General features: G+C 61.5%; 42 protein-coding genes and 2 tRNA genes (1 of these 44 running past the window's edge). 34 read left to right on the top strand and 10 right to left on the bottom strand.

What is annotated here, in order from left to right; genetic code table 11:
• The 18 genes from rpmE to ACTQ1E_RS05875 form a co-directional block, all read left to right on the top strand.
• On the top strand, window positions 1-155 hold the 3' portion of the coding sequence (rpmE, locus tag ACTQ1E_RS05960; RefSeq protein WP_154516018.1) for a 50S ribosomal protein L31. The gene continues 271 nt to the left of window position 1, outside the view; only the last 155 of its 426 coding nucleotides appear in the window; the start codon falls outside the window, past its left edge; its stop codon occupies window positions 153-155.
• A 191-nt stretch (window positions 156-346) separates the two neighbouring features.
• The gene (locus tag ACTQ1E_RS05955; RefSeq protein WP_441067550.1) at window positions 347-1,450 is read left to right on the top strand and encodes a hypothetical protein; all 1,104 of its coding nucleotides are present in this window, start codon (window positions 347-349) and stop codon (window positions 1,448-1,450) included.
• On the top strand, window positions 1,437-1,709 hold the full coding sequence (locus ACTQ1E_RS05950; RefSeq protein ID WP_427794657.1) for a hypothetical protein: 273 nt from the start codon (window positions 1,437-1,439) through the stop codon (window positions 1,707-1,709). Before ACTQ1E_RS05955 ends, ACTQ1E_RS05950 begins: the two co-directional genes overlap by 14 nt.
• Before the next feature lie 155 nt (window positions 1,710-1,864).
• A complete protein-coding gene (secA, locus tag ACTQ1E_RS05945; protein ID WP_441048321.1) occupies window positions 1,865-4,672 on the top strand; it encodes a preprotein translocase subunit SecA in 2,808 nt (935 codons plus the stop codon).
• Window positions 4,672-5,820 (top strand): peptide chain release factor 2, encoded by a 1,149-nt coding sequence (gene prfB, locus ACTQ1E_RS05940; RefSeq protein WP_441565280.1) that lies wholly within the window; start codon window positions 4,672-4,674, stop codon window positions 5,818-5,820. Before secA ends, prfB begins: the two co-directional genes overlap by 1 nt.
• A 162-nt stretch (window positions 5,821-5,982) precedes the next feature.
• Window positions 5,983-6,873, top strand: a complete 891-nt coding sequence (locus ACTQ1E_RS05935; RefSeq protein ID WP_427717738.1) for a YitT family protein — start codon at window positions 5,983-5,985, stop codon at window positions 6,871-6,873.
• 207 nt (window positions 6,874-7,080) lie between these two features.
• Window positions 7,081-7,911: a transketolase gene (locus ACTQ1E_RS05930; RefSeq protein WP_154516003.1), complete on the top strand. Its 831-nt coding sequence runs from the start codon at window positions 7,081-7,083 to the stop codon at window positions 7,909-7,911.
• A gap of 1 nt (window position 7,912) precedes the next feature.
• Entirely contained in the window at window positions 7,913-8,854 is a 942-nt protein-coding gene (locus ACTQ1E_RS05925) for a transketolase family protein (protein WP_427793358.1), read from the top strand.
• Between the two features lie 422 nt (window positions 8,855-9,276).
• Window positions 9,277-10,494, top strand: coding sequence for a cell division ATP-binding protein FtsE (gene ftsE, locus ACTQ1E_RS05920; protein WP_441565278.1), 1,218 nt, complete (start codon window positions 9,277-9,279; stop codon window positions 10,492-10,494).
• Window positions 10,481-11,401, top strand: coding sequence for a permease-like cell division protein FtsX (gene ftsX, locus ACTQ1E_RS05915; protein ID WP_154515997.1), 921 nt, complete (start codon window positions 10,481-10,483; stop codon window positions 11,399-11,401). Before ftsE ends, ftsX begins: the two co-directional genes overlap by 14 nt.
• A gap of 266 nt (window positions 11,402-11,667) precedes the next feature.
• Complete coding sequence (locus ACTQ1E_RS05910; protein WP_441565276.1) at window positions 11,668-13,803, top strand: ribonuclease R family protein; 2,136 nt, start codon at window positions 11,668-11,670, stop codon at window positions 13,801-13,803.
• A gap of 315 nt (window positions 13,804-14,118) precedes the next feature.
• Window positions 14,119-14,478, top strand: coding sequence for an arsenate reductase family protein (locus ACTQ1E_RS05905; RefSeq protein ID WP_441565274.1), 360 nt, complete (start codon window positions 14,119-14,121; stop codon window positions 14,476-14,478).
• Window positions 14,479-14,788: 310 nt separating this feature from the next.
• Window positions 14,789-14,862, top strand: a tRNA-Gln gene (locus tag ACTQ1E_RS05900).
• Between the two features lie 17 nt (window positions 14,863-14,879).
• Window positions 14,880-14,956 (top strand) — tRNA-Glu (locus ACTQ1E_RS05895).
• A 95-nt stretch (window positions 14,957-15,051) separates the two neighbouring features.
• On the top strand, window positions 15,052-15,969 hold the full coding sequence (locus ACTQ1E_RS05890) for a hypothetical protein (protein WP_154515983.1): 918 nt from the start codon (window positions 15,052-15,054) through the stop codon (window positions 15,967-15,969).
• Complete coding sequence (smpB, locus tag ACTQ1E_RS05885; RefSeq protein WP_006235325.1) at window positions 15,959-16,429, top strand: SsrA-binding protein SmpB; 471 nt, start codon at window positions 15,959-15,961, stop codon at window positions 16,427-16,429. The genes ACTQ1E_RS05890 and smpB overlap by 11 nt, the downstream gene beginning before the upstream one ends.
• 232 nt (window positions 16,430-16,661) lie before the next feature.
• A complete protein-coding gene (locus ACTQ1E_RS05880) occupies window positions 16,662-17,165 on the top strand; it encodes a flavin reductase family protein (RefSeq protein WP_441565272.1) in 504 nt (167 codons plus the stop codon).
• A gap of 89 nt (window positions 17,166-17,254) precedes the next feature.
• Window positions 17,255-17,398: a rubredoxin-like domain-containing protein gene (locus tag ACTQ1E_RS05875; RefSeq protein ID WP_035137395.1), complete on the top strand. Its 144-nt coding sequence runs from the start codon at window positions 17,255-17,257 to the stop codon at window positions 17,396-17,398.
• A gap of 468 nt (window positions 17,399-17,866) precedes the next feature.
• Here the strand turns inward: ACTQ1E_RS05875 and ACTQ1E_RS05870 are convergent, their stop codons facing one another.
• Window positions 17,867-19,123: an Nramp family divalent metal transporter gene (locus ACTQ1E_RS05870; RefSeq protein ID WP_441565270.1), complete on the bottom strand. Its 1,257-nt coding sequence runs from the start codon at window positions 19,121-19,123 to the stop codon at window positions 17,867-17,869.
• A 513-nt stretch (window positions 19,124-19,636) separates the two neighbouring features.
• Here ACTQ1E_RS05870 and gltB point away from each other — a divergent pair.
• From gltB to ACTQ1E_RS05845, 5 genes are all read left to right on the top strand, one after another.
• Complete coding sequence (gene gltB / locus ACTQ1E_RS05865; RefSeq protein ID WP_441565268.1) at window positions 19,637-24,322, top strand: glutamate synthase large subunit; 4,686 nt, start codon at window positions 19,637-19,639, stop codon at window positions 24,320-24,322.
• A 5-nt stretch (window positions 24,323-24,327) separates the two neighbouring features.
• Window positions 24,328-25,809: a glutamate synthase subunit beta gene (locus tag ACTQ1E_RS05860; protein ID WP_441565266.1), complete on the top strand. Its 1,482-nt coding sequence runs from the start codon at window positions 24,328-24,330 to the stop codon at window positions 25,807-25,809.
• Window positions 25,810-26,233: 424 nt separating this feature from the next.
• Window positions 26,234-26,941 (top strand): hypothetical protein, encoded by a 708-nt coding sequence (locus ACTQ1E_RS05855; RefSeq protein ID WP_441056833.1) that lies wholly within the window; start codon window positions 26,234-26,236, stop codon window positions 26,939-26,941.
• Window positions 26,942-27,480: 539 nt separating this feature from the next.
• Entirely contained in the window at window positions 27,481-28,458 is a 978-nt protein-coding gene (locus ACTQ1E_RS05850; RefSeq protein ID WP_441565264.1) for a hypothetical protein, read from the top strand.
• A 491-nt stretch (window positions 28,459-28,949) separates the two neighbouring features.
• A complete protein-coding gene (locus ACTQ1E_RS05845) occupies window positions 28,950-30,320 on the top strand; it encodes an amidohydrolase family protein (protein WP_441565262.1) in 1,371 nt (456 codons plus the stop codon).
• Between the two features lie 90 nt (window positions 30,321-30,410).
• Here the strand turns inward: ACTQ1E_RS05845 and ACTQ1E_RS05840 are convergent, their stop codons facing one another.
• The 4 genes from ACTQ1E_RS05840 to ACTQ1E_RS05825 all read right to left on the bottom strand — a co-directional run bounded on the left by ACTQ1E_RS05840 (window position 30,411) and on the right by ACTQ1E_RS05825 (window position 34,060).
• A complete protein-coding gene (locus ACTQ1E_RS05840) occupies window positions 30,411-30,884 on the bottom strand; it encodes a hypothetical protein (protein WP_441565260.1) in 474 nt (157 codons plus the stop codon).
• A 146-nt stretch (window positions 30,885-31,030) separates the two neighbouring features.
• Window positions 31,031-31,300, bottom strand: a complete 270-nt coding sequence (locus tag ACTQ1E_RS05835; RefSeq protein WP_441565258.1) for a metal-sensing transcriptional repressor — start codon at window positions 31,298-31,300, stop codon at window positions 31,031-31,033.
• 51 nt (window positions 31,301-31,351) lie between these two features.
• Window positions 31,352-31,573: a heavy-metal-associated domain-containing protein gene (locus ACTQ1E_RS05830; protein ID WP_154515953.1), complete on the bottom strand. Its 222-nt coding sequence runs from the start codon at window positions 31,571-31,573 to the stop codon at window positions 31,352-31,354.
• A 147-nt stretch (window positions 31,574-31,720) separates the two neighbouring features.
• Window positions 31,721-34,060: a heavy metal translocating P-type ATPase gene (locus ACTQ1E_RS05825; protein WP_441565256.1), complete on the bottom strand. Its 2,340-nt coding sequence runs from the start codon at window positions 34,058-34,060 to the stop codon at window positions 31,721-31,723.
• A gap of 643 nt (window positions 34,061-34,703) precedes the next feature.
• Here ACTQ1E_RS05825 and ACTQ1E_RS05820 point away from each other — a divergent pair.
• The 3 genes from ACTQ1E_RS05820 to ACTQ1E_RS05810 all read left to right on the top strand — a co-directional run bounded on the left by ACTQ1E_RS05820 (window position 34,704) and on the right by ACTQ1E_RS05810 (window position 39,084).
• Window positions 34,704-36,908, top strand: coding sequence for a DEAD/DEAH box helicase (locus ACTQ1E_RS05820; RefSeq protein ID WP_441565254.1), 2,205 nt, complete (start codon window positions 34,704-34,706; stop codon window positions 36,906-36,908).
• Window positions 36,909-37,880: 972 nt separating this feature from the next.
• Window positions 37,881-38,084, top strand: a complete 204-nt coding sequence (locus tag ACTQ1E_RS05815; protein ID WP_117734431.1) for a type II toxin-antitoxin system RelB/DinJ family antitoxin — start codon at window positions 37,881-37,883, stop codon at window positions 38,082-38,084.
• Between the two features lie 88 nt (window positions 38,085-38,172).
• On the top strand, window positions 38,173-39,084 hold the full coding sequence (locus ACTQ1E_RS05810; RefSeq protein WP_441565252.1) for a CPBP family glutamic-type intramembrane protease: 912 nt from the start codon (window positions 38,173-38,175) through the stop codon (window positions 39,082-39,084).
• Here ACTQ1E_RS05810 and ACTQ1E_RS05805 read toward each other — a convergent pair.
• Entirely contained in the window at window positions 39,081-41,225 is a 2,145-nt protein-coding gene (locus ACTQ1E_RS05805; protein WP_441565250.1) for a YgiQ family radical SAM protein, read from the bottom strand. The two genes, ACTQ1E_RS05810 and ACTQ1E_RS05805, sit on opposite strands and share 4 nt — an antisense overlap.
• A gap of 250 nt (window positions 41,226-41,475) precedes the next feature.
• Here ACTQ1E_RS05805 and ACTQ1E_RS05800 point away from each other — a divergent pair, with 250 nt between their 5' ends.
• The 4 genes from ACTQ1E_RS05800 (at window position 41,476) to ACTQ1E_RS05785 (ending at window position 46,384) form a co-directional block, all read left to right on the top strand.
• On the top strand, window positions 41,476-42,192 hold the full coding sequence (locus ACTQ1E_RS05800; protein ID WP_154515938.1) for a YoaK family protein: 717 nt from the start codon (window positions 41,476-41,478) through the stop codon (window positions 42,190-42,192).
• Between the two features lie 229 nt (window positions 42,193-42,421).
• Complete coding sequence (gene fucO / locus ACTQ1E_RS05795; RefSeq protein WP_154515935.1) at window positions 42,422-43,588, top strand: lactaldehyde reductase; 1,167 nt, start codon at window positions 42,422-42,424, stop codon at window positions 43,586-43,588.
• 264 nt (window positions 43,589-43,852) lie between these two features.
• Window positions 43,853-44,872, top strand: a complete 1,020-nt coding sequence (locus tag ACTQ1E_RS05790) for a M42 family metallopeptidase (RefSeq protein ID WP_117635086.1) — start codon at window positions 43,853-43,855, stop codon at window positions 44,870-44,872.
• 138 nt (window positions 44,873-45,010) lie between these two features.
• Window positions 45,011-46,384 carry a hypothetical protein gene (locus ACTQ1E_RS05785; RefSeq protein WP_441067517.1) on the top strand — a complete coding sequence of 458 codons (1,374 nt, stop codon included), beginning with the start codon at window positions 45,011-45,013 and terminating at the stop codon, window positions 46,382-46,384.
• A gap of 8 nt (window positions 46,385-46,392) precedes the next feature.
• On the opposite strand, the gene mnmA is transcribed toward ACTQ1E_RS05785, so the two are convergent.
• Both mnmA and cysK read right to left on the bottom strand, forming a co-directional pair.
• Window positions 46,393-47,616 carry a tRNA 2-thiouridine(34) synthase MnmA gene (gene mnmA / locus ACTQ1E_RS05780; RefSeq protein ID WP_441565284.1) on the bottom strand — a complete coding sequence of 408 codons (1,224 nt, stop codon included), beginning with the start codon at window positions 47,614-47,616 and terminating at the stop codon, window positions 46,393-46,395.
• 58 nt (window positions 47,617-47,674) lie between these two features.
• On the bottom strand, window positions 47,675-48,613 hold the full coding sequence (gene cysK / locus ACTQ1E_RS05775) for a cysteine synthase A (RefSeq protein WP_441054804.1): 939 nt from the start codon (window positions 48,611-48,613) through the stop codon (window positions 47,675-47,677).
• Window positions 48,614-48,865: 252 nt separating this feature from the next.
• Here cysK and ACTQ1E_RS05770 point away from each other — a divergent pair, with 252 nt between their 5' ends.
• On the top strand, window positions 48,866-49,294 hold the full coding sequence (locus ACTQ1E_RS05770) for an RrF2 family transcriptional regulator (RefSeq protein WP_154515923.1): 429 nt from the start codon (window positions 48,866-48,868) through the stop codon (window positions 49,292-49,294).
• Window positions 49,295-49,431: 137 nt separating this feature from the next.
• On the opposite strand, the gene ACTQ1E_RS05765 is transcribed toward ACTQ1E_RS05770, so the two are convergent.
• Window positions 49,432-49,797: a phage holin family protein gene (locus ACTQ1E_RS05765; RefSeq protein WP_427717799.1), complete on the bottom strand. Its 366-nt coding sequence runs from the start codon at window positions 49,795-49,797 to the stop codon at window positions 49,432-49,434.
• Between the two features lie 326 nt (window positions 49,798-50,123).
• Here ACTQ1E_RS05765 and ACTQ1E_RS05760 point away from each other — a divergent pair, with 326 nt between their 5' ends.
• From ACTQ1E_RS05760 to ACTQ1E_RS05750, 3 genes are all read left to right on the top strand, one after another.
• Entirely contained in the window at window positions 50,124-50,423 is a 300-nt protein-coding gene (locus ACTQ1E_RS05760; protein WP_154515917.1) for a YerC/YecD family TrpR-related protein, read from the top strand.
• A gap of 240 nt (window positions 50,424-50,663) precedes the next feature.
• Entirely contained in the window at window positions 50,664-53,762 is a 3,099-nt protein-coding gene (locus ACTQ1E_RS05755; protein ID WP_441540509.1) for a PD-(D/E)XK nuclease family protein, read from the top strand.
• Between the two features lie 3 nt (window positions 53,763-53,765).
• The gene (locus ACTQ1E_RS05750; RefSeq protein ID WP_441565248.1) at window positions 53,766-57,392 is read left to right on the top strand and encodes a UvrD-helicase domain-containing protein; all 3,627 of its coding nucleotides are present in this window, start codon (window positions 53,766-53,768) and stop codon (window positions 57,390-57,392) included.
• 206 nt (window positions 57,393-57,598) lie between these two features.
• Here the strand turns inward: ACTQ1E_RS05750 and ACTQ1E_RS05745 are convergent.
• Window positions 57,599-57,671, bottom strand: a 73-nt coding sequence (locus ACTQ1E_RS05745) for an IS3 family transposase (protein WP_441015707.1), incomplete at its 5' end; no start/stop codon positions are given.

Genomic DNA, 57,671 nt, shown 5'->3' with positions numbered 1-57,671 from the left:
CTCGCAAGGCCGCCGCTGAGGCTAAGGCTGCCGAGAAGGCCAAGCGTGCCGCTAAGTTTGCCGAGGAGGCTGCCAAGCAGGCCGCCGAGGCTCCCGCAGAGGCTCCCGTCGAGGAGGCCGCTGCCGAGGCCGAGACCACCGAGGCTGCTGAGTAAATAGCTCGCCGAGGAATCGCTCGCATTCATGGCAAAAGGGCCGTGCATCCAATTGGGTGCACGGCCCTTTTCTTATCGACGCAAAGTAGCACGTCCTCTTTGCACCGAACGGTGGGGATTTTTCGTTTGCCCAGATAAAACCTGCCAAAATAAACCTGTCCCTTTTTGGCAGGTAACCGATAGGAGGCTACGTGGACACATCGACGTCCTTGGGCAATCGCGAGCTCGCGGTGGCAAAGAAGCGTGCGCTCGATGCTGCCTATTTTAGGAAGGGTATCGCTGTCGCGGCGCTTTCGAGCTGCATGTATGCGCTGTACACGGCCTTTGTTACCGCCGGTCAGCTCTTTGGCGTTTGGGCCGGTTGGTTCGATGCATTTGCTCCCTCCGGCCTTTTGGCGGTATTCATCTTGCCCACGATCGCCTCGGGCGTCAATGACGTGTTGAGTGCCGTCTGGGCCACGTTTTTCACTGCCGGTCAGGGCAAACTCGCCGACCTAGGCCGCTGCATCGCCTCAAAGCCCGGCGTCATCGTTATCGCCGCCGCCTTCATTGGCGGGCCCATCGCTTCTGCCGCCTACGTTATCGCGCTTTCGCAGGCAGGCACGCTTGCCGTGCCCATCGCCGCGCTCAACCCCGCGATCGGTGCGGTGCTCGCCCGCGTGCTCTACCGACAGCCGCTTAGCCCCCGTGTCGTCACCGGCATCGTTGTCTGCGTGGTCGCCGGCGCCATGATCGGTAGCGCCGGCCTGAGCGGGCAGGCATCTTCCGGCATGGCGCTCGGCCTGGGCCTGGCGCTGTTAGCCGCCCTGTGCTGGGGCGTCGAGGGATGCGTGGGCGGCCGCGCCACCTGCATGATCGATCCTCAGATCGCCATCAACATCCGTCAGCTTGTCTCGGGCGTCGGCAACCTGTGCTTGGTACTGCCGGCCCTAACCTTGGCATGCGGAGAGCCCCTTGGTCAGAGTTACGTCCTTGTCGCCCAAGCGCTCACCGACAAATCCTCCGTCGTGTTTTTCGCCTGCTCCGGTTTTGCCGCCTACTTTTCGTTTATGAGCTGGTATCGCGCCAACTCCATGTGCGGCACGGCGCTGGGCATGGCCATCAACGGCACCTATACCTTTACAGCGCCGCTGTTTACGTGGATTATCGTCGGCCTGGTCTTGGGCTTTGACGGCTACGCGCTTCCGTCCGTCGCATGGGTGGCGGCCGTCGTCAACCTCGTCGGCATTTGCCTGATCGCCGTGAATCCCCTCGACATGGTTAAAAAGGACGGTGATCGGGATGCTTCCGCTTAACTATGCCATGCTCGATTATTTTGTTTGCCATGACGAGGCTTGCGTCGACGATGTGATGGCCGATCTCGCGGCCGAGTACGCATCGTTTGCCGCCTTTGCAAGGCCGCGCATGCAGGAGGCGCTCATGACCGCGCACAAGAATGGCCTGATTGACGAGGCGCGCTTTGATTTGAATGCCGAAGGCGAGCTTCGCGTCTACTATCGGGCGAGCGCCGAGCAGCGCAAAGTTATCGGCGCCTATCTGGGCCGTAGCCACTAAAATAAAACGCCCTTTTTGGCAGGTCGGTCGTAGTTATTACGTGGGGGATGAGGTCGAGCGTATAGCGTGCGCCCCGTTTGGCTAAAGTACAACTATCTGTGTTTAACTCGCCCAGTGCAGTGCGCTACGGGCGATGGCCAAAAAAGGAAAACCACATGGGATTCATGTCAAAGCTGCTGTCCTTTGGATCCGATAAGGACCTTAAGCGCTACTACAAGATCGTTGACCAGATCAACGGGCTTGAGCCTCAGTTTGAGAAGATGACCGAGGAGGAGCTTCGCGGCCAGACCGATAAATTCCGCGAGCGTTATGCTAACGGCGAGTCGCTTGACGACATGCTCCCCGAGGCCTTTGCCACCGTGCGCGAGGCTTCAAAGCGCATCACGGGCATGCGTCACTTTGACGTACAGCTCATCGGCGCCATGGCGCTGCACGAGGGTCATATCGCCGAGATGAAGACCGGCGAAGGCAAGACGCTCGTCTCCACCCTGGCCGGCTATCTTAACGCCATCGCCGGCAAGGGCGTGCATGTCGTTACCGTCAACGACTACCTGGCAAAGCGCGACTCCGAGTGGATGGGCCGCATCTACAAGTATTTGGGCATGACCGTCGGCCTGCTGCAGAACAACATGCCGCTCGAGCTTAAGCGCCCGGCCTACCAGGCCGATGTCACCTACGGCACCAACTCCGAGTTTGGCTTTGACTACCTGCGCGACAACATGGTCACCCGCCCCGAGCAGCGCGTCCAGCGCGGCCACAGCTACGCCATCGTCGACGAGGTCGACTCCATCCTGATCGACGAGGCCAGGACCCCGCTGATCATCTCGGGCGCCGGCACCAAGTCGGCCAGCACCTACAAGGACTTCGCGCGCGCCGTGCGCGGTCTGGAGCGCGGCGAGGACGTGTCGCACGATATGCTCACCGCCACCGAGGACGTGGAGCCCACGGGCGACTACGTCATGGACGAGGCCAAGCACACCATTGCCGCCACCGAGCGCGGCCTCAAGAAGATCGAGCGCCGCCTGGGTATCGAGGACATCTACGCCGACCTTTCGGGCCAGCTGGTCAACCACCTGCAGCAGGCGTTGAAGGCCCAATACATGTTCCACCGCGACAAGCAGTACGTCGTTACCAACGGCGAGGTCAAGATTGTCGATGAGTTCACCGGCCGCATCATGGAGGGCCGTCGCTACTCCGAGGGCCTGCATCAGGCTATCGAGGCCAAAGAGGGCGTGCTCGTGCGCGAGGAAAACCAGACGCTGGCTACCATCACCCTGCAGAACTACTTCCGTCTGTATGACAAGCTCTCCGGCATGACCGGTACGGCGCTTACCGAGGACGCCGAGTTCCGCGAGATCTACAAGCTGCCCGTCGAGGTCATCCCCTCCAACAAGCCCGTGCAGCGTGTCGATCACGAGGACCTGGTCTACCGCACCATCCAGGCCAAGTACAACGCCGTTGCCAATGATGTCGAGCAGCGTCACGCCAAGGGCCAGCCGGTCCTGGTCGGTACCGTCTCCATCGAGAGTTCCGAGAAGCTGTCGGCAGCCCTTACCAAACGCGGCATCGCACACGAGGTCCTCAACGCAAAGCACCACGAGCGCGAGGCTCATATCGTTGCCCAGGCCGGTCGTTACGGCGCCGTGACCATCGCCACCAACATGGCCGGTCGTGGTACGGACATCTTGCTGGGCGGCAACCCCGACGAGCTGGTGCGCGAGCGCCTGGAGTACGAGGGCCTGACCATGGAGGACGTGACGCCCGAGCAGCTCGAGCAGTTTAACGCCGAGGCCAAGGAGACCTGCAAGGCCGAGCGCGAGCGCGTGCTTGCGGCCGGCGGTCTGACCGTCATCGGCACCGAGCGCCATGAGTCCCGCCGTATCGACAATCAGCTGCGTGGCCGTTCTGGCCGTCAGGGCGATCCGGGCGAGACCCAGTTCTACCTGTCGCTCGAGGACGATCTGATGCGCCTGTTCGGTGGCGACAAGATGGACCGCGTCTCCAAGATGATGGTCACGGCAGAAATGGGCGACGACATGCCCATCCAGCACAAGATCATCTCCAAGGCCGTCGAGAGCGCCCAGCACAAGGTCGAGAGCATCAACTTCTCCATGCGCAAGAGCGTTCTTGAGTACGACGACGTGATGAACAAGCAGCGCCAGGTTATCTACGCCGAGCGCAACAAGATTCTGGACGGTAAGGACCTGACCGACCACATCACCGAGGTCATGCACGACACCGTGTACCGCTGCGTGCAGGAGTTTTGCGCTAAGGACAGCCACGACGGCGAGCGTGACCTCGATGGCCTGCGCAAGTGGGTTGTGGAGCTGACCGGCCATATCGATACGCCCAAGTTCCCCGACGAGGATTACGAGGCCCTGGCTGCCGATGTCCTAGCCTACGTCGAGAAGTGCTACAACATGAAGGCCGAGCGCCTGGGCGAGGACCTCATGCGCGAGCTCAATACTCAGGTCATGCTGCGCGTCATCGATACCCGCTGGATGAACTACCTGCAGGAGATGGACTATCTCAAGACCGGTATCGGACTGCGCGGCTTTGGTCAGCGCGACCCGCTGGTCGAGTACAAGACTGAGGCCTATGGTGCCTTCCAGATGCTCGTTGACACCATGTACGAGGATTACCTGCGCACCGTCCTGCGCATCGAGATCAAGGCCGCCCCGCAGGCTGTGGAGCGCAAGGAGGACCCCGCGCTCGAGGGTGCGCGCTTCTCCGGCCCCGCCGACGTCGATGGCGACAACGGCAACTCGGTCCTGCGCAAGGAGGCACGGGCACAGGCTCGCACGGCCGTCCAGGGCGGACCGGCAGCTGTCAACAACGGCGCTAAGGTGACCACCTACCGCAAGTCCGAGAGCGACGACCCGTATGTCAACGTGGGTCGCAACGAACCGTGCCCTTGCGGCAGCGGCAAGAAGTTCAAGTACTGCCACGGCAGGAATCGTTAATGGCCGAGGCTTTAGAGGTAACGCCCGCCGAGCTGGACGCGTTTGCGGACCGGCTCGGCGAGGTTGAGTCGTATCTCCATTTGGACGAGAAGCGCACCCACGTGACCGAGCTTGAGGCCAAGAGCGTCGCTCCCGGCTTTTGGGACGACGCCGATGCCGCTCGCGCCACGATGGAAGAGATTGCGCGCGCCAAGGAGGATATCGCCGCCGTGGATACCGCGCGCGGCGAGCTCTCCGATGCCCGCGCGGCGCTGGAACTTGCCGAGGAAATGGGCGATGACCCCGATGCCGCTGCACTGCGTGAGGAGGCTGCCGCCACGGCTGATCGTCTGGCGCGCGCCATCGATGAGCTCGAACTTTCGAGCTGGTTTACCGGCGAGTTCGATCACGGTGACGCGATTGTGACCATCAAGCCCGGACAGGGCGGCTTGGAGGCGCAGGACTGGACCTTCATGCTCTTTAAGATGTACATGAAGTACTGCCAACGCCGCGGCTGGAAGGTCACAATCAACGATTGCCCTGCTGCCGAGGTCATTGGCATTGATCGCGCGACCTTTACCGTTGAGGGCAAGGATGCCTTCGGTATGCTTCGTGCCGAGGCCGGCGTTCACCGTTTGGTGCGCATTAGCCCCACCGATGACAAGAAGCGTCGACAGACTACGTTTGCCGGCGTCGAGGTCATTCCGGTGCTGCCCGACGATATCGATATCGAGATCAACCCCGACGATATCCGCGTCGACGTGTACCACGCAAGCGGCCCGGGCGGCCAGGGCGTCAACACCACCGACTCCGCCGTGCGCGTGACGCATTTTCCCAGCGGCATTGTAGTGACCTGCCAAAATGAGCGCAGCCAGATTCAGAACAAGGCCGCGTGTATGCAGATTCTCAAGGCCCGCCTGTACGAGATTGAGCTCGAGAAGCGCGCCGAGGCGCTCGACGAGATCCGCGGTCCCAAGACTACGATTGGCTTTGGCAACCAGATCCGCAGCTACGTGCTCTATCCGTATCAGATGGTCAAGGACCTGCGCTCGGGCGTGGAGACCAGCAACGTCGACGCCGTTCTCGACGATGGCAACTTGGATCCGTTTGTGATCGGCTACCATCGTTGGGCTACCGGCAATGCTGATGCGGAGTCTCCGTCCGCTTAAGCCCCGGGTGAGTCACGGACCGACACTAAACTCTGGACAGGCGGTTTTATATCCAGAGCAAACCCGCCGCGGGGTGGTTTTTCCTCGGCGAATCGGTAGAATCGAATACGGTAAGAAGTTCAATGCGCACCCAATGGGGTGCGCTTTTTTGAGGGAGGTAGCATGGCATATCGTCTGGATATTAAGCGCATTCTTTCAATGAACTTCTTCCACGATCTGCCCCAGATTATGCTTGGGTGCGCTTTGGCGGCCATCGCGACCGACCTGTTTTTGATTCCCAACGGTCTTGCCGCCGGTGGCGTTACGGGCCTTGCGACTATTATCCAGGCGGTCGGTGCCGCGCGGGGCGTGTCGCTGCCCGTCGGTATCCAAACCATCGTGATGAACGCCTTGCTGTTGCTGGTCGTAATGCGCGAGGGCGGCATGTTCTATGTGGTACAGACGGCGACAGGCTTTGTACTACTGGGCTTCTTTACCGACCTGTTTGCCCCGTTTGTAGCGCCTCTGGCAGATGCAGACCTGATGCTTCCCGCTATGTGGGGCGGCATTATCACGGGCATTGGTTACGGCATGGTGTTACGCGCCGGCGCCAACACCGGCGGCTCCGACACCATCGGCCAGATTATCTCGCGTAATACCTCGCTGCCGGTGGGTTCGACCGTCATGGCGATCGATGTCGCCGTATGCGCGGCATCGGCCCCCGTTTTCTCTCTGGAGAACGCGCTGTATGCAGGGCTTTCGATGGTAATTAGCGGCTATGTGATCGACGCTGTGGTCGATGGCGGCAACAAGCGCCGTATGGTGCTCATCATCTCGGAGAATTTCCCCGATATCGCGGCCGATATCATGTATGGCCTGGGTCGCGGCTGCACTAAATTTAAGGCGACCGGCATGTATTCGGGCGCTGAGAAGCCGGTGATTATGGTGATCGTTAGCCGCCGCGAGCTCAATACACTCAAGACCATCGTGCGCGAGCGCGATCCTCAAGCTATCGTGACGGTTGCCGACGTTACGGAAGCCTTCGGCGAGGGGTTCAAGGACATTAACGCGTAGGGCAGACTGCGCTCCATCCAAAAGACGTTCACATTGATAAACCGATTCATCAGCGGGTCTGCCAGCTAAATTATTCAAATAATGATAAAAACTCTGGTAAAGCCTTCAGTTTCCAGCATAATGAATGGCGCACGTGCATTGTGGCAGGGTTGGGATTACCTTCTGCGCCGTGCGCATCTTGTCTAAAGAGGATGAAAGGAAGGCACAATGAGCGACGAAGAGCTCAAAAAGGTTGCCAACGAGGTAAGGAAGGGCATCGTCACCGGCGTGCACGCTGCCAAGTCCGGCCATCCGGGCGGTTCGCTCGGCTCTGCCGACATCATGACTTATCTGTACTTTGAGGAAATGAATGTCGACCCGGCCGATCCTCGCAAGGCCGACCGCGACCGCTTTGTGCTCTCCAAGGGCCATTGCGCTCCGGGTCTGTACGCCGTGCTCGCCGAGCGCGGATTCTTCCCCAAGGAGGACCTCGAGACGCTGCGCCATATCGGCAGCCACCTGCAGGGCCACCCCAACATGAACGACACCCCGGGCGTCGACATGTCCACCGGCTCGCTGGGCCAGGGCATCTCCGCCGCCGTGGGCATGGCCGTCGCCGCCAAGCACTGGGGCGATACTTACCGCACGTACGCCCTGCTGGGCGACGGCGAGAGCGAGGAGGGCCAGGTCTGGGAGGCCGCCATGTTTGCCGGCAATCAGCAGCTCGACAACCTCTGCGTGATCGTTGACCACAACGGCCTGCAGATTGACGGTCCCGTCGAGGAGGTCAACGATCCCATGCCGCTCGCCGACAAGTTCCGCGCCTTTAAGTTCCACGTGGTGGAGCTCGCCGACGGCAACGACTTCGGTCAGATTCGCGCCGCCTTTGCCGAGGCTCGCGCCACCAAGGGTCAGCCTACCGCCATTATCGCCGAGACCATGAAGGGCAAGGGCGTTTCCTTTATGGAAAACCAGGTTGGTTGGCACGGCAAGGCCCCCAACGATGAACAGTTTGAGCAGGCCATGGCAGAGCTCACGGCCGCCGGAGAGGAGCTCTAGGATGGCAGACGTCAAGAAAATCGCCACGCGTGTAAGCTACGGCGAGGCCCTCGTTGAGCTCGCTGCCGAGCACGACGACTTTGTGGTCCTCGACGCCGACCTGGCCGCCGCCACGCAGACCGGTAAGTTTAAGGCCGCCTGCCCCGACCGCTTCTTTGACGTGGGCATTGCCGAGAGCAACCTGATGGGTGTCGCCGCCGGTATCGCGACCACCGGTCGTACCGCCTTCGCGAGCACCTTTGCCATGTTTGCCGCCGGCCGCGCTTTTGAGCAGGTCCGTAACTCCATCGGCTATCCGCACCTCAACGTCAAGATCGGCGCCACGCACGCCGGTATTTCGGTGGGCGAGGACGGTGCCACGCACCAGTGCTGCGAGGATATCGCCCTTATGCGTGTTATCCCTGGCATGACCGTGATTGTCCCGGCCGACGACGTGGAGGCCCGCGCCGTGGTCCGCGCCGCCTACGAGTGCGACGGCCCCGTGTACATGCGCTTTGCCCGTTTGGCCTCGCCGGTCATCAACGACCCCGAGACCTACAAGTTCGAGCTGGGCCGCGGCATCGTCATGCGTGAGGGCGCCGATGTGACCATCATCGCCTGCGGCCTGATGGTTGGCGAGGCTCTCGAGGCTGCCGAGCAGCTCGCTGCCGAGGGCATCGACGCCGAGGTCATCAACATGCACACCATTAAGCCCATCGACGCCGATCTGATCGTCAAGAGCGCCGCCAAGACCGGCCACGTCGTGACCGTCGAGGAGCACTCCGTGATCGGCGGCCTGGGCAGCGCCGTTGCCGACGTGCTCTGCGAGCAGTGCCCGACGCCGCTCAAGAAGATTGGCGTCAACGATACCTTTGGCGAGTCCGGTCCGGGCGCCGAGCTCCTGCACAAGTACGGCCTGGATGCCGCCAACATCGTGGCAACCACCAAGGAGTTCTTGGCCTAGGGCAAGACGAGGCAAAGTATCGCTTTAGCAACCGTAAGCAAGCCAGAACAGGGGCGCCCCCAAAGAGGGCGCCCCTGTTTTTTCGGCAACAAACAAATCGGGCCCGCACCAAGCAAGGGCTTCCTCCGGGAAGCGGGCCCAGGCCAGCAGAGTGCAACTCAGCCTGACGCCTCCAACGGTGATGTTGGCGAAAGCCTCCGGACGGGGCCCGCTTTGAAAACAATCCGCAGCGCGAAACCTGCTTATCTGGAGCTCCGCAGGAGCAAGATAAGCAGGTTTTATGCGCGAGGACGTTTTCAAAGCGAGCCCCGTCCGGAGGCTGGTGGGGGTTGCAAAACCGTGCGTCTTATGTGCAGCGAAGCTAATGCTGCTAAAATACAAAGCGCTCATGTAGTTTAAACGCACGATGATAAGGAGCACCAGTGGGTAACCACTTCCGTACCTCCGGTGCGGGCGATGAGGCCCCCAAGACACGGCAAGGTGTCCCGGGCACACGTTTCGCCACTCCGGATTCAGAGGGCCAGCATATTGCCCAGGCCCCCGCACAGCCGGCAGATCAGGCACGGCCGGCATCCGATCCCTTTGCCTACAATCCCCCCAGCGATGTCGAGCTTTCCGCCGCTGCGGGCTTTGAGCCCGTCCAAAAGGTGACTGCTCGCGTGAACCAGCCTCAGACGTCAGCCGAGCCTCAGCCGACCATGGCGGGCATTCCCGATCCCATGGTTCCTGCTACGCCCGTGCCGCAGCCGGCGCAGTCCGGCCTCTTTGCCGGCATTCCCGATCCTACGCAGCCCGCTGCGCCCATGGTCGAGAATGATCAGGCTGCCGAGGTCGCAAGTCTTGACAACGCGCTCAACAACCCCGATTTTACGTCGGTGTTCGCGCCTATCGATCCGCAGGCAAGTCGCAAGAAGATGGCCAAGCAGGCCGGTGTCGAGCCCGTCATTCTGATGGAGCATGTCACCAAGATCTACCCGGCACAGCCCAACAAGCCCGCACTCGACGACATCAACATCGAGATCTATCCGGGTGAGTTCGTCTTCTTGGTCGGTCATTCCGGATCGGGTAAGACCACGCTGCTTTCCACGCTCAACCGTGATGTCAGGCCTACGAGCGGTCGCATTTTGGTCGCCGGTCAGGATCTCATGAAAATCAAGAACCGCAAGGTTCCCTTCTTGCGCCGCCAGATTGGTGCCGTGTTCCAGGACTTTAAGCTTCTGCCGCAAAAGACCGCCTATGAAAACGTGGCGTTTGCCCTGCAGTGCATAGGCAAGCCCAAGGGCGTCATTCGCAGCCAGGTGCCCGAGGTACTGCGTCTGGTCGGTTTGGCCGATCAGATGGACTCGCTGCCCGATCAGCTTTCCGGCGGCGAGCAACAGCGTGTGGCCGTCGCCCGCGCCATGGTCAACCGTCCGCCGCTGCTGATTTGCGACGAGCCAACGGGCAACCTCGACCCGGCAATTTCGCTCGGCATCATGAAGCTGCTCGAGCGCATTAACCGCACCGGTACGACCGTGATCGTGGCTACCCACGATCGCGAGATGGTCGATAGTATGCATCGTCGCGTGATCGCCCTCGAGGGCGGCCACGTAATCCGCGACCAGGAGAGGGGAGGTTACGGCAACTATGGCACCAACTAACGTGGGCTATTCGCTCAAAGAGGCAATGAGCCACTTCTTCCGTAACTGGACCACCTCGCTCGGCGCCGTCATCACGATTTTCCTTTCGCTGTTTATCATCGGCCTGTTCATCATGGGTTCCGCGATGCTGAACTCCGTGATCGGCACCGTTGAGGACCAGGTTGTTATCAACGCGTTTATTAGCGATGACGCCGACCAGGCCGACGTCCAGGCTTTCGAGAGTGAGCTCAAGACGTGGAACAACGTTAAGTCCGTGACCTATAAGGACAAGGACGACGCGCTGGCCGAGTACACGAGCAAGATGTCGGGTAACGCCGACGCCACTCTGAGCGCACTTGACGGCCAGAATCCGCTGCCTGCTTCGTTCGCGATCGAGATGGACGATCCGTCCCAGGTCGAGAGCACGGCCAAGAAGCTCAAGAAGAACTCCGATTTCCAGAAGATCGCGGATGACGGTGACGTTGATGCGAGCGTTCTGTACGGTCAGGAGGAAGTGAGCCGCCTGTTCCAGGTGACGAACTACATCCGCATCGCTGCCGTTGTGCTTGTTGGTTTGCTGACGTTTATCGCGTTCATCTTTATCAACAACACGATTCGCCTGTCGATTACGGCTCGCCGCCGCGAGATTGCTATCATGCGCCTGGTGGGCGCCAGCAATGGCTTTATTCGCGGTCCGTTTATCACCGAGGGCGTGCTGCAGGCCGTTTTGGGCTCGCTGCTTTCCATCGGTGTTTTGGAGCTGCTTCGCAACCTGTTGGTTCCGCGTCTTCAGGAGAGCATTGGCTGGATGTCGTTTGCGCTGCCGATGCAATACTACCTGGTGACGTATGCCGCACTGATCCTGGTCGGCGTGATCATCGGTCTCTTTGGTTCCGCCATTGCCATGCGTCGCTACCTGCGCGTGTAGACACAGCTGGAATTAGTTTTGCTAACGGGCCGTCCCGCTTGGGGCGGCCCGTTTTTTGATCCCGTGCGACGGAGGAAAAGGGCTCACCGGCAGTTCGGCTTGTCTCGATAATTCGATTTTCTCCGTCACATAGGGATCATGACGCGAGGTGCGTGCCCTGTTGTCGATTGGGTAGACTCTTTGATGCGTGCGGTTTAGGCCTGCACGGTGTTTTGACATGATGCGGTTGCGCCTGCGGGCCCCGCAACAGATAGTAAGGAGGCGCCATGGGGCGCAATAACAAACATAAGCGTAGCGCTCGCAACAAGCGCGCGCCGGTGCGCAGCGAGCGGCGTCCCAGCCTGACGGGCCGCGTGCAGCTCCATGAGCATAGCGCCTATGTTGTCACCGATAATGGCGACTATAAGGTTATGGGTCGCGGCAAGCGCGAGATTATGGACGGCGACATCGTGGCCGTGAGCATTAAGACCGGACCGCGCGGCGATCGCCGTGCCGTGATCGAGGGCGTTGTCGAGCGCGCGGCCATAAGCGTGGTGGGCACGTATCAGACGGCAGGCCCCCTCGGTGTGATCGAGCCGCTTGATTCGCGTCTCAAGGCCGATTTCTTTATTTTGCCTGAGGATACTTCGGCGGAGCGTTTGGGCGTGCATCCGGGCGATGCAGTCGTCGCACGCATTTTGAGCTATCCGACGCGCTTGGAATCGGGCACCGTGACTCTTGAGCGCCGCATTGGCGGCGACGATGCACCCGACTTGGGCGTTCAATATGTCATGGCTCGTTACGGCTATACCGATAGTTATCCCGAGACCGCCCTTGCCGAGGCCGAGGAGCTATCGCTCGACGTGGCGACAGCTCTTAAGGACCCACTTCGCCGTGATCTGCGCGACCGTTTTATCATCACGATCGATCCGGTCGACGCGCGCGACTTTGACGACGCCATCTCGTTGGAGCGCACGCCGCAGGGCGGCTACAAGCTGGGTGTCCATATCGCCGATGTATCGCATTATGTGGCCTGGGATGGACACATCGACCTAGAGGCTCGCCATCGCACGACGTCGGTGTACCTTGCCGATCGCGTGCTCCCCATGTTGCCCGAGCGCCTGTCGAATGACCTGTGTTCCTTGCGCCCCGACGAGGATCGCCTGGCGTTTACCGTTGACATCGAGCTCGATGCGCAGGGGCACGTCCGCCACTACGATCCGTATCCCAGCGTGATTCGCTCGCGCGTGCGCATGGACTATGACGGTGCCGAGGCACTGCTGGTGCGTGCCGGTGCGGTGGAGTACTCCGTGTTGGAAGGTGCCGCCGAGGATGTTGCTGCAGCCGAGGCGTCGCGCGAGGAGGCGCTTGAGCGCGGTTTGACTGGCGAAGAGACTGCCCGCGACTACGACGTGGATCTGAGCGATTTTCTAGTCGCTGCCAACGAGCTTGCCGAGCGACGCCGTCGCATTCGCCGTGCGCGCGGCTCGGTCGACTTTGACACGGCGGAGATTCGCGCTTTGCTGGACGAGGACGGCATTCCCGTGCAGATCGTGGCCCGCGAGCGCTCGTGTGCCACGTCGCTCATCGAGGAAGCTATGCTGCTTGCCAACGAGTGCGTTGCCGAGTGGCTGGCAGACCGCGATATTGAGGCATGCTATCGCGTGCATGAGGATCCCAGCCCCGACAGCTTGCACGGGGCCGCTGTGGCGCTGGCGCAGCTGGGTATCATCGACGATCGCCGCGCGGCCGGCATTGCCCTGGGAAGTCCCGATGAGCTGCAGGCGGCGGTTGACGCTGCCGCTGGCACGGCAAATGCCCCGCTTGTCAACACGTTGCTATTGCGCAGCATGCAGCGCGCGCTGTACAAGCCGCGCAACGAGGGCCACTTTGCGCTCGCCGCGCCGTGCTACTGCCACTTTACGAGCCCTATCCGACGCTATCCGGACCTTGTTGTCCATCGTGTGCTCAAACTGCAGCTGGCGTATGAGCAGCTGGGCGGCAAGGATGCCTTGGCGCGCACGCCGCGGCTGATCGGCAAGGGTCGCGAGTCGCTGCCGCGCATCTTGCCGCAGATTTGCCGTGCATGCAGCGATGCCGAGCGTGCGGCGGACTCCGCCAGCCATGCGACGCAAAAGATCAAGATTGCCCAGTATTACGAGGATCGTCTGGGCGAGCGCTATGCCGGAACCATTTCGTGGGTCAGCAGCATGGGCCTCTTTGTGCGCCTCGACCTGACACAGGTCGAGGGCTTGGTCTCGATTAAGAGTTTGGGAAGCGAGTGGTTCGAGTTTGACGAGGACGCGCTCACGTTGACGGGTGCCGACACGGGGCGCCGTTTTGAGTTGGGGCAACGCGTGATCATCGAGGTCTCGCGCGTCAACACGACCCGCGGGCACTTGGACTTTAAGCTCATCCATTAGTTTGGCCAGAAAAAACTTGGTTGGCGACCGGGTGCATAAGATTTTTGTTCCCGGCAGGCACTTCGACATTATTGACCTGGGTTTCGATGCTGCGGGCGATGTCACCGCTATCGTGCTGGTGCTGCTGGTGGCCGCGTTGGCGCGTTATGCCACTCGTCCCATCGGCGCCCATGCAAGACGTGTCTGGATACCCAAGATACTACCGGCATCGTTGGATACTCTTTATGGCAACCGGTTACAATGTCAACTGTCGATACGCGCCATCGACGCATCGGCGCTTACCCAGACATGCGTCTTTACGAAGAGGAGATTCCTGTGGCAGTGCTATTTGTTGAGTATCCCAAGTGCTCTACCTGTAAAAAGGCTAAGGCATGGCTGGATGAGCACGGGGTTGAGTATATCGATCGCGATATCGTAGCGGATAACCCAACAGCCGAGGAGCTTTCCGCGTGGGTTGCGCGGTCGGGATTGCCGGTGCGACGCTTTTTTAACTCGTCGGGCATGAAGTATCGCGAGCTGGGACTCAAGGCTCGTCTGGACGCTGGCATGACGGACCAGGAGTGCTTTGAGCTACTCGCGACTGACGGCATGCTGGTTAAGCGCCCGCTGCTGGTGGGCGATGCTTTTGCGATTCCCGGCTTCAAAGAGCCGGCTTGGACCGAGGCGTTGCTGTAGCGACTGCGGGGAAGCTGTATCCCGTTTTGGATGCCGATTTTGGGATACAGTTTTCGCTGACAGGCTTGCTCCGGTCAGTTTTTGAACCGCGGCCACCCGTGCGGGCCGAAGAGCTATGCGTGCTTGTCGAAGTATCGCTTCGCCATCCTTTGTCCATAAGGGGCAGATGTGTCGCTTCACAGGTCCTTCACGGGTTGGCTAAAAACAGGCCAATTTTAAAAAAGTCAAAATAAAGACTTGCGTCATCGCGATGCTTCCCGTATATTTCTTTCTTGCGCAAAGGCACAGCCGAGCGCAGCGATGCAGTCATTGGGATGTCGTCTAATGGCAGGACAGCGGATTCTGGTTCCGTCAATGGGGGTTCGACTCCCTCCATCCCAGCCATTGCATTTGCTACATATGGCCCGTTCGTCTAGCGGTTTAGGACGCCGCCCTCTCAAGGCGGAGATCACCAGTTCGAATCTGGTACGGGCTACCACAAATTGAATGCCCGGGCCTCGCAAGAGACCCGGGTTTTGTGTATGCACCGCATGTGTGAAATGAGCCGCGTTTCACCTGGACCGAGGAGTTGCCATGGACCTGCCCATCAGCCTACAAGACATTACGTATGCCGAGAATTACCTGGCGCAGGGAGACCTGGCCACGGCGACGCCGCTGCTGGAGCGTTTGGTGGAGCTCGCCGAGGAGTATATCGATGCCGAGTGCAAAACGGAGGAGAACCGCCAGTACTTTAGCTTCGATAGCAAGTTTGAGCGCCTGGCCTACCGCCGTGTGGAAAAGGATCCACGCGAGCTGGTGCAGGTCGAGGTGCCGTTTGACCGCCTGTACTCCGACATGGCGTTTGCCTACATCCGTCAGCAGGATTATGTGAGCGCCCGCAATGCCTTGATGCAGGCCGTGCGCTGGGACCCCATGAACTGCAACTACCGACTGGATCTGGCCGAGCTGTTCCGTGCGCTCGAGGACAAGCAGGAGTGGGCTTCGCTTTCGTTTTCGGTGCTGGAGCGTGCGAGTGACGGCAGGTGCGCCGCCCGCGCCTACGCCAACTTGGGCCAGTACTTTTTGGAGCCCGAGACTGAGAACGTCTCGGCGGCCGTGGGTTGCGCACGTCTGGCGCTGCGCTTGGCCCCTGGCGATTCACATACGACGCGCTTGCTCAGCAAGATCCATGCCACCTATCCGGATGCCGCCGACGAGAGTGATGAGCATGTGATGGGCGAGCTGGCGTTACAGGGCGTACCGACCTCGCCTTCGGCCGAGATTGCCATTTGTCTGATTATGTGTGCGACCGACGCTGCGAGCGACGGTGACAAGCAGGAGGCTACACGCCTGACGGTCCGTGCCCGCGACCTGGTGGGAGAGGAGGCATGCGCGGCGATCATTAAGCTGGTGCGCGAAAGCGATGCCGAGCTCAACGCCGAGCGCAAGGCCAAACGCGAGGCCGCGAGCGGGAAAGCCGATGACGCCGAGGAGGCCGGCGATGCCCAGTAAGCGCGAGCGCAAGCTCATCTCCAAGAATCGTTCGGCGCATCACGAATACTTTATCGACGAGACATTCGAATGCGGCATTGAGCTGAGCGGTACCGAGGTCAAGTCGATTCGCGAGCGCGCCTGTCAGATTACCGATACTTTTGCGCTGATTCGCGGCGGCGAGTGCTGGCTGGTGGGTTTGCACATCCATCCCTATAGTCACGGTGGCGTGTGGAACCGTGATCCCGATCGCCGGCGCCGTCTGCTGCTGCATCGCAAGGAGATTGATTTTCTTGACGGCAAACTGCGCAACCGCGGCTATGCACTGGTGCCGCTCGAGCTCTACTTTAATACCGATGGTCGCGTTAAGCTGCTGTTGGGCCTGGGCCGTGGCAAAAAGCTCTACGACAAACGCGAGGACATGGCCAAACGTGACGTTCAGCGCGAAATCGATCGCGCGCTTAAGGAGCGTAATCGCTAAGGGTTGATATCCGGGCGGGCGGGGATGTTCATCCATCACTGTTGTCGTACTCCCGGTCTGCTCCTCGCAAGTTGCGGTGGAATAGTTCCTGTTTGTTGGGTATCCAGGCTTAAACAGGGACTTTTTCACCGCAACTGCGTGTGGCTCATTTTTCTTACCGTTCTGACACATATGTCTCATTGTGGGTATATACGTCTGCAAGGCTCAATTCCGAGTTAGGGGAGTGATCGTTTTGGATAAAGCTGCGTTCTTTACGATGCCGTGCGGGCTGTATGTGGTGAGTGCCGCGGCAGATGGATCGCGCGCCGGCTGCATTATCAACACCGCGGTGCAGGTGACGTCCACGCCGCCGCGCATTTCGGTTGCCGTGAACAAGGAAAATGTCACGTCTAGTGTTATCTCGTCTGCCAAGGCCTTTGCGCTGACCGTGATCGATCAGACGGCCGATATGCCCTACATTGGTAACTTTGGATTCCGTACCAGCAGCAACTATGGCAAATTTGCCAAGTACGAGACGCGCGAGACCGCACTGGGCATGCCCTATGTTCCCGAGCATGCGGCGGCCTTGTTTAGCTGCCGTTTGATCGACACAGTGGATGTGGGCACGCATCTACTGTTTATCGGCGAGGTCGAGGATGCCGAGCGCCTGAGCGACGAGACGCCGCTCACCTACGATTACTACCATAAGGTCCTGAAGGGCAAGACGCCGCCCAAGGCGTCTTCGTACCAAGGGTAGAAATGCGGTAAAACCGCTTGCATTATATTATTAAGAATATATACTAATAAGCAAAGTACATCAGCAGCCACGTTCGAGAGGAGAACATCATGGCCGAGGAAAAGAAGACGTACAAGTTCGTGTGCACTGTTTGCGGTTACGAGGTAGAGGTCGACACGCCCGAACTGCCCGAGGATTACGTGTGCCCGGTGTGTGGCGTCGGTCCCGATCAGTTTGAGCTCGTCGAGGAGTAGCTCGTAGACACACGACTTGCAGCAACATATAGCTCTGTCCAAGGGCCCCGGTCGAATTCTCGGCCGGGGCCCTTTTCCTCCGTCCCCAAGGGATCACGGCTGCTATTAGCCGATCCTGTCTGTTGTGAGTCCGGCCGACCTTTTGTCTTAACCTGCAACATCTAGCGGCTCAAAACGGGTCTTCCTGTTACAGAACGAGACAAACCAAAACCATCATTCTCAAAATCTCAATCTATAACATTTAGGCACGTAAACCCCCTCTACTTGTTACAGATCGAGACAAAAGGTTGGGGCTGAAGAAATATCTCGATCTGTAACATCTGGGCGCGGAAATTGGGTCCACTTGTTACAGATCGAGACAAACTGAAACTATCTCTCAGAAAATCTCAATCTGTAACATCTAAGGGCTCAAAACGGGTTCACGTGTTACAGATTGAGACGTTATATCTGGACAGTCACGCCATCCCATTACATCCCCGTTAGCAGCACGATGTCGAGAATCGTCACGATGACACCGATCCCTACGAGCAACGCGTTGAGCGGGCGCGAGTTGGCGTATTTGCCCATGACGCGGGGCGAGCTGGTGAGTCGTATGAGCACAAAGACCGTAATCGGCAGCTGAAGCGACAACAGTGCCTGACTCCAAATGAGACCCTCAAAAGGATTCGGGACGATCAGGCACGCCGCTACTGCGCCGACGAAACAGGCCGCCACTCCGATCGAGGAATGTCGGTCGTGGATGTCGTATTCCTCGTCGAATATGCCCGCGGTGATGGTGCCCGCCGCCATGCCCGCCGTCACGCTACTCGATATGCCCGCAAACAGCAGTGCCACCGCAAAGATGGTCGAGCTTGCCGGGCCCAGAATGGGGGAGAGCGTGGCCGCTGCGACGGCGAGGTCGTCTACGACAATGCCGTGCGCAAAGAAGGTCGTTGCGGCCAGGATGACCATGGCCGAGTTGATTGCCCAGCCCACACCCATCGAAAAGAGCGTGTCGAAGAGCTCGTAGTGCAGGCGTTCTTCGATAACCTGCTCGCCTTGGCCTTCGAAGTGCATGGATTGGATGACCTCGGAGTGCAGGAAGAGGTTGTGGGGCATAACGACCGCGCCTAGGACACTTACGATAATCGCGACTGAGCCGGTGGGCATACTGGGTGTAATCCAGCCTGTGGCGGCTTGCGGCCAGTCGACCTTGACCAGCAGAAGCTCGGCTAAAAACGAAAGTCCCACCACGCCCACGAAGGCGATGATCCAGCGTTCGGCGCGTTTGTAGGAGCTTGTCATGAGCATGCCAATCGATGCTGCCGCCACGATGATGCAGCCGGCACGTACGGGCAGGCCAAAGAGCATTTGAAGTGCGATCGCACCGCCCAGGACTTCGGCCATGGCGGTGGCGACCGTGGCTAGATATGCGCTGCCGAGTATCGCACGCCCGACGAGGCGGGGCAGGTGGCGCGTCGTGGCCTCGGCAAGACACATGCCCGTGGCGATGCCCAAGTGAGCCGCGTTGTGTTGCAGCACGATGAGCATGATCGTGGACAGCGTGACGATCCACAGCAGCGCGTAGCCAAACTGCGAGCCGGCGGCCATATTGGAGGCCCAATTGCCCGGGTCGATAAAGCCGACGGTCACGAGCAGCCCGGGGCCGATATGCCGTGCGATGTCGAGTCCGCCGTGGCCGCCGGTGCGCGGGGAGCCAAAGTGATGTTTGAGATGGTCGATCATGGTGCACTCCTGCGTGCCGTTTGTTTGACGCCGCAAAGGATACCCGTTTTAGGCTCAAAATTTGACCATGACTAACAAAATTGTTGTGATGGTAAAAGGGGGTTGCCGAAATGTCTTGATCTGTAACAACTAGGGATGGAAATTGGGCCTAGGTGTTACAGATCGAGACAGGAAGAAATGGTCCTATGGAAAATCTCGATCCGTAACAGCTGACCGCCAAAACCGGCCCTTCGTGTTACAGATTGAGACATTCGGAACCGTCTCTCGAGAACATCTCAATCTGTAACAGTTAGTCGTCGAAATTGGGTCTTCCTGTTACAGATTGAGATGTTTGAAGCGGTGAGCTTACAGGCCGAACCTGGGGCCCTCGTCGTTGCCCTTGAGGTCGGCGGTGTCCACTCGTAGGGCGTGCGTTACGCAATTGTTTCGAAACGGGCGGGAAACACAATGGGCCGGCGATGCTTCTAGTATGCCTATTCAACTGACTGTCTAAATATCTAGGGGAGGATCGCGATGCAGGCAGATTCCGCTCAGCAGCAGGGCCTTTATCGCCCCGAATTCGACCATGATGCATGTGGCATCGGCGCGCTTGCCGATATCAACGGTGAGCGCCACCACCAGATTCTGGACGATGCGCTGTCCATTCTGGTCAACCTGGAGCACCGCGGTGGCACGGGACTCGAGAAGAATACCGGCGACGGCGCCGGCATCCTGTTCCAGGTTCCGCATCACTTTTTCCGCAAAGAGGCTCAAAAGTGCGGCCAGATTCTGCCGGCAGAGGGCGACTATGGCGTGGCCATGCTGTTCTTCCCGCAAGACGACAAGGGCGTAGAGGATGCCCGCCGCGTGTTTGAGGAAGGCTGTGCCGAGGCCGGCGTGCCGCTGCTCTTTTGGCGCGAGGTGCCGGTCGACCCTCACGATCTGGGCGAGACGGCCCGCGCCTGCATGCCCACCATCCTGCAGGCCTTCCTGGGCCGTCCGGACGACACGCCCGCCGGCGATGCCTTTGAGCGTCGCCTGTACGTGTGCCGCCGTACCATCGAAAAGAAGGCCGACGCCGAGTTTGCCCTGCGTGACAAGATCTTCTATGTGTGCTCCATGAGCTCGCGCACCATCGTGTACAAGGGCATGCTGGTCGCCACGCAGATGCGCCGCTTCTTTATCGATCTCAACGACGCCGCCGTCAAGACGGCCGTGGCGCTCGTCCACTCGCGCTACTCCACCAACACCACGCCTAGCTGGGAGCGCGCACATCCCAACCGCTTTATTATCCACAACGGCGAGATCAACACCCTCAAGGGCAACGTCAACTGGATTCGCGCCCGCGAACCTAACCTGTACAGTCCCGTGCTGCAGCATGATCTTGAGCGTGTGATGCCCATCATCAACCGCGAGGGTTCCGACTCCGCGATTCTGGATAATGTACTCGAGTTTTTGGTCATGAACGGCCGTCCGCTCACGCGTGCCGCGTCCATGTTGCTGCCCGAGCCGTGGGACCACAACGACAACCTGAGCGAGGAGCGTCGCGCCTACGATGCCTACCAGTCCATGCTCATGGAGCCCTGGGACGGCCCGGCGGCCATCGCCTTTACCGACGGCCGTACGCTGGGTGCCGCCCTCGACCGCAACGGTCTGCGCCCGGCTCGCTACTACGTGACGCGCGACGGCCGCTTTATGCTGGCAAGCGAGGTGGGCACCATCGAGGTGCGCCCCGAGAATATCCTGACAAGCGGTTGTTTGGGACCGGGCCAGATGCTCGAGGTCGATTTTGCCCGCGGTCGTGTGATCTACAATGATGAGCTGCGCGCCCGCTATGCCAAGGAAAAGCCCTACCGCGACTGGATTGCCGAGGAGACGCTGACCGTTGACGCGCTCGACAAGCCCGCCGCGGCAACGCCCGCCGAGGATGCCGAGGTGCCTGCCGCCGTGCGTATGGCCAAGCTCGGCTACCACTGGGATGATGTTGACGAGGTCGTGCGCCCCATGGCCCAGCAGGGCAAGGCCCCGCTCGCCTCGATGGGTATCGATGCGCCGCTGGCCTGCCTGTCCAAGAAGACGCGCTCGTTCTTTGACTACTTCTATCAACTGTTCGCCCAGGTCACGAACCCGCCGATCGACGCCCTGCGCGAGCATATGGTCACCTCGACCACGCTCTACCTGGGCAACCACGGCAACCTGCTCGAGGATTCTCGTACGGCCTGCCAGCTGGTGCGTCTGGAGCGCCCGCTGCTGAGCGAGGAGGAGTTCGACCGCATTTGCGCGATTGACCGTGTTGGCTTTAAGACCCGCCGTTTCCGTGCCGTTTACCGCCGCGATGCCGGCGAGGGCGCGCTACAGGCTGCGCTCAAGCAGCTTGCAGAGGATGTTGAGGCTGCGGTCCGCGACGGCGTGAACATCGTGGTGTTGAGCGATCGCGCCGGAGCGGACGAGGTACCCGTGCCGTCACTGCTCGCCGTGGGCTGCGTGCACAACCACCTGATCCGCGCCGGCGTGCGTACCTTTGCCGACATCGTGGTGGAGTGTGGCGACGCCGTGTCTCCGCACGACTTTGCGGCGCTGGTGGGCTACTCCGCGAGCGGTATCTATCCGTACAACGCGCATGCGTGCATTCGCGACCTGGCGGCGCACGGCGATCTGGACGTGACAGTCGAGCAGGGCATCGCCAACTACAATAAGGCTGCGACCGCCGGCATCGTTTCCATCATGTCCAAGATGGGCATCTCCACGGTGCAGAGCTACCATTCGGCGCAGATTTTCGAGGCCGTGGGCTTTACGCCGGAGTTCGTCAACGCGTACTTCGCCGGCACGGTGAGCCGTGTGGGCGGTATGGGTGTCGAGGATGTTGAGCGCGAGCAAAACGAGCGCTACGACGCCGCGCTCGCTATCCTTAAGAGCCCGGCTCCCGATCAGCTGCCCACGCTGGGTCTGACCAAGTGGCGCCCGCTCGGCGGCGAGGATCACCTTATTGATCCGCAGACTGTCTACTTGCTGCAGACCGCCTGTCGTGAGGACAGCTACGACACCTTTAAGGAGTACAGCGCCCGCCTGCACCGCACCGGCCGTGCCGTGCGCCTGCGTGACTTGCTCGACTTTAATGCCAACGGCCGCACGCCGGTTTCGCTCGACGAGGTGGAGCCCGCGCGCAACATCGTCCGCCGCTTTAACACCGGTGCCATGTCGTACGGTTCTATCAGCAAAGAGGCGCACGAGTGCATGGCCATCGCCATGAACCGCCTGCATGGACGCTCTAACTCGGGCGAGGGCGGCGAGGATCCGCGTCGCGAGACCCCGCTGGCCAACGGTGACTCCAAGAACTCCGCCATCAAGCAGGTGGCAAGTGCGCGCTTTGGCGTAACGAGCCGCTACCTGTGCAGTGCCTTCGAGATTCAGATCAAGATGGCCCAGGGCGCCAAGCCCGGCGAGGGTGGCCACCTGCCCGGTAAGAAGGTCTACCCCTGGATCGCCGAGGTCCGTCAGTCCACGCCCGGCATCGGCCTGATCTCGCCTCCGCCGCACCACGACATCTACTCCATCGAGGACCTGGCAGAGCTGATCTTTGATCTTAAGAACGCCAACCCCGGTGCGCGCGTGTCGGTCAAGCTGGTCAGCGAGGCCGGCGTCGGCACCATCGCCACCGGTGTGGCCAAGGGTGCCGCCGACAAGATCTTGATCAGCGGCCACAATGGCGGCTCGGGTGCCGCGGCGCGCGATTCCATTTGGCACGCCGGCCTGCCGCTGGAGCTCGGCCTCGCCGAGGCTCAGCAGACGTTGCTGCAAAACGGCCTGCGCTCCCGCGTGGTGCTCGAGGCCGACGGCAAGCTCATGGACGGCACCGATGTTGCCGTCGCCTGCCTGCTGGGCGCCGAGGAGTTTGGCTTTGCGACCATGCCGCTCATCTCCATGGGCTGCCTCATGCAGCGCGACTGCCAGCAGGACACCTGCCCGGCCGGCATCGCCACGCAAAACTGTCGCCTGCGTCGCGGCTTCCGCGGCAAGCCCGAGCACGTTGAGCACTTTATGCTCTTTGTTGCCGAGCAGCTGCGTGAGGTCATGGCGAGCCTGGGCTTCCGCACCGTCGACGAGATGGTCGGCCATCCCGAGTGCCTGCGCCAGATCGAGGTACCGGGCAACCGCAAGGCCAACCTGCTTGATCTGTCGCCCGTGCTGGCGAGCGCGACCTGCGAGTTCGGTTCCCATATCCCGGGCGCCGACGGTCGCCACTTCCTGCCGCAGATGGCTGCGGACAGCGAGCTCGACAAGACGCTCGACTCCACGTTGTTTGTGCCCTATACGGCCGATGCCCGTGCACACCTGCGCCCGATTCGGTTCCGCGCCGATATCGCCAACGTCAACCGTTGCGTGGGCACCATCCTGGGCAATGCGGTGACCAAGGCGCATCCCGAGGGCCTGCCCGCCGGCTCCATCACCATCGATTGCGATGGTTCGGCCGGTCAGAGCTTTGGCGCCTTTCTGCCGCGCGGCATTACGCTCAACGTGTGCGGCGACGCCAACGACTACTTTGGCAAGGGCCTTTCGGGCGGCGAGGTGTCGGTGCGCCCCAACCCGCATGCGACCTACAAGTTCGACGAGAACATCATCGTGGGCAACGTGGCGTTCTTTGGCGCCACGAGCGGACGCGGCTTTATTAACGGCCTGGCAGGCCAGCGCTTTGGCGTGCGTAACTCCGGTGCCACCGTGGTGGTCGAGGGCTGCGGCAACCATGGCTGCGAGTACATGACGGGCGGCCTGGCGCTCATCTTGGGCGAGGTCGGGCAGAACTTCGCCGCCGGTATGACGGGTGGCGTGGCCTATGTCTTTGACCAGTACGGCACGCTCGAGGCCCGTGTGAACCACGAGAGCGTGGAACTCAAGGCCCCGACGGCTGGCGAGCTGGCGCAGATTCGCGCGCTCATCCAGGAGCACGTGGACGCGACACAGAGCCCGCGCGGCATTAAGCTGCTCTACAGCTTCGAGACGATGAGTAAGCACTTTGTGAAGGTCATTCCGACCGAGTACGAGCGCGTGCTGGCGATTGTCGCTGCGGCCGAGGCCGTGGGCAAGACGCACGCGCAGGCCGAGGAGTTGGCGTTTGACATCGTGACCGGCCGCGCGAGCGCCGCGGATGTCGCTCGCTTTGATGTCGCGGGCGGTGCGCCCGTGGCTGTCAGCTCTGTTGCTTCGACCAAGAAGGAGGCGTAAGTGCCATGGGTAAGCCCGGTGCTTTTCTTGATATCGATCGCGTGACCCACGAGCTGCGCCCCGTGGAGGAGCGCAGCCGCGATTTCGATCCGCTGTATGTGGAGCTCGACGACGATGCGCGCCGCGCCCAGGCGAGCCGCTGCATGATGTGCGGGGTGGCGTTTTGCCAGATGGGTGCGAGCTTTGGCAAGGCGCGTCCGAGTGGCTGTCCGCTGCACAACCTGATTCCCGAGTGGAACGAGATGGTGTATCGCGGTCGCTGGGACGAGGCGGCCGAGCGCCTGTCGCTCACCTCGCCCATGCCCGAGTTTACGAGCCGCGTGTGCCCGGCACTGTGCGAGGCTGCGTGCAACCTGGGTTCGGTCGACGGCCAGCCCACAACGATTCACGATAACGAGCGCGCGATCAGCGACCACGAATGGGCAAACGGCGGCCCGCGTCGCTTTGAGCCGGCAGGGGAGGACGCGCCCTCGGTCGCCGTGGTGGGCTCCGGCCCGGCTGGCCTGGTGGCTGCATGGGAACTTGCGCGTCGCGGTGCCCGCGTGACGGTGTTTGAGCGCGACGACCGCCCAGGCGGTCTGCTCATGTACGGCATTCCCAACATGAAGCTCGAGAAGTCCGTGGTCGAGCGCCGCGTGGCGCTCATGCGCGAGCTGGGCATTGTCTTTGAGCTGGGTACTGACGTTACGAACCCTGCGGTGGCGGCCAAGCTCAATGGTTTTGACGCCGTTGTGGTGGCTGCCGGTGCTCGTACGCCCCGCGGTCTTTTGGCTACGAATGTGGATGCCCCGGGCGTGGTGTATGCCGTGGACTACCTGACGGCTTCGACCGTGTCGGTGCTCGATGGCGGTGAGCCCGCGGTGAACGCGCGCGGCCTGGACGTTGTGGTCATTGGCGGCGGCGATACCGGCAACGACTGCGTGGGTACCGCGGTGCGCCAGGGTGCACGCAGTGTGCGTCAGTTTGAGTTCTTGCCGGCCGCACCCGATAAGCGTGCGGCGAGCAATTCCTGGCCGCAGTGGCCCAACGTTAAGAAGACCGACTACGGTCAGCAGGAGGCTATCGCTGCCATGGGCGGCGAGATGCGTGCTTGGGGAGTGGATACGCTCGAGGTATTGCTGGACAAGAAGGGCGCTGCCGCGGGCCTGCGCGTGGTCGATCTGGACTGGTCGGCCGGCAAGCCCGAACGCATTGCGGGCTCCGAGCACGAGGTGCCGGCCCAGCTGGTGCTGATCGCCTGTGGCTTTACGGGTCCGGAGCACGGCGTGTTCGACGCTGTTGACGTGCCTATTGCCACGGCGGGCCGTCCGTTGCCCGTGATGGCCTCCGAGGACTCGCATCTTGCGGCTCGCGTGGATGGCGTTGCCGCGGATGCCGCGCCGGTGTATGTGGCCGGCGATGCCCGCAACGGCAGCTCGCTCGTGGTGAGTGCCATGGCCGATGCCCTCGCCTGCGCAGCCGAGGTCGCCGAGGCGCTGGGGCTGTAAGACAATCACGGAGTTACTCAACAATCGAATCGGCAAGGGCTGTCCCCGACGGCCGGCATATAAGGAGCGTCCCCAAGTGCCGGCAGCTGGGGACGTTCCTTACGTGCCGGCATCCGGGGACACTCCTTGCGGGTTTGCGAGCGTTTTGCTCGTTTGCCGACGTTTGGCTGCCTACCCGTTGGCGTTTGCGCTCGTTGCGCTCTGCTGTTTATGTGGCGGCTTTAGTTGTTTGCGGACAGCGGCGCGGGTGATTCGTCTAGTTCTACCCGCGATTTTGTGGCAATTTGTATAATCTGCAAGTATCCCGTCAAGCGCTTGGTCAGCATCTGGTTTGCAGCCCGATGCCCATTTCGCCCGTGATGGCGGCGACCACCCGCCCTCCTCGTAAGCTCAAATTGAGGTTTATCAGTTTGAGGAGGATGCCATGGCTGATCATGTTTTGGACCGGGGACGTCTGGCCGAGGCCGTCGGTGACGATATTGCCGGCATGGCCCAGTTTTGGATGCTGCGCAAGTTTCAGTTTTTGGAGGCGGCGCGTACACAGTTCGAAGTGATAGTCGATCCATGGCTCAGCTATTGCGAGGAGCCCTCGCAAAATGAAATCATGGCCTATAACATGGCATTTACCGATTGGCTGCTGTTCGAGCGTCCCTATTACCATGGCAAGACACTGCTTGAGCTGTATGTTGACGAGCCGCCGGCGTCGCTTTCGCCTGTCTCGCTCAGACGGCTCGAGCAGGTGCGCGGCACGCACTATTTTTCGCGCTTTGGCATTTTGGATAAGGATCCCGCGACCGGTATGGTCGCGCTGCGTGACACGCGTACCGACCGTCGCTTTGACGTCTATGATCCGCATATCGTGCAAAAGGAGCACTGGCGCGATGGCGCGATTGCGGTGCGCCTCGCGTGCGTCGACGATGTCTGGCTGACGGCGGGGCAGCTCTACCTCTACGACATTGCGCGCCTGAGCGACACGGCGGTCGACGGGCCTGGCGCCGTGCATCCTGAGGACCTAGAAGATGGCTTCGATACCTCGTGTATCAGCTTCTTCTTACGGCTGGTTCGCGACATCATGGGCGCCCAGGGGCGCTACGTAAAGTCACTCAACATCTACAAACAGGAATGGGAATAGGGGATGGGCATCTGCCGCCTGCCTTGCCTTCTGCCTTTATATCTCGATCTGTAACGTTTAGGGACAAAAAACCGGTCCACCCGTTACAGATCGAGACGAATGCTTGGGCGTTGCTGGGTTGTCTAAATCTGTAACGTTTAGGGGTCTGGAGAACGTCTAACTGTTACAGATTGAGACGTTTGGAACCCGGCAGGGGGGGGATGTCTCGATCTGTAACATCTGCAGGTCAAAACTCGATCCAACTGTTACAGATCGAGATGTTTGGCACCTAGCTGGGGAAATGTCTCAACCTGTAACATCTACAGGCCAAAATTCGACCTAACTGTTACAGATCGAGACAAAGGTTGGCCGCGGTGCCGAAAGATCTCGATCTGTAACGTTTGGCGGCTGCTTGTGCCCGTAACTGTTACAGACCAAGACATTTGTCGGCGACGGCAACAGCGGCGATGAGCCATTTATCCGATGCGGCGGTGATGAAAGTGTCTAATACCGTTTTCAAACACAAACATGCAGCACGTAGCACCTTGGCGCGGAATAGGATGCTTGCCAGGCTCACGGAGGCGGCTGAACAAGGCGTGCTGCTTGCGACGCACGACAATGCCGAGCTCATGTGGCTGCGGCGCCATGTGGGCACAGACGATATTGCGGAGCCCGAAGCGCACCTATTCTGTTTTCAGCATGAATGGGATGCGTTGACGCCGCCGGAGCGGGCTCGGCGGACCATCAAGGGGCTTGCGGAGTTTCATCCCGATTGGGCGTTTTGGGGATATGACGCCGCGCTGATATGGGGTCTGGAGGTGCCGAATGATCTGCTCGGGCCGCGTTACTTGGTCAAGACGGGTTGTTCGGTGGCGTTGAGTACGGGATATAGGCTGCTGCGTCCGCAGGCGTCGGGTGCGCTTGAGCGCGTCGACGGCGTGCGAGTGACGCCGTTTTGGCGCACGGTGGAGGATTGTCTGCTGCGTGCGCCGTTTTCATATGGTCTGGCGATTGCCGATTCTGCGCTGCGGGCGAAGGGCATATCGCGCGACGACCTCTGCGAACGGCTCCAGGCCGATTGCGAGGGCAGACGCGGGTATCGCAGAGCTCAGGTGATTGCGTCGCATGCGGACGGGCTGTCCGAAAATGGTGGCGAGTCTCGGTTCCGAGCGTTCTTTATTGCATACGGTTTTCCGGTGCCAGAGTTGCAGGTGGAGTTTCGCGATCCGCTCGATTCGAGCCAGGTGTTTCGGGTCGATTATTTCTGGAGGCTCGAGGACGGGACGTGCGTGATTGGCGAGCTCGACGGAAGAGGAAAGTATACCCTGCAGGATGGTGGGGATCGGGAGTCGGTCGACCCGTTCGTAGCAGAGCGTCAGCGAGAATCTCATCTGACATTGCTCGGGCACAAGGTGCTGAGGTTCACGTTTGATGAGCTCAAGAACCCGGGGAAGCTGGCTGAAAAGATGAGGCTGGCGGGTATTTCGCAGCGGGCCGATTTGGCTGAGGGATGGAAGCGTCAGTGGTATGGGCGCTGAGGGATACGACTAACGCGGATGTGGTTGTTCCGGACGAGTTTGTCTCGATCTGTAACAACAAGAGGCCGTTTGGCCTCGTAACTGTTACAGATCGAGACAGAAGGTTGGCTGCCGCTAAAAGATCTAAATCTGTAACATCTATAGGCCGAAAACCTGTCTACCTGTTACAGATTTAGATGTTTGACGACAGGGCTGGAGAATATCTCGATCTGTAACATCTAACGGCCAAAATTCGACCCAACTGTTACAGATTGAGACAAAGGCTGGACGCGGTGCCGAAAGATCTCGATCTGTAACATCTGGCTGCTAAAACCTGGTCTACCTGTTACAAATCAAGACGTTTTGCTGGAACGGCCGGAGCATTGCCGTGCTGTCTCCGTTTGTCCTCACAGCTCTCTCGTCCCTCCGCTAACCGATATGTTCGACTTTAGTTTGCTGCATTAGGTGATAATGGACAAATGTTCAAGTTAATCGTGAGGGAGGAGCTCGATATGGCGTCTGCCGATCGTTCCACGTTGTTTATCAATGCGACCGTCCTGGATGGTTCGGAGCATATGGAGCCGCAGCCCGACATGGCCGTGGCCGTTGAGCGCGGTGTCATCACGTGGATGGGGCCGAGCGCTGTTGCGCAGGCGCCTGCAGGTGCCGAGGTCCTCGACCTGGCCGGGGCGTATCTCATGCCGGGCCTCATCAATATGCATGTGCATCTGTGTGGCTCGGGCAAGCCGGTTTCGGCGGGCGATGCGGGCGCGCTGATGAAGAAGCTCGATAATCCCGTGGGGCGCGCTATCGTGCGCCATATTCTTAAGGGCAGCGCCCAACAGCAGCTGGCAAGCGGCGTGACCACGGTGCGCGGCGCGGGCGACCCGCTGTTTGCCGATCTGGCCGTGCGCGATGCTATCGACGCCGGCAAGTATCAGGGTCCGCGTTTGGTGGCGCCGGGAACGGGCGTCACGGTGCCGGGTGGCCACGGCGCGGGCTTGTTCGCCCAGGTGACCAACAGTCCCTCCGAGGCGGTCGAACAGGTGCGCGACCTGTATGCGCGCGGTGCCGACGTCATTAAATTGTTCGTAACGGGCGGTGTGTTCGATGCGACCGAGGTGGGCGAGCCGGGCGTGCTACGTATGCCGGTGGAGGTTGCCGCGGCGGCGTGCAAGGCGGCGCACGATATGGGCCTTCCGGTTATGGCTCATGTCGAGAGCACCGAGGGTGTGAAGGCCGCGCTCGAGGCCGGCGTCGATACGATCGAGCACGGCGCTCCGTTGACGCCCGAGATCCTGGAGCTGTACCGCGGCGCCGCGGGAACTCAGCTCGAGGGGCGTGCGCCGAGTGTGACCTGCACGATCAGCCCCGCACTGCCGTTTGTGCTGCTCGATCCGGAAAAGACTCATTCGACCGAAACGCAAAAGAAGAACGGCGATATCGTGTGCTCGGGCATTATCGAGAGCGCTCGTGCGGCGCTGGAAGCCGGTATCAAGGTAGGTTTGGGTACGGATTCGAGCTGCCCGTTCGTGACCCAGTACGACATGTGGCGCGAGGTGGCCTATTTTGCCAAGTACGTGGGCGTGAGCAATGCATTTGCGCTGCATACGGCTACGCAGGTTAATGCTGAGCTGCTGGGGCTGGGCGGCGAGACCGGTGCAATCGAGTGCGGCAAGGCTGCCGATATCCTGGTGACGCGCGAGAACCCGCTCGATGACCTGTGCGCTCTGCGCGAGCCGATGCACGTGATGTGTCGTGGCGATCTGGTGCGCAAACTCAAGGTGAAGCGTATTCCCGAGGTGGACGCCGAGCTCGACACGATTATGGCCATGCCAGCCGAGGCGCTTGCCGAGGAGCTTGCCCGCGACGGCGTGGCGTAGGTGTGACGGGGGCGGGCCCTTTGTCGCATTCAAAAAAGCCGAGGTCCCAGTGCGAGGCCTCGGCTTTTATTTTGTCCTGCGGTATGGCGGCTACGAGCGCGTCTCCATCTTGGCGTGGCACTTGGGGCAGGTGACGCGGATCTTGCCTTTGCCCTTGGGGACGGAGAGCATCTGGCCGCAGTTGGGGCACTTGAGGTATGCCGTGGTCTTGCGACCCTTCCACATCTTCTTGGCCGTGCGCTTGGCACGCTCAAAGTCTTCCTTACTGGTGCCGGCCGCGCGTGAGGTGCTGGCCGCTGCAGCGCCGCCACCCAAGCTGGCGACAAACTTGCCCAAGCCGGGGACCTTAGCCGAGCCGGCGACAAAGGCGTCGTTCTCCTTGCGACGTGCGTCGATGTTTTTGGACAGGCCGCGCAGTACGCCGATCACGATGACGGCGATGGCGATCCAACTGAGCCACTGGACGCGGGCCATCGATCCGATCATCGCGATGACGATGCCGGTAAAACCCATCACAATGGTGAGCTCGTCGGCGCCATTGCGGCCCTTCATAAAGTCATTCATGCAAATTGCCTTTCGTTCGATATGCCGCACGCCTTTATACCCGATTTAGAGCAAGGGGGACAGGTTAATCTGCACCAATGTGGTGCAAACATACCTGTCCTCGGAACATCAAGACGGTGCAAAGTGGTCTGTCCCCAATGCGCCGATTACTTAGAGAGCTTGTCGACGACGCGTTCGATCTCGGCGAGCTTCACGGCTTTGAGGTCTTCGTCGCCCGATTCGATTGCCGAAGTCACGCAGCCCTCGATATGCGCCTTGAGCACGTCGGCGTTAATGCGCGCGAGGAGTGCCTGTGTGGCCATGAGCTGCGTGGAAATATCGACGCAGTAGCGGTCCTCCTCGACCATCCGCAGGATGCCGTCGATCTGGCCGCGCGCCGTCTTGAGCATACGGTTTACCGATTTGTGGTCTGCCATCATGGCGGGTCCTCGTTTCTGGTCGATGGGGTCGAATGCTTCTGGTAGCAGCTAGGCTGCGGTCACGGACAGGGCGTGGAACTTCTCGCCGGCGCTCTCGACGGCGGCAGCGAGCTGCTCAGCGGCCACGGTGTCGGCGCACTCCACCTGTACCGTCTGAGTCTCGTGATCGGCATCGGCGTCGGTCACGCCGGCAACGTTGAGCAGTGCCGTCTCGACAGTAGCGTCGCAGTGGCCACACATAAGGCCGGAAGTCTTAATTGTGTAACGCATGGGTATTCCTCTCTGTTATGTCGGCTTTCCCAGGCACCCGACCTTGACCTTCAAGCCGTCGCTCGCGTACCAAAGTACGCGTCGCTCCTCTTTCAGGTCAATCTCGGGCACCTGGAAAACCCGTTCTAAATGGATTTAATGGTGAGCCTATTTTGCCACTTTAGGCTTAAAGGATTTCAGGCGCAGGGCATTGGACACGACGCACACGCTCGACAGGCTCATCGCCGCGGCGCCAAACATCGGCGAGAGCTGCCAGCCGGTGAGGGGGAAGAACACGCCCGCAGCGAGCGGAATGCCGATGCCGTTGTAGAACAGCGCCCAGAACAGGTCTTGCTTGATGTTGCGAATCGTGGCGCGCGAAAGCTCGATAGCGCGGGCGACGTCCATGAGGTCGCTGCGCATGAGTACCACATCTGCCCCTTCCTTGGCGATGTCGGCGCCGGTGCCGATAGCAAGGCCCACGTCGGCGCGCGCCAGGGCAGGGGAGTCGTTGATGCCGTCGCCCACCATGGCGACCTTGCCGCCCGCATCTTGCAGTTCGCGCACGTGGCGTTCCTTGTCGGCGGGAAGCACGTCGGCAATGACCTGCTTGCTGCTCAGTCCTACGCGGCGGGCGATTGCTTCGGCCGTGACGCGGTTGTCGCCGGTGAGCATGTGCACGTCGACGCCGAGCGAACGCATCGCAGCGATGGCCTCGGCGCTCGTCTCCTTGACCTCGTCAGCTACGGCAATGGTGCCGACAAGCTCGCCGTTCTTGGCAAAGAACAACGGTGTCTTGCCCTCGGCGGCAAATCGCTCCGCAAGACCGGCGGGCACCTCCGCGCCCAGCTCGCTCATCAGACGCACGTTACCGGCAGCGATGGCGTTTTGTCCCTCGCGCGCCGTAACGCCTCGTCCAGGCACGGCGGCAAAGTCCTCGACCATGCGCGCCACGATTCCGCGCGCCTCGCACTCGGTCATAATCGCCTCGGCCAGCGGATGCTCGCTCGAGCGCTCCAGCGCGGCAGCGAGCTTCAGTAACGCCTTTTCACTCATGGCGGGCGAGCCGTCGGCGCGCGTGGCTACCACGATATCGGTCACGGCAGGTTTGCCGCGGGTGACCGTACCCGTCTTATCGAGCACCACGGTACCCACGCCGCGCAGGTTCTCCAGCACCTCGGCGCTCTTAAACAGAATACCCATCTCGGCGCCCTTGCCGGTGCCTACCATAATGGCGACGGGCGTGGCTAGGCCGAGCGCGCAGGGACAACTGATCACCAGCACGGCCACGGCGGAGGTAAGTGCCTCGTTTATGCTGCCGGTCAGTGCCATCCACACCGCAAAGGTCACGGCCGAGATCACGAACACCACGGGCACGAACACGCCGGCGACCTTGTCGGCCATGCGGGCGATGGGCGCCTTGGTGGCGTTGGCGTCCTCGACGAGCTGGATGATCTTGGCGAGTGATGTCTCGGCACCAACCCGCGTGGCGCGGAAGGTAAACGAGCCGGTGCGGTTGACGGTGGCGGCGTTGACGGTGTCGCCGGCGGTCTTTTCCACGGGGATTGACTCGCCGGTGAGCGCACTCTCGTCCACGGCCGAGCTACCCTCGAGCACCACGCCGTCGACGGGGATTGACTCGCCGGGGTGCACGCGCAGGACCTGGCCGGGAAGGATGCTATCGACGTCGACGGTGGTTTCGCTGCCGTCGTCGGCAACGACGGTCGCGGTTTTAGGCGCCAGATCGATGAGCGCCTCGATGGCGCCGCCGGTCTTGGACTTGCTGCGCGTCTCGAGATATTTGCCCACGGTGACGAGCGACAGGATGGTGCCGGCGCTCTCAAAGTACAGGTTGTCCATGCCCGTCATCATAGCCTCGTGGACCTGACCTGCGGCCAGCTGGTCGGCCATGATGAACATAGCGTAGAGCGACCAGGCGATCGACGCGGTGGCACCGACGGCGATGAGGGCGTCCATGGTGGGCGCGCCGTGCACGAGTGATTTGAAGCCGTTGATAAAGTACGCGTCGTTGACGTAGACGATGGGGATGAGCAGGACGAGCTCGGTGAGCGCCAGCGTCATGCTGTGGGTGTGGTCGGTGAAGACGCTGGGCAGCGGCCAGCCGAGCATGTGTCCCATGCCTATGTAGAACAGCGGAATGAGAAAGATGATTGAGACGATGAGGCGGGTGCGCATGGCAGAGGCGGCGGCCTCCAGCTTTTTGGTGGGCGACTCCATATGGGCGGCGCCAGACCTGACTTGCGCGCTGCCGTTTGGGGCGGCTTCGGTGCCCGTACTGACGGGCGAGGCCGAGTAACCCGCGCGATCGACAGCGGTGCAGATATCGTCGGGGGAGACCTGCGCGGGGTCGTAGTCGACCATCATGGAACCGGCGAGCAGGTTGACCGCGACGCTTTGGACGCCGTCGAGCTTGCTCACGGCACGGTCCACGTGCGCCTGGCAGGCGGCGCATGTCATGCCGCCTACGTCGAACTTATCTTGAGCCATGGCCTCTCCTTTCTGTAGTTTGGTTTGGTGTTGGAATTGTTAACATGCCGATACTATACACCCATACCCCCTGGGGGTGTATGGCAAAAGTTGAAATGTATGACATTCCGATACGGGGGTCGACTGCCAAGTTAGCGCACCATCCTCGCCTTTCGTCTCAATCTGTAACATCTAGTTCCGTTTTTGCCGAGTTACTGTTACAGATTGAGACAAACAATTCGGCGGTTGCTTAACATCTCGATCTGTAACATCTGGCAGGGAAAATGACCTCTATCTGTTACAGATCGAGATGTTGTTTTACGAGGTTTTGGTTTGTCTCGATTCGTAACGTGTAGACCAGGTTTTGCCTCGTAACTGTTACAGATTGAGACAATTGGCCCAGACCCATCCCGTCCGCCTCGTCATCTGTGGTTTACGTGGGGGCATACGGAGTACGGGTATACTAACCGGCGGCGAATCTGCTCCATCGCTTAGAGCTGCTGCGTCTGGACGGCGCGTGATATGGCTGCCAAAGCGATCGCCAGCGTGCTGAGCAACGTCCTCTCTGTGCGCACCCGTTTTTGTATGTACTAGCGCACTACCAAGCACGCCCGCGCGGCCGCATGCCGTGCCCCTTGCGCGTGCAGATAAGGAACAACAACATATGCGTAATTCTGTATCCGACGTCACCGACGCCGAGATCCTGGACGAGACCCGCGAGGCCATGGCCCAGGCTGCCTTCGATGCGGCCGACGAGGCCAGCGCCGCCGAGACCGTCGAGTCCGCTACCGAGAACCTGCCCGCCTTTGACGAGCTGGGTCTTTCGGACGAGATACTTCGTGCCATCGAGAACCTGGGTTACACGGCGCCGACGCCCGTGCAGGCCGGCTCGATCCCCGTGGTGCTCGAGGGCCGCGACCTGCTTGCCGCCGCTCAGACCGGCACCGGCAAGACGGCCGCCTTTTTGCTGCCGACCATGAACAATCTGGAGCACATCGCTCCTCCCAAACCTGTGCGCGAGCGCGGCGGCCGTAACCGTCGTCGCGGTGCTAAAAAGCCCGAGGGCAACGGCCGCGGCCCCGTGATGCTCGTCATCACCCCTACGCGCGAGCTCGCCCAGCAAATCGACGAGGTCGCGAGCAAGATCGCCGACGTCACCGGCCATGTTGCCGTGACCGTTGTGGGCGGCGTGAGCTACAAGCCGCAGACCGCTGCCCTCAAGTACGGCTGCGACATCCTGGTCGCAACGCCGGGCCGTCTGGTCGATCTGATCGAGCAGGGTGCATGCCACCTGGACGAGGTCAAGGTGCTGGTGCTCGACGAAGCCGACCGCATGCTCGACATGGGCTTTTTGCCCGCCGTTCGCCGTATTGTGCGCGAGACGCCGGCCGAGCGCCAGACGCTGCTGTTCTCGGCGACCCTCGACGAGGAGGCCGTGGGCGAGATCACCGACCTAGTGAGCGACCCGGCCCGCGTGGAGATCGCGCCCGCCACATCGACCGCCGACACCGTCGACCAGTTTGTGTTTCCGGTGTCCATCGAGGCCAAGAACAACCTGCTGCCCGAGTTCCTCAAGAAGGAAGGCCCGGAGCGCACCATCGTCTTTATGCGCACCAAGCACCGTGCCGACAGCTGCTGCCGTCGTCTGGAGCGCAAGGGCATCAAGGCTGCCGCGATCCATGGCAACCGCAGCCAGGCCCAGCGCGAACGCGCACTTTCGGCCTTCCGCGACGGTACCGTCGACGTGCTGGTGGCAACCGACGTGCTCGCCCGCGGCATCGACATCAGCGACGTGCGCTACGTCGTGAACTTTGACGTGCCGGCCGAGCCGACCGACTACATCCACCGTATTGGCCGTACGGGCCGCGCCGGCGAGCTGGGCTGGGCCATCACGTTTGTGACCGAGCAGGACGTGGATGAGTTCTACGAGATCGAGAAACTCATGGACAAGACTGCCGACATCTACGAGGCCGGCGACTTGCACGTGGGCCCCAATCCGCCCGCGGTTGATTCCGAGCGCGACCCTGCGGCCTTTAAGGTGAAGAAGAAGACCAAGCGCGGTAAGTCCAAGAGCAAGAAGAAGCTTGAGCAGGCGCGTCGCGACGGCAAGCGCAACGGCGACGATTACGGCGATGTGGCCGGTCGTTCCAACCGTGGTCGCGATGAGCGTCGCGGCGACAGCGAGCGCCCGAGCCGTCCCAAGCGCGGCGGCAAGACCCGCGTGCGCGAGGGCGTTCAGGCTCGCGTGGACGAGGCCGTGGAGAGTGTGGCCCGCGAGGTGGCTGCCGAGGAGCGCGGCGGTGCTGGTGCCGTCGAGCCGGCCCCGCGCGGCAACCGTGCCGAGCGCCGTGCCAAGCAGTTCCAGGGCGAGGCACATCGCCGTCGCCGCGAGGACGAGGACCGCGGTGGTCGACGCCGTGTTGAGCGCGAGGAAGAGGGCCGTGGCTCGCGCGGCGGCAAGCGCGGCGCGGGCGACCGTCGTCGTTCCGGTCGCGATGACGAGCGCGGCGGCCGCGGCGGTGAGTCCCGTGGCGGCAAGCGCTTTGAAGAGCGCGGCGGCCGCGGCGGTGAACGTCGCGAGGATGCTCGCGGCAATGGCGGCCGCAGTGGCGCCGGCCGTTCTGGCGAGTCGCGCGATCGTCGCGATCCGCGTGCCAGCCGCGATCGTCGCGATGATTGGCGCAACTACGACGATACCCGCGAAGAGCGTCGCGGCGGCTATCGCGGCGGACGTGGCAGCAACCAGGCCGGCTCCCGTGGTGGCCGTGCCGGCGGTCGCGATAACCGTGGCAGCTATGGCAACAGCCGTGGCGGCAAGCGCGGCGGCAGCTCCCGTCGCCCCGGTGACGGCGGCGGCAAGCGCAAGTAACATACGCGTCGCGCGGTAAGGCGACACGAGTTTGGGCCTCGAGCAGACTATGCTCGGGGCCCTTTTAGTGGGCTCAGTATTAGTTGGGGCGAGTCTTCTTCGTGGAAACGCGCGGAGACGGTCGCGGCAAGAGATACGGGCTATCGATCTAGTTGGAGATTCGCGTACGCGGGGGCCGACATCGACGCAGGGCATGAGGTTTTCTGCTGACGCGCGGCGGCCGCGGTGCCCGGGCGGACACGCCAGGGATTTCGCCCGCTGCCTGGCGCCCTTGCCGACATCCGGCTTTCGCGCTCGCATTCTTTTGGATGCGGGCGTGTTTTTCGTGGCGCGCACGGGTCCCCCGGGGCGCGCCGTACATTTTTGGGAGTTTTCAGCAAGCCGGGGTGACTGCATACGCGCCGGAAGCGTCTATTTGAGCCAGCAGGATCCTTCGGCAGGCGATTTGGGTTGGCTGACGGCGTCCGGCGCGGCGATAACGCGCGTTTCGAGTCGCGCCGTGCCCCAAAACGACGCCAATCGCGCGGCGTCCACGATTCGCGGCACCGCCTGCGGGGGCCGCGATGCTGAAAACTCCGGTTTTTGCACGGTCCAAGCGGGGGTACGTTTGGACGAGAAGGGGCACCCCCGTCTTTTTATGCATGACGCAAGCGAAATTATGCAAGACAATAGGGCGCCATGCGTCGGATACCCAGCCTGGGCGCGCCATACGCCGACGCTTAGGCCCTCGATATCTCGGACATCATCACGCTCTAAATACTAACCCAGCAACATAATAATCCGTCTTTTCTCCGTCCCCATGGGACCGGGTGTGGTATTCTATCTGCCGGGTATAACTTAGAAATACCAAGTAATACCAACGCCGCAGAAACAAACTCCAGATGCGGGCCAATCGGGTTGCCTTCACAGCCCGTCGCCCAGCCGCGTGGCCCGCATCTATCCGCACTACCGTTGTTTCAAAAAGGAAGCGCCATGGCAGAACACATGACCCCGGTTGTCGCGAAGGTCTTACCCGAGGAAAAGGCGGCCTTCGCGGCGGCAACCCAGCTCGTGGGCACCACGCCGTCCAACGCCATCCGCATGTTTATCGCCGCGTTCAATCGCTGTGGCACCTTCCCGTTCGACATCTCGCCCAACGGGGCCTTTGGCACTGCACCCGATTCTCATCAACAATGACTGTCCCAAACTGCCGGTACTTGGGGACGTTCATTTTCTGCCGGCAGTTAAGGAACGTCCCCAAGTACCGGGTTTTGAGGAGGTTGGCATGCTCAATGCGATAGCGTGGGCGCTCGCCTGTTTTGGCGTTGTTGCTGCCGATATAGCCCTGAGCGTGGTTCTGTTTTCTGTTCTCGATGCCGTGTCGGTGCTGACGGGCTATACGATTGACAATCTCGATATTCAATGGTTCCAAGCCGCCGCTCAGACGGCGTCGTTTTTGATGGCGCTGCTGTGGTGGCGTTATCTGTGGCCGCGCTCGTTTATGGCGCGTTCGCAAAGCGAGCATCCGCTCGGCGGGGGAGCGCGTGGGGCGTGGAAACGCATCGCCTGCGTTATCGTGATCGGTCTTGCCCTGCAGGTGGTCGTTAGCTACGTGACCGACGCCGTGCTGTCGCTGTTGCCCGATGCCGCGGCCGACTACAGCGAGCTTGTCGAGGAAACGGGCATGGGCGATACCAGTCCTCTTGCCGTCCTGACCACGGTGCTCGGCGCGCCGTTTTGCGAAGAGCTCCTGGTGCGCGGTGTTATCTTTGAGTTTTCGCTGCGTGCGTTTAATCCCCAGTGCCGTCCGCTCTGGAAGCGCCGGCGTCGTGCGAGTGCGCAAGACGGCGCCATAGTGCCCTGGGCGGCCCCAAGCACGTGGGGTGTCGCCGCGGCGATTGTGCTGCAGGCGGCAATCTTTGGTTTTATGCACATGAATTGGGTGCAGGGTTGCTACGCGGGTGCCGCCGGCCTCATCTTTGGTTGGGTGCTCGTGACGACCGGAAAGCTCCGCTACACGATCCTGCTGCACTTTGCCTTTAATGCCGGGTCGTATCTCATGGGCCTGCTGTGGTTTGTGAACACGCCGCTCGACGTGGCGATCACGGTTGCCATCGCCGGCGTCATCCTCGTTGAGGCAATGCGCTCGTTGCGCCACGCGTGTGGGATGGACGCAGCGAGCGCATTGCTGCCTTAGTTGCGGCGACCGCCTCCGTTGGCACCCTGACGCCCCTGAGCTGCGCGGTTGCGCCCGGCGGTGTTCTGCGCGCGCGACATGCCGCTGTGCCCTTTGCTGCCCTTGGGTCCCTTGGCTCCAGCGCCGCCAGCGCCACCGTGGCCCTTGCCGCCCTTCTTGCCGGTGCCATGTCCGCCGCCGGCAGATGTCTCGCCCGGGCGTGGCGGCACGGGACGGATCAGGCAATGCTTGGTGTAGCCGATCAAATCGCGACGCCCGGCTTTCTCTAGCGCCTCGCGCACGAGCTTGTAGTTCTCGGGCTTGCGATACTGGATGAGTGCGCGCTGCATGGCCTTTTCGTGCGGGTCGCGCGCCACATAGATCGGCTCCATGGTGCGCGGGTCCACGCCGGTGTAGTACATGCACGTCGACATGGTGGACGGCGTGGGGTAGAAGTCCTGCACCTGCTCGGGCATGTAGCCCATGTCTCGCACGGCCTCGGCAAGGTCCACGGCTTCCTTCATCGTCGATCCGGGATGGCTCGAGATCAGATACGGCACCACGTACTGCTTGAGTCCGTACTCGCGGTTCAAGCGTTCAAATTTACGGCAGAATGCGTCGTAGACGGCTCGGCTCGGTTTGCCCATCACGGACAGCACCGCGTCGCTTACGTGCTCGGGTGCTACGCGTAGCTGGCCCGAGACGTGGTGCTCCAGCAGCTCGCGCAAAAACTCGTCCGAGGCATCGGCCATGGTGTAGTCGAAGCGGATGCCGCTGCGGACAAAGACCTTCTTGACGCCCGGCAGCTGGCGCAGGTCGCGCAGCAGCTGCGTGTAGCCGCTCTCGTCGACCACCATGTTCTTGCACACGCTCGGCCACAGGCATCGCTTGTTCTTGCATACGCCGTGCTTGAGCTGCTTGTCGCAGGCGGGACGGCTAAAGTTGGCCGTCGGCCCGCCCACGTCGTTGATATAGCCCTTAAACTCGGGATCGCGCGTGAGCAGCTCGGCCTCGCGCATGATCGAGTCGTGGCTGCGCATCTGCAGCACGCGGCCCTGGTGGAAGGTGAGCGCGCAAAACGAGCACTCGCCAAAGCAGCCGCGGTTGGAGCTGATCGAAAACTTGATCTCGGCAAAGGCCGGCACGCCGCCCGCCGCGTCGTAATCGGGATGCCAGTCGCGTGCGTAGGGGAGCTCGGCCACCTCGTCCATCTCGTCGGTGGTGAGCGTCGCCGACGGCGGGTTCTGCACCACATAGATGCTGTTGGGGTAGGGCTCTACCAGGCGATGTCCGGTGATGGGGTCCATATTCTGCTGCTGCACGTTAAAGCTGCGCGCGTAGTTGAGCTTGTCGGCGGTAAGGTCGTCCCAGCTGGGCAGCAGGTCATAGTCGTAGACCTCGTCGAGCGAACCCGTGCGGTAGACGGTGCCATTGATATAGGTGATCTGATCGACGGGCAGTCCCGCGTCGAGCGCGTCGGCGATCTCGACAATCGCGTGCTCGCCCATGCCGTAGATGAGGATGTCGGCGCCCGAGTCGAGCAGTACCGAGCGCTTGAGCTTGTCCTGCCAGTAGTCGTAGTGGGCCAAGCGACGCAGGCTTGCCTCGATGCCGCCGATGATGATGGGGGCGTCCTTGAATGTCTGGCGGATGAGGTTGCCGTAGACCGTGACGGCACGGTTGGGGCGGTGTCCCTCCTCGCCACCGGGGGTATAGGCGTCGGTGTGGCGGCGGTGCTTGGTCACCGAATAGTGGTTGACCATGGAGTCCATGTTGCCGGCGCTGACGAGAAAGCCCAGGCGCGGCTCGCCGAGCACGGTGATGCTGGCGGGGTCGGTCCAGTCGGGTTGGCAGATGATGCCCACCTTGTAGCCGTGCGCGTCGAGGACGCGGCTGATGATGGCCATGCCAAAGCTGGGATGGTCCACGTAAGCGTCGCCGCAGATGTAGACAAAGTCGCACTGGTCCCAGCCGCGTGCGTTCATGTCGGCGCGGCTGACGGGGAGGAACTTATCGCGGCCCGGGCGCCAGGGGCGGACAAGCGCTGCCGGGACATGCGCGGGGCGCGAGCCCTGGGCTTTGCTTCCACGCTTTTGCTGCTGGCCGCGTTGGGCATGCTTGCCGTGCTGGTTGTGCTGAGCGTCCTGGGGCTTTTTTGCCACGATTCCTCCCGGTGTTTGTATGCTGCACGTAATTGTAACCAGTCTTTTTGGGACGGGGCTAAAAAGACTGGTGGAGTACACGAGGTGTCGGGTGTCGATGCCGCGCCCGCCGTTTGTTTCCAGACGGTGTATCTGCGCGTTGGGGAGTCCGTCTCGCGGGCGCGCCATGTTGTCAATGGGTTACAGTATGAACGGCGGCTATGTTTCCGCCAACGCACGAGAGGGTCGTCAACAAGGAGGGCGCACGACGATGCAGCGTGCCAAACAGATATCGGAGTCTATTGAGCTGGGCATCATCTTGGCGCTCGCCGGTGGCTTTATGGACGTTTATTCGTACATTGGGCGCGACCATGTTTTCGCCAACGCGCAGACGGGCAACATCTTGCTGGTGGGCGTGAGCATCTCGGAGGGCAATTGGGCGCTCGCGGGGCGCTATTTCTTCCCTGTGGTGTCGTTTGCCGTGGGCATTATGCTTGCCGACCTGGTACACGAACGGTTTGGCAGCGTGATTCACTGGCGCCAGGTGACGGTGTTCTTTGAAGCCGTCATCTTGCTGGGCGTGAGCTTTATCCCCGGTGGCGGCTACAACTTGCTCGCCAACTGCCTCATCTCGTTTGCCTGCGGTATGCAGGTCGAGAGCTTCCGCAAGATCCACGGTCACGGCATTGCCACGACCATGTGCATCGGTAACCTGCGCAATGCGCTGCAAAACGTGGACGACTACATCATCACCCACAAGCGCGGCTTTTTGGAAAACGGCCTGCTGTACTTTGGCGTGATCTTTACCTTTGTGTTTGGCGCTGTGCTGGGAAACTGGTGTATTGAGCGCATGGGGCTGCACGCTATTGCGGTGGCGAGCGTGCTGCTGTTCGTGGCGTTTGCCATCATGTTTATCGACCGCGAGCGCGACCTGCGTTTTCGCTGGAAGCGCGCCTGCGAAGATTGGAAAGAGGCCTGCCAAAAATAGCGGCAGGATGTGGCAAGGGGCTGACCCCTTGCCACACTGATCAATAATGGGGAGGGGGCGGTCATCTCGGCCGCCCCTTTTTTGTTTAGTGGTCAGGCGGTGGCGATACCAGTTGTTAAAACGCTTTAAATAATCTGACGTTCTCACGCGTTTTTCGCTTCAAAAGCGCTAGGATGGGAGCCATAGCGTGGGGCGTAATGGGTGCCCCGCACACGATGGGAGGCTATCAATGGCTAATCGTTTCGTTCTCAACACCATTTCTTATCATGGTTCCGGCGCCATCAAGGAGATCCCCGGCGAGCTCCAGCGTCGCGGCTACAAGAAGATTTTCGTCTGCTCCGACCCCGATCTGGTCAAGTTTGGCGTTACCGCTAAGGTGACCGATGAGCTCGATGCCGCCGGCATCGCTTGGAGCCTCTACTCCGAGATCAAGCCCAACCCCACTATCCAGAACGTCAAGGACGGCGTCGAGGCCTTCAAGGCCGCCGAGGCTGATGCTATCGTGACCGTCGGTGGCGGCTCCTCTATGGACACTGCCAAGGCCATCGGCATCATCATCAACAACCCCGAGTTCGCCGATGTCCGCAGCCTCGAGGGCGTTGCTCCCACTAAGAACCACGCCGTGTTCACCATCGCCGTGCCGACGACCGCCGGTACCGCTGCTGAGGTGACCATCAACTACGTCATCACCGACCCCGAGAAGGTCCGCAAGTTCGTGTGCGTCGACACCAACGACGCCCCCGAGGTCGCCGTCGTCGACCCCGACATGATGGCTTCCATGCCCGCCGGCCTGACCGCTTCCACCGGCATGGACGCTCTGACCCACGCCATCGAGGGCTACACCACCAAGGGCGCTTGGGAGCTCTCCGACATGTTCCACTTTGAGGCCATCAAGCTGATCAGCGAGAACCTGCGCGACTCCGTTGCCGAGGCCAAGTCCGGCCAGCCCGGCTCCGGCCGCGAGGGCATGGCTCTTGGTCAGTATGTCGCCGGCATGGGCTTCTCTAACGTTGGCCTGGGCATCGATCACGCCATGGCTCACACCCTGTCCGCCCACTACGACACCCCGCACGGCGTCGCTTGCGCCATGCTGCTGCCGATTGCCATGGAGTTCAACAAGCCGGTTTGCGCCGAGCGCCTGGCCAAGGTCGCCGTCGCCATGGGCGTTGACACCACGGGCATGAGCACCGATGAGGCTGCCGACGCCGCTATCGCCGCCGTTAAGCAGCTCTCCGCTGACGTGAACATCCCGCACGTCTGCGAGGCCATGAAGGCTGACGAGATCGAGGTCCTGGCCAAGGACGCCATGGCCGATGCTTGCTTCCCGGGCAACCCGCGTGAGGCGACGCTCGACGACGTCATCGAGCTCTTCAAGAAGATCTGCCCGGCTGCCTAACATGGTTCGGCGGTCCCCTGCCCGTTAGCCCCACAATCGTCCTCGGACATGTCGGAGGCCCCGCTGCGCACTACGTGCGGCGGGGCCTCCTTCTGTCCTGCGGAAAGATTCTGGGGCTAACGGGCGGGGCCCGCCGGCTCGTTATCGTGGTGGGCGCTGCTCTGAGAAGCCCGATGGGTTGTCTCGCTAGGTAAAAAGATGGTTCGCGGTGGTATTGTTGCTGTGGGTTTAATTCGATATGAAAGGGTGACTTTGGTGTCCAAGATGGATTCTACGCTCTCCTATATTACTGACCAGTTGAAGGCGCTGACTTCTATTGCTTCGCCTACGGGCTATACCCGTGCGGCGACTGATTATCTAATGGAAACGTTGCGCGATATGGGCTTTGGCCCCGAGCGTTCCAATAAGGGCAACGTGCTGGTTGAGCTTGGCGGCGAGGGCGAGCCACTTGTGTTGGCGAGCCATGTCGATACCCTGGGCGCCATGGTGCGCTCCATTAAGGACAATGGTCGCCTGCGTCCCACGACGCTCGGCGGGCATCAGTGGTCTACGGCCGACGGCGAGAACTGCACCGTCTACACGCGCGATGGCAATGTGTACACGGGTGTGGTCCTCAATACCGAGCCTTCGGCGCACGTGGCCGACGAGCCGGTCAAGACCATCGAGAAGAACATGGAAATCCTGCTCGATGAGAATGTCGACAGCAAGGATGACGTGCTTGAGCTGGGCATTCAGACGGGCGACATCATCGCTATGGACCCGCGCACCACGGTGACGGAGAGCGGCTATATTAAGAGCCGCTTCTTGGACGACAAGCTGTCGGCCTCCATTTTGCTGGGCTTGGCGCGTGCCGTCGCCGCTGGCGAGGTGACGCTTTCGCGCAAGGTTTCACTGCTCTTTACGGTGTACGAGGAGGTCGGCCACGGTGGCGCTTTCGTGCCGGCCGACACGCGCGAGATGATCAGCGTTGACATGGGTTGCGTGGGTGACGATCTGGGCTGCACCGAGCGCATGGTGTCGATTTGCGCCAAGGATTCGGGCGGCCCCTACAACTACGATCTGGTGACCACGCTGTCCAATATCGCGCGCGAGCTGGAGCTCGATTACGCCATCGACGTGTACCCGCATTACGGCTCAGACGTTGAGGCCACGCTTTCTGCCGGCTACGACATCCGTCACGGCCTGATCGGCCCTGGCGTGTACGCGAGCCACAACTACGAGCGCAGCCACATCGACGGCGTGCGTAATACCTACGAGCTGGTTCGCGCCTACGTTCAGCGCTAGGGGAGCAGCTTGCGACTCGGCTGACCAATCGCTAAAGCCCGATTTCTCGGGCTTTTTTTCGCTTTGGGTAGTTTAGTATTATGATGTATGTAATCTATTAACTAAACGTGTAAATTACTTAACGAGGTGATGTGGTATATGGATACGTCTGAGTACTTGTCTATGGGTGATGCTGCCCGCCTGCTGGGCGTTACGAAAGCCCGCATATCTCAACTTGCCGCATCGGGAACGCTCGCGTGCGATATTGTGGGCGGACGGAAGATGGTCGAGTACAATTCCGCGGTCGCTTATCAAAAGGTCCGCAAACGTGGACGCCGTCCTGCGGCCGATGTGGGGCGCAAGTTTACGCTGATGTCGGCCGACCATGAGGTCGCGCATCTCTCATTTGATCCGTCGCGCGAATTTCCCTTCGAAATCGCGGAGGTCCTCGATGCACAACGAATGCCGTTTGGCACGTGCTCGAGCTCTTCTCCTACGGTGAATAAACGGGAGCTCAACGTGTGGTGGAGCCATCGGTCGGTGCCCGATGTTCGCCCCGGACTCGTCTCGCGCTATCGTGAACTGGGAATTGCCAGTGGCATCGAGGTCCCGGTTCAGTGCCTGGGCCTCTCGCTTTCGGATTGCTATTGGCTGCGGCCGGCAGAATGCGACGGGCTCAAATGGCGAAACCTCAATTACTTCGAGAATGATTTTGAGCGATCGGCGCCCGAGGGACGTTCGGGTTGGCTGGAGGGCATCGGTCTTAAAAATCCCGACAACACATCCGAGGGCGAGCTTCCTAAATCGTGGGTGATCCGAAACGGCATTCGCGTTTTGGCTAAAGGTTGCGGCATGGACGATCAGCGTCCCTTTAACGAGGCGGTTGCAACGGCTCTACATCGTCGCTTGTTGTCGGAGGGCGAGTTTGTTCCTTATACGGTTGAGCGAATGTTCGATGGCCCTGTGTGTCTGTGCGACGACTTTCTTGACGGCCGCGAGGAATACGTTCCGGCTGTTTACGTCAAGGGCGCACTTGGTAGCCAGCGGGGAAACTCGACATACGACCGGTACTGCCGCTTCCTTGGTAAGCATGGAGCAGACGAGGCTGCCGTGAGAAGGTCTATGTCGCAGATGATTGTCTGCGATGCCCTTTTGGCCAACAGCGATCGCCATTGGCGAAACTTCGGCATCATCCGCAATGTCGACACCCTGGAGATAAGGCCTGCTCCGCTGTTCGATAGCGGCAACTGCCTGTGGTACAACGTACCAACTGCCGTGCTCGCAGCTGGGGAGTTTGGGTTTTCTGCTAAGCCGTTTGGGCCCGACCCTTCCGTCCAGCTGGCGCTTGCGGACTCACTCGATTGGTTCGATTCATCGCGGCTCAACGGATTTGTTGATGAGGCGATCGAGATTCTTTCGCAGAGCGAATGGGCCACAGCGGAGGGCCGGCTCGAGTCCATTTGCCGCGGCCTCGAGCGTCGCGTTATCGAGGTGAATGCTGCTGTTGAGGTGCTTCGACACGTGCGGCGATAATCCTGCGGCTACTTGATGGCGGCAGTTACCGTGCCGCCGCCCAGGACGATGTCGCCGCGATAGATAACGACGGCCTGGCCGGGGGCGATGGCTCGCTGCGGCTCGTCAAAGGTCAGAAGCATCTGTCCGTCGGCGCCACGTGTAAGGGTCGCTGCCTGATCCTTTTGACGGTAGCGGTACTTGGTGCCCACGCGAATGTCGCCGGACGCGAGCTCTGCCTCCATGCGGTCGGCAGGGGCGCTCCAAATCCAGTCGTTAGCCGTGAGTGCTGTCGCCGTCAGGTCCTCAGCCTCGCCCAGATGCACAATGTTGTTGGCGGCATCGACGCCCGTTACATACACGGGGCGCGCCATCGCGACGCCCAGGCCCTTGCGCTGGCCGACGGTATAGCGCAGTGCGCCGTCGTGGCGTCCGACCACGCTGCCGTCGCGCCATACAATATCGCCCGGCTCGGCGGCATGCCCGCAGCGGCGCTCGATATAGCCCGCGTAGTCGCCGTCCGTGATAAAGCAGATATCCTCGCTCTCGGCCTTCTTGGCGTTGATGAAGCCCTGCTCGGCGGCAATGCGGCGCACGTCGCGCTCTTTGTCCAACCCTGCCAGCGGAAAGATTGTGCGTGCCAGGCGCTCTTGCGTGAGCGAATACAAAAAGTAACTCTGGTCCTTCTTGGAGTCTTCGCCGCGGTGCAGCTGCCAGGTGCCATCGGGCGCTTGGCTCGTTTTGGCGTAGTGACCCGTGGCAATGTAGTCACAGCCCATATCGAGCGCCGCGTCGAGCAGCGCGCCAAACTTAATATGGCGGTTGCAGATGATGCACGGGTTGGGCGTCAGCCCCTCCTGGTAGGCGGTCACGAAGCGCTCGATAACGTTGCGGTCGAAGGCCTGCTGCAGGTCGAGCACATGGTGAGGTATCCCCAGGCGATCGGCGACGGCCTTTGCATCGGCGATGTCGCGGTCGACCTTGCTCATGCCCGTGACGGGATCGGGCGCAGGGCAGGTGAGGCGCATAGTGGCACCGACGCATTCGTAGCCTTGGCACTTGAGCAGATAGGCAGTCACGCTGGAATCGACGCCGCCGCTCATGGCGACGAGCACGCGCTTATTGTGCATGGGGAGGTTCTCCTTGGTGGCATGTGGCCAAAAAAGAAAAGCGGCGCGGGAGGCTGGTTCCGCGCCGCAGACATTGTAGCAAGTTCGGACGTCTCGTGGGACACCCTGACGGGATGGGCTCAGACCGCCGGGAGAGAGGAGGCAGGTTCGTCCCTGAGCTCAACCTATGGGGAAAAAGGCTCTAGTCCTGGAACAGTGCCGTGGACAGGTAGCGCTCACCGGTATCGGCGAGCAGTGCCACGATGGTCTTGCCCTCGTTCTCGGGGCGCTTGGCTAGCTGCAGCGCGGCCCACACGGCGGCGCCGGACGAAATGCCCACGAGCACGCCCTCCTTGTGGCCCACGGCGCGGCCGGTGGCAAAGGCGTCGTCGTTCTCGACGGGGATGATCTCGTCATAGACCTGGGTGTCGAGGACGTCGGGCACAAAGCCGGCGCCGATGCCCTGGATCTTGTGCGGACCGGCCTGGCCCTTGGAGAGTACCGGGGAGGTGGCGGGCTCGACGGCGACAACCTGAATCTCGGGGTTCTGCTCCTTGAGGAACTCGCCCACACCGGTCACGGTGCCGCCGGTGCCAACGCCGGCGACGAAGATGTCGACCTTGCCGTCGGTGTCGTCCCAGATCTCGGGGCCGGTCGTGGCCTTATGGATGGCGGGGTTGGCGGGGTTCACGAACTGGCCGGCGATGATGCTGTTGGGGGTCTCCCTCTGCAGCTCCTCGGCCCTGGCGATGGCGCCCTTCATGCCCTTGGAGCCGTCGGTGAGCACGAGCTGTGCGCCGTATGCCTGCATAAGCTTGCGGCGCTCGACGGACATGGTTTCGGGCATGGTGATGATCACCTTGTAGCCGCGAGCCGCCGCCACCGAGGCGATGCCGACGCCGGTGTTGCCGCTCGTGGGCTCGATGATGGTATAGTCGCCGCCGCGCACGAGCTTGCCGGCCTTCTCGGCCTCGTCAATCATGTTCTTGGCGACGCGGTCTTTGACGGACCCGGCGGGGTTGAAGTATTCCAATTTGACGAGCACGCGGGCCTTAAGGTCCTCATCGGCCTCAAAGTGAGTGAGCTCCAAAAGCGGGGTGTGGCCGATAAGCTGATCGATGGACGTATAAACCTTGCTCATGGTGAACCTCCAAAGTGTTCAAATGACTGGATACCGTGTGGTTTTACGGTGGCCTAGTAGCTAAACCCATAAACCTTATAGGTTGTTTGTTTAGCTGTTGGCAAGCATAGTAGACACTAAAGCCTAGTAATGCAATAGGAAATAGGAGATTATTACGAGCTGATTAACCACCTTGACTGGAATGGGTATTTTCAAAGCCAATTTTTCGGCTAGAATTTCAACGGATTAAAAGACCGAAAGGCAGCACTATATATGTTGGTTTCTACTAAGGGCAGGTACGCCCTGCGCGTTATGGTCGACCTGGCCGAGCACCAGGCGGCCGGTCGCATCCCGCTCAAAGAGATTGCGGCGCGACAGGGGATTTCCGAGAAATATCTCGAGAACATCTTGGCTACGCTCGTGCGCGCCAACATGCTCTCGGGCATGCGTGGCAAGGGCGGCGGCTACGTGCTCACGCGCCCGCCCGAGCAGTACACGGTGGGAGAGATCTTGCGCCTGACCGAGGGCAGCCTGGCGCCGGTCGCCTGCCTGGATGGCGACTGCAAGGGTTGCTCGCGATCTGATGAGTGCCCCACGCTCGACGTGTGGAAGAACCTGGACAAGCTCATCAACGACTACCTCGACGGTGTGACGCTCGATGCGCTCGTCGCCCCCAACGGGGGCTACGACTACGTCATCTAGCCCCACCAGCCATTTGGGGACGGGGTAGAAATGGTAGATTTTCTTGTCCTCTGAGGCTTGACAAAGGCGAAGGCCGTCCATCGTTGCGATGGACGGCCTTCGTTTTGGCGTGTTGTGGCGGTCCGTATCCGGTTGCTTTAGTTCCTGGCGATGCTGTCGAAGATGCTTCGAGTGATGGACACCAAAATGCTACCCATAAAGGCCGACCCAAAGCTGGCAATGGAGATGCCCGCACCCAGCAGATTTACCGATAGGTAGCTGGCAAGCTCGAGCATAAAGCTGTTGACTACAAGCTGAAAAATACCCAGCGTGATAATGGTGAGCGGCAGCGAGATGACCGTCAGGAGCGGCTTGACGAGCGAGTCGACGACGTTGAGGAACAGTCCCACAAAGGCAAAGCAGACCCAGGCGTCGGCCATGCCGAAGGGCTGAATGCCGGGGACGAGGAACGTGGCGATCGCGATAGCGATTGAGGTCAAAAGCCAGTTGAGCAAGAAGCGCATGGTGGGTTCCTTTCCGGTGCGCGTGACGTGTTGGTGGCGCGTAAGCTCGTTTGCCGCGGCGAATCGGATGGTTGCCTTGGCGTGCGCCTCTGCGTTGGGCGCCCATTGTCTCAGATATTCGTGGAGCTTGCGTGCGCATTCGGTTTCAAAACGGCGTTCGTCCTAAAAAACGCGCCGCTGACAGAGAGTCTTGTCACTTTAGTTTGGTGGTGTGCTAAACTGCTACGGGCAAAAGCTACATGCGTTGCCCTATTGCATAGAATGGGCGAACGATGCCCGGTGCCAGTATCAACTTCGATGCCTTTTGGCGGGTTTGGCGGTGATCGATGAATATCGAGAACATGTTTGACAAGCCTGATGTCAAGCAGCTAGTCCACGCATTTAGTCTTTTGGACGACGAGAAAGATATCCAAGCGTTTTTGACCGATATCTGCACACCGCGCGAGATTTGCGATCTATCGCAGCGTCTGCAGGTCGCGCGCTACCTGGACGAGGGCGAGCCCTATGTCGAGGTTCAGGTCCGTACCGGCGCTTCGTCCACCACGGTGAGCCGTGTATCCAAGGCGCTCAACGGCGAGTACGGTGGCTACCGCAAGATCCTCATTAAGCTGGAGGATGGCGAATAGGCCGCGGCAAAACGAATTGTGAAAAACCGCTCCTCCGGGGGCGGTTTTTATATGCCGAATAATTGGTGCAAAGGGGCCAGGTTCGCTTGCACCAACGGACGAGTCTGCCCCCTTGGCACCAATGCGGTGCAAAGCGACTTGTCTCCAAAGCGCCAAAAGATGAAGCTGCGGTGGCAATGTGTCCGCTTGGGCGGGTAGGATGGATGCATTGATTATTGCGAACAGTTTGAGTGGAGGGCCATGCCTGTTCGAATCTATACCACTAATGCCGGCACGGATTTGAGCGATGCCGAGTCGGCGCTGCTTGCCGACCTTATTGCCCGCCACGGGCGTGCCGTGCTGCTGGCGCCAACGTTTGCCGAGCTCGACCTGTGCCGTCATGATGCGGCGGAAGCCGGCGTTTCGCTGGGCATCGATTACAAGACGCCCGCGTCGTGGCTTCGCTCGCTTTGGGAGCTTTTGGGCGACGGGCGCGGTTTCGTCGACAACCTGCAGCGCCAGATGCTGTTTTCGGACATGGTCACGCGTCTCGATGATGTCGACCTGCAGCCGCTTTCGCGCAGCCAGGGCACGGTGCGCATGCTTGCGCGTATGGCCCGCGATGTGCTGCCAGGTGTGGCGGGGACAGCTGCCGAGCGATGCCGTGGCAACAATTGCCGGCCTGAGCCAAAAAGCGATGCCGAGGCTCGTGTGTTCGAGCTTTTGCGTGCCTACGCGGGCGGTTTGGACCGTCGAGATATGGTCGAGCCCTGCGAGGCGGCTGACATTATGGCCAGCGCTCTGGCCGATAATCTGCCGGCGTGCGCCCGTGCCGTCTGTGTACGCGGCGTCACGTCGTTTACGCACGGTCTGCTCGAGCTGCTGTCTGCTGTGGCGAACAGTGGGGGAGAGGTCGTCGTGCTGCTTGCTCGCGAGCAGGCGGCGATGCGCGAGGAACTTGCCGCGGCATTTGATGCCAGCGGTGTGCTGTTTGAGGTCGCGCCGCTGAGGGAGGACGCCGTCGCGTCTGATGCCGCTTGTGGAGCTACCGCTCAGCCTGCCTTTATTGAGGTCGCGGGCCCCCACGCCCGCGCTCATGCTTATGCGGACGCAATTGATGATCTGGTAAAAGCGCGCCAGGGTTTCGGGGCCGACGATACCGCCGGCCTCTCCGCCGACCCCGTACGCGTGCTCGTTGTTTCTGCCCGGGCACCCCAGCTGTTCGGTGAGCTCGCCTCTCGTCTGGCGGCTCGTCATATCGCTGCCGAGACAACTGAATTCACGGCGTTTTCCCAATCCATTGCGGGCAGGCAGTTTGCGGCGCTTGCCAGCTTGATCGAGCGCATGAAGGCGGCCGATGAGGGTGTGGCGTCAAAGACCGAGTGGTGGCCCGCGCCTGAGCTTGCCGACTGGATCTACAGCCCGCTTTCGGGCGCTGATGCAGCCAATGCCCGTATCTTCGATAAGAATATGCGTCTCTCGCGTAGCAAGACTACCGCGGGCGTTAAGAGCCTGCTGCAGAGCGTGCAAGGCCAGGTGAGGGGCGCACGCAAGGCGGCGAGCGACGAAAACTGGTTTAAGAACGTACCGTGTGTGGTCTCGGACGTGTTCCAGGCACTGTGGCGCGACAAGCCCGTGACGGCGCTCAAGGCCATGCTTGCCGTTGCCGAGGCGTTGCCCGATCGCTCGCTGGGCAGCCTGGATGGCCAAGCTCGTCGCCAAGCGGAGGCGGCCCTGCTGCGCCACGCCATCGACATCCTTATGAATGACGCCCGCGCGCTCGATGTGTCGCAGGCCGCGACCGTGCCCGTGCTCGATGGCATTCGCACCAAGGTGGACAAGCGTAGCACCGCCTACGATTACGAGACCTACGAGGTTGACGGTGCGCCACGTGCCCAGGTTCGCTTTGCCTCGCTTGCCGATGTGGCGGCTCTGCGCCCCGGCAGCTACGATGCCGTGCTGTTTGCCGATGTCGATCTGGACAGCTATCCGCTCTCACACGAGGAAGGACCGCTGGCCACGTTGGCTGCGAGCCTTGGTCGCGAGGGCGTGACGCTTGAGCCTGCGGCCTTGTTGCGCGTGCGCTTTGGCCACGCGATGCGGGCGGCACGTGGCCCGGTTGCGCTTGCGCGCGTGACGCACGATCGCCAGGCGCGCGAGTGCTATCCGGCTGCCGTGTGGACCGAGTTGCGGGCGCATGCCGAGGCCACCGGTGCCGCTCAGGTGACATGCGTGGGCGAGGGCGATATCGTAGGTGATTTTGACCCTGCAGCCGGCAAGGGCCTCAAGCGCGAGCGCGTGGCATGCGAGGCTCCTCAGCATTTGAGCGAGGCGGCCGTGCCATATCTGGTCTTGCGCCGTCGGGACGGCGAGGGCGAGGACGCGCCGCTTGTACCGCGTCTGACGTCTGCCTCGCAGATCGAGGCCTATTCCACCTGCCCGCTGTGCTGGTTCGTCTCGTATCGCGTTAAGCCCCAGTCTATCGACGCGGGTTTTGGCAACATGGAGAAGGGCAACTTTGTCCACGACGTGCTGGAACATCTGCATGCCCGTTTGCCCCAAGAGGGCATGGAGCGTGTGACGCCCGAAAACCTGCCGCGTGCGCAGGAGCTGCTGCACGAGGTCTTTGCCGAGACCTTGGCCGAGCACGCCGGCAAGCGTGGCAACGAGGGCCCGCTGGTACCGCTCTCTGCGGTGGAGGAGCGTCAGGTGGCCGAGATCCTGCCGCAGCTGGAGGGCGTGCTTGCTTACGAGTCCGAGGCGCTTGCCCCCTTCGCTCCGCGCTACCTGGAGTTTGCGTTCAACGAGCTCCAGGTCGAGTATGCCGGCTGGCCGCTCGGCGGGCGCATCGACCGTGTGGATGTGGATGCCGAGAATCGCGCTGTGGTGATTGACTACAAGCATCGCACGGGCGTTGAGGAGTTTAAGCTCGCCGACCCTACGGTGCGCGACGAGGAATCGGGCACGGCGCCCATCGACGATCCGCGCTGGTTGCCGCCACATACCCAAACGCTCATCTACGCCCAGGCCATGCGCCGGGCGCTGGATTTGGATACCCGTGCGGCGCTCTATTTTTCGACCAAGGGCGGCAAGCCGGCGTTGCGCGGTGCCGCGAGCGCCGAGCTGCTCGAGGAAGAGCGTGGCGACGGTCGCATCCCGGGCCTTAAGAAAGGTTTCCCCGGCGAGGGTGGCAGCATGGACTTCGACGCCCTGCTCGATCGCGTGGAGGCCGGCATCGCCGAGCGCTTGCGCGAACTCGAGGCGGGCAACGTCACTGCTGTCGACCCGGCGTCGACGCAGGCCGCGCATGCCCGCTGCTCGTATAACCACGAAGGAACGTTTGTAAGGAGGGACGTGTAGACCATGGATCTTTCGACCTTGATGCCGCAACAGCTGCAGATCGTCAAGACGCTCGACCGTCCGCTGTTTGTCTCGGCGGGCGCCGGTTCGGGCAAGACCTTTACCCTCACGCGCCGCATCGTCTACGCGCTCTCGCCCGATTCCGGTCCGTTCGTCGAGCATCTGGACCAGGTGCTCGCCATTACCTTTACCAAGGATGCCGCGGCCGAGATTCGCGATCGCGTGCGCCGTGCGCTTATCGACGAGGGCATGGACGAGGAAGCGCTGACCGTCGACGACGCGTGGATCTCGACCATTCACGGCATGTGCTCGCGTATCCTGCGCGCACACGCGCTGGAGTTGGGCATCGACCCCGAGTTCACGGTGCTCACCGATACCGACGAGCTCATGGACCAGGCTGTTGAGCATGTGCTGGCCCGCGCGACGGCACCCGATGCCGCCCCCGAGCTCGCGGCATCGCTCAAGGCCCTCTACGCCTGGTATCCCATGGCGGGCGAGGGCGGCCCCTTTGGCGCCGGCACGACCATCAAGGGCCTGGTACGCGACCTGCTGGAGCTCTCGAGCCAGCTGCCGGGCGGCATGGACGACGTGCGCGTGGCGCGCGGCCAGGCCGATACCTCGGCGCTCGCCGATGCCTATCGATCGGCGCTGGGCGCAAGCAAGGCCGCGACCGAGAAGGCGCAGACGGCGCTCGATGCCATCGACGCGTTCGAGGCGAGCGGCAAGACCATGGCCGATGCGGCGCGACTCATGATGTCGTGCACCATGCCGCGCGCGAGCAAGGCGTTCCCCAAGGAGCAGGTCGAGCTGCTCAAGGCCGAGGCCGCCGATGCATTTATCAATATCGTGCTTGCCTGCGGTGGCCCCGCGCTCGATGCACTGGTGGGCTTGGCCCGCTCTGTAGAGGCCGAGTATCGCGCACTGAAGGCTGCCCAGTCCGCCCTCGATAATAACGACCTGCTGCGCATGGCCTACGAGGCCCTGCGCGATTACCCTGCCATTCGTGCTGCGTACGAGGGCCGCTTTAAGATGGTCATGATCGACGAGTTCCAGGATACCGACCAGATGCAGGTCGACCTGATCCGTTACCTGACGGGTGCGGGGGAGCGCGCGCTGTGCACCGTGGGCGATGCGCAGCAGTCGATCTATCGCTTCCGCGGCGCCGAGGTCGAGGTGTTCCGTCGCCAGGAGCGCAAGGTGGAATCGACGGCGGCGTCGGAGACGGTTGCCACGTCCGATGCCCCCGCCGGCGAGCTCGTCAAGCTCGTGCGCAACTTCCGCAGCCACGACGAGGTGCTGCGCTATGTGGCCCGCGTCTTCGACGGCGATGACGGCGGCCTGATGCAGGGCTTTTTGGATCTTGAGGCGAGCGACGGCCGCAAGGACACGCTGGTGGCGGATGCCTCGCGCCGCCAGGCCCTCTTTGTTGCCGGCGGCAGTACACAGGAGCGCACACAGGCCAAGGCCCGCGCGATCGCGGAGCGATTCCGCGCGCTTGCCGATGCCGGCCAGCCCCAGGGCGGCATGGTGCTGCTGCTGGGCCGCATGACCAACGCAGACGTCTACGCACAGGCCTTCCGTGACCAGGGGCTCGACTGCGTCATCGCGGGCGGCTCGGTCTTTGCCCAAGCTGCCGAGGTGCAGACGGTGCGCGCTCTGGTTTGTGCCCTCGCCAATCCGGCCGATACGGCGCAGGGCCTTATGCCACTGCTGGCCTCGCCGATGTTTGCACTCGGCGCCCAGGAGTTTTTGGCGCTGGCGACCAAACTCGACGATCAGACGGGCGAGACGTCGCGCCGCAACATCGATGCGGGCATCATGAGCGATTCCGATGTGCCGGGCTTGCAGGGCTTGCCGCTCGTGACGCGTGCCCGCGAGGTGCTGCGCTACGCACTGCGTCGCGTGGGGCGTGATTCGTTCGCCGCCATCGCGCGCGACGCGGTCAATGCCTCCGGCTGGTTCGTGCGCCTGGCGCAGCGCGGCCCCGAGGGCAAGGCCATCGCCGCCAACGTGCTCAAGGCGCTCGATGCCGTGGCCGAGGCGGAGGCCGAGTTCGGTAACTCGCCGCGCTCCATTGCGCTTGCCTTCGATCGCTTCCTGGCGGGCAAGGAGGCCCCGGGCGCCCTCAACGAGGAGGGCGACGGCGCGGTGCGCATCATGACGGTTCATGCCTCCAAGGGTCTGGAATATCCGGTCGTGGCGGTCGCCGAGTGCTTTGGCGTGCGTAAGTCCTCGGGTGCGGCACAGATGGGTCGTGTCGAGGGCGGAGCGCAGGTCGTGGCGCTGCCGGCACGCTTCGACGGCGTTAAACTCGCGGACGGCACGTTCGTAAAGGGCGATGACGTCAAAAAGCAGTTTGAGCATGCGTTTAAGGGCAAGGGCACGTCGCTGTGGCTACCGCCGGAGCTCATGGAGGACGTCTGTGCGACGGGTTCTCCCGCCGAGGCATTTGCCCGCCTGCGCAACGACGACCTGCAACTTTCGCTCGAGGAGCGGGCCCGTTTGCTCTATGTTGCCATGACCCGTGCGCGCGAGCTGGTGATCTTGGCGATGGATGCCGGCGTGAGCCGTGGCAAGGTGACGGCGCCGACCTTCGATGTCGAGACCGATCTGACCTACGACGTGCTGCGCCGCATTCTGCCGACCGACGCTCTGGACATGCCGCAGCTCGATGCCGACCGCCTGGTATTCGACAACTCCCAGCCGGGCGACTACGAGCTCATTTCGCTTTCGGACTTTACCTTTGGCGAGCAGGCGTTTGAGGCCAACGCCTCGCTGGATGCCGAGGGCAGGCTCGTTCGTGGCGATACCGATGTCGCCGATAATGCTGCGCACTCAACCGTGCCCGGTCCTGCCGACCCCAAGCCCGATTCGTTTGAACTCGTATATCCCCAGGCGGCGGGCGTGCGCATGGGCACGTGTCCGTTTCCGGCGCGTGATTCGTACAGCTATTCGTCGATCGCCGCGGCGCTCCATGCCGAGACGGAAGACCGTGCCGCCGAGGCGCGTGTTCCCATGGACGAGGCAGGCGACGATGCCGAGTCGGATGGCTCGGAGATGGCCGATGCAGACGTGGCTGCTGTCGAGCCCGCCGGCAACCCCATGGCGCTGGGCTCGGCGTTCCATGCCGCCTGCCAGTGGCTCATCGAGATGGGTGCCGATGCGCTGCCCGCTGAGCGTGCCGATGCGCTGACGCGCCTGTGGTGCCTGACGCCGGAGCAGTGCGAGCGTTTTGACGTTGCCCTGAATCGCTGGCTCAGGTCGTCGGTCCGTGCCGAGCTTCTTGCCTGGCCGTGCGTCCGTGCCGAAGTGCCGTTCTTCTCGCTGGGCTGCGAGGACAAGGACATTGCCCGCTTCGGTGCATATGCCGAGGGCGCCATCGATGCGCTGGCGACCGACCCGGCCGATCCGTCACGCGCACTGGTCATCGATTACAAGACGGGTGGCACGCCGGATGAGACACCCGACCAGCTGCTCGAGAAGCACGCCCTGCAGGCGCGCGTCTATTCGGATGTTCTGCATAAGGCGGGCTTTAAGACGGTGACCGTCAAGTTCGTCCGCGTGGAGCAGACGGCCCCAGCTGTCTTAGTCGAGCTCGCCGAGCCCCAGGTGGTCACCTACAACCTCTAACCCTCAGATAATGTGCGGTGGGATCCCTCCCGATTCCACCGCGGCTCAGGGGTAGCTAATTTGGGACGGGGCTCTTTTAGCTACCCCCATACATCGGTTGAGATGTATTCCGACCCCGACTCGTTCGCCGTCAGCCAAAGGGTAGCTAAAAAAGCCCCGTCCCAAATTTGAACTGCACCCCAAAACTTGGACGGCTTAAATAAGAACTACGCCGCAAGGGACTGTCTCCGGAACTCCTCCGGGGTCAGTCCCTTCAGTTTAACCTGGCGCCTCCTCGTG

Origin of the sequence: Collinsella sp. LCP21S3_C7 (assembly GCF_052118485.1) — a bacterium.
In the GTDB taxonomy this organism is placed as follows: domain Bacteria; phylum Actinomycetota; class Coriobacteriia; order Coriobacteriales; family Coriobacteriaceae; genus Collinsella.
This window is presented reverse-complemented; position numbering and strand designations above follow the sequence as displayed.

Excerpts from the sequence above, each read along its gene's own strand:
- ACTQ1E_RS05850 (WP_441565264.1), top strand. The coding sequence starts at position 27,481 with ATGCTTGCCAGGCTCACGGAGGCGGCTGAACAAGGCGTGCTGCTTGCG.
- ACTQ1E_RS05930 (WP_154516003.1), top strand. The coding sequence starts at position 7,081 with ATGAGCGACGAAGAGCTCAAAAAGGTTGCCAACGAGGTAAGGAAGGGC.
- ACTQ1E_RS05755 (WP_441540509.1), top strand. The coding sequence starts at position 50,664 with ATGCCTGTTCGAATCTATACCACTAATGCCGGCACGGATTTGAGCGAT.
- ACTQ1E_RS05840 (WP_441565260.1), bottom strand. The coding sequence starts at position 30,884 with ATGAATGACTTTATGAAGGGCCGCAATGGCGCCGACGAGCTCACCATT.
- ACTQ1E_RS05765 (WP_427717799.1), bottom strand. The coding sequence starts at position 49,797 with ATGCGCTTCTTGCTCAACTGGCTTTTGACCTCAATCGCTATCGCGATC.
- ACTQ1E_RS05870 (WP_441565270.1), bottom strand. The coding sequence starts at position 19,123 with ATGATCGACCATCTCAAACATCACTTTGGCTCCCCGCGCACCGGCGGC.
- smpB (WP_006235325.1), top strand. The coding sequence starts at position 15,959 with ATGCCCAGTAAGCGCGAGCGCAAGCTCATCTCCAAGAATCGTTCGGCG.
- ACTQ1E_RS05890 (WP_154515983.1), top strand. The coding sequence starts at position 15,052 with ATGGACCTGCCCATCAGCCTACAAGACATTACGTATGCCGAGAATTAC.
- ACTQ1E_RS05750 (WP_441565248.1), top strand. The coding sequence starts at position 53,766 with ATGGATCTTTCGACCTTGATGCCGCAACAGCTGCAGATCGTCAAGACG.
- ACTQ1E_RS05835 (WP_441565258.1), bottom strand. The coding sequence starts at position 31,300 with ATGGCAGACCACAAATCGGTAAACCGTATGCTCAAGACGGCGCGCGGC.
- ACTQ1E_RS05760 (WP_154515917.1), top strand. The coding sequence starts at position 50,124 with ATGAATATCGAGAACATGTTTGACAAGCCTGATGTCAAGCAGCTAGTC.
- ACTQ1E_RS05845 (WP_441565262.1), top strand. The coding sequence starts at position 28,950 with ATGGCGTCTGCCGATCGTTCCACGTTGTTTATCAATGCGACCGTCCTG.
- ACTQ1E_RS05860 (WP_441565266.1), top strand. The coding sequence starts at position 24,328 with ATGGGTAAGCCCGGTGCTTTTCTTGATATCGATCGCGTGACCCACGAG.
- prfB (WP_441565280.1), top strand. The coding sequence starts at position 4,672 with ATGGCCGAGGCTTTAGAGGTAACGCCCGCCGAGCTGGACGCGTTTGCG.
- ACTQ1E_RS05910 (WP_441565276.1), top strand. The coding sequence starts at position 11,668 with ATGGGGCGCAATAACAAACATAAGCGTAGCGCTCGCAACAAGCGCGCG.
- fucO (WP_154515935.1), top strand. The coding sequence starts at position 42,422 with ATGGCTAATCGTTTCGTTCTCAACACCATTTCTTATCATGGTTCCGGC.
- ACTQ1E_RS05790 (WP_117635086.1), top strand. The coding sequence starts at position 43,853 with ATGGATTCTACGCTCTCCTATATTACTGACCAGTTGAAGGCGCTGACT.
- ACTQ1E_RS05815 (WP_117734431.1), top strand. The coding sequence starts at position 37,881 with ATGGCAGAACACATGACCCCGGTTGTCGCGAAGGTCTTACCCGAGGAA.
- secA (WP_441048321.1), top strand. The coding sequence starts at position 1,865 with ATGGGATTCATGTCAAAGCTGCTGTCCTTTGGATCCGATAAGGACCTT.
- ACTQ1E_RS05855 (WP_441056833.1), top strand. The coding sequence starts at position 26,234 with ATGGCTGATCATGTTTTGGACCGGGGACGTCTGGCCGAGGCCGTCGGT.
- ACTQ1E_RS05950 (WP_427794657.1), top strand. The coding sequence starts at position 1,437 with ATGCTTCCGCTTAACTATGCCATGCTCGATTATTTTGTTTGCCATGAC.
- ACTQ1E_RS05825 (WP_441565256.1), bottom strand. The coding sequence starts at position 34,060 with ATGGCTCAAGATAAGTTCGACGTAGGCGGCATGACATGCGCCGCCTGC.
- gltB (WP_441565268.1), top strand. The coding sequence starts at position 19,637 with ATGCAGGCAGATTCCGCTCAGCAGCAGGGCCTTTATCGCCCCGAATTC.
- ACTQ1E_RS05830 (WP_154515953.1), bottom strand. The coding sequence starts at position 31,573 with ATGCGTTACACAATTAAGACTTCCGGCCTTATGTGTGGCCACTGCGAC.
- ftsX (WP_154515997.1), top strand. The coding sequence starts at position 10,481 with ATGGCACCAACTAACGTGGGCTATTCGCTCAAAGAGGCAATGAGCCAC.
- ACTQ1E_RS05925 (WP_427793358.1), top strand. The coding sequence starts at position 7,913 with ATGGCAGACGTCAAGAAAATCGCCACGCGTGTAAGCTACGGCGAGGCC.
- ACTQ1E_RS05875 (WP_035137395.1), top strand. The coding sequence starts at position 17,255 with ATGGCCGAGGAAAAGAAGACGTACAAGTTCGTGTGCACTGTTTGCGGT.
- cysK (WP_441054804.1), bottom strand. The coding sequence starts at position 48,613 with ATGAGCAAGGTTTATACGTCCATCGATCAGCTTATCGGCCACACCCCG.
- ACTQ1E_RS05935 (WP_427717738.1), top strand. The coding sequence starts at position 5,983 with ATGGCATATCGTCTGGATATTAAGCGCATTCTTTCAATGAACTTCTTC.
- ACTQ1E_RS05785 (WP_441067517.1), top strand. The coding sequence starts at position 45,011 with ATGGATACGTCTGAGTACTTGTCTATGGGTGATGCTGCCCGCCTGCTG.
- ACTQ1E_RS05770 (WP_154515923.1), top strand. The coding sequence starts at position 48,866 with ATGTTGGTTTCTACTAAGGGCAGGTACGCCCTGCGCGTTATGGTCGAC.
- ACTQ1E_RS05820 (WP_441565254.1), top strand. The coding sequence starts at position 34,704 with ATGCGTAATTCTGTATCCGACGTCACCGACGCCGAGATCCTGGACGAG.
- ACTQ1E_RS05800 (WP_154515938.1), top strand. The coding sequence starts at position 41,476 with ATGCAGCGTGCCAAACAGATATCGGAGTCTATTGAGCTGGGCATCATC.
- ACTQ1E_RS05810 (WP_441565252.1), top strand. The coding sequence starts at position 38,173 with ATGCTCAATGCGATAGCGTGGGCGCTCGCCTGTTTTGGCGTTGTTGCT.